The sequence below is a fragment of the Alloalcanivorax sp. C16-1 genome (assembly GCF_046507805.1).
GTDB lineage: Bacteria > Pseudomonadota > Gammaproteobacteria > Pseudomonadales > Alcanivoracaceae > Alloalcanivorax.
This window is the reverse complement of the sequence record NZ_JBKFTK010000005.1, coordinates 1-57406: the sequence shown is the minus strand read 5'-3', so window position 1 is coordinate 57406 and position 57406 is coordinate 1. Positions and strand designations below refer to the sequence as shown.

At 67.7% G+C, this 57406-nt stretch carries 51 protein-coding genes (1 of these 51 cut by a window edge); 40 read left to right on the top strand and 11 right to left on the bottom strand.

The annotated features are described in order from the left end of the window. Together ACLD0W_RS15620 and ACLD0W_RS15615 are read right to left on the bottom strand one after the other, a co-directional pair. On the bottom strand, positions 1–34 hold the 5' portion of the coding sequence (locus ACLD0W_RS15620) for an ammonium transporter (RefSeq protein ID WP_410308413.1). 1289 nt of this gene lie to the left of the window's left edge; the window shows 34 of its 1323 coding nt (coding positions 1–34); the start codon lies at positions 32–34; its stop codon lies off the left edge, out of view. A 78-nt stretch (positions 35–112) separates the two neighbouring features. Next, positions 113–616 carry an EVE domain-containing protein gene (locus tag ACLD0W_RS15615; RefSeq protein ID WP_410308412.1) on the bottom strand — a complete coding sequence of 168 codons (504 nt, stop codon included), beginning with the start codon at positions 614–616 and terminating at the stop codon, positions 113–115. Positions 617–787: 171 nt separating this feature from the next. Between ACLD0W_RS15615 and prmB the strand changes: the two genes are divergently transcribed. From prmB to ACLD0W_RS15570, 9 genes are all read left to right on the top strand, one after another. Next, on the top strand, positions 788–1729 hold the full coding sequence (gene prmB / locus ACLD0W_RS15610; RefSeq protein ID WP_410308411.1) for a 50S ribosomal protein L3 N(5)-glutamine methyltransferase: 942 nt from the start codon (positions 788–790) through the stop codon (positions 1727–1729). Between the two features lie 19 nt (positions 1730–1748). Then, the gene (aroC, locus tag ACLD0W_RS15605) at positions 1749–2846 is read left to right on the top strand and encodes a chorismate synthase (protein WP_410308410.1); all 1098 of its coding nucleotides are present in this window, start codon (positions 1749–1751) and stop codon (positions 2844–2846) included. A 10-nt stretch (positions 2847–2856) separates the two neighbouring features. Beyond that, complete coding sequence (locus ACLD0W_RS15600) at positions 2857–3999, top strand: MFS transporter (protein ID WP_410308409.1); 1143 nt, start codon at positions 2857–2859, stop codon at positions 3997–3999. A 120-nt stretch (positions 4000–4119) separates the two neighbouring features. Then, on the top strand, positions 4120–5160 hold the full coding sequence (gene gtdA / locus ACLD0W_RS15595; RefSeq protein WP_410308408.1) for a gentisate 1,2-dioxygenase: 1041 nt from the start codon (positions 4120–4122) through the stop codon (positions 5158–5160). 16 nt (positions 5161–5176) lie between these two features. Further along, complete coding sequence (locus ACLD0W_RS15590; protein WP_410308407.1) at positions 5177–6034, top strand: fumarylacetoacetate hydrolase family protein; 858 nt, start codon at positions 5177–5179, stop codon at positions 6032–6034. Continuing rightward, the gene (locus tag ACLD0W_RS15585) at positions 6034–7218 is read left to right on the top strand and encodes an FAD-dependent monooxygenase (RefSeq protein ID WP_410308406.1); all 1185 of its coding nucleotides are present in this window, start codon (positions 6034–6036) and stop codon (positions 7216–7218) included. The genes ACLD0W_RS15590 and ACLD0W_RS15585 overlap by 1 nt, the downstream gene beginning before the upstream one ends. Before the next feature lie 125 nt (positions 7219–7343). Continuing rightward, positions 7344–8297: a TAXI family TRAP transporter solute-binding subunit gene (locus ACLD0W_RS15580; protein ID WP_410308405.1), complete on the top strand. Its 954-nt coding sequence runs from the start codon at positions 7344–7346 to the stop codon at positions 8295–8297. A gap of 26 nt (positions 8298–8323) precedes the next feature. Next, positions 8324–10276, top strand: a complete 1953-nt coding sequence (locus tag ACLD0W_RS15575; protein ID WP_410308404.1) for a TRAP transporter permease — start codon at positions 8324–8326, stop codon at positions 10274–10276. An 88-nt stretch (positions 10277–10364) separates the two neighbouring features. Next, positions 10365–11123: a TSUP family transporter gene (locus tag ACLD0W_RS15570; RefSeq protein WP_410308403.1), complete on the top strand. Its 759-nt coding sequence runs from the start codon at positions 10365–10367 to the stop codon at positions 11121–11123. Between the two features lie 46 nt (positions 11124–11169). Here ACLD0W_RS15570 and ACLD0W_RS15565 read toward each other — a convergent pair whose 3' ends face one another. Next, positions 11170–12381, bottom strand: coding sequence for a DcaP family trimeric outer membrane transporter (locus tag ACLD0W_RS15565; protein WP_410308402.1), 1212 nt, complete (start codon positions 12379–12381; stop codon positions 11170–11172). A 225-nt stretch (positions 12382–12606) separates the two neighbouring features. Between ACLD0W_RS15565 and pcaQ the strand changes: the two genes are divergently transcribed. Continuing rightward, on the top strand, positions 12607–13536 hold the full coding sequence (gene pcaQ, locus ACLD0W_RS15560; protein WP_410308401.1) for a pca operon transcription factor PcaQ: 930 nt from the start codon (positions 12607–12609) through the stop codon (positions 13534–13536). Between the two features lie 3 nt (positions 13537–13539). Here the strand turns inward: pcaQ and ACLD0W_RS15555 are convergent, their stop codons facing one another. Next, positions 13540–14409, bottom strand: a complete 870-nt coding sequence (locus ACLD0W_RS15555) for a LysR family transcriptional regulator (protein WP_410308400.1) — start codon at positions 14407–14409, stop codon at positions 13540–13542. A gap of 163 nt (positions 14410–14572) precedes the next feature. On the opposite strand from ACLD0W_RS15555, the gene leuC reads away from it, so the two are divergent. The 24 genes from leuC (at position 14573) to ACLD0W_RS15435 (ending at position 44304) form a co-directional block, all read left to right on the top strand. Continuing rightward, entirely contained in the window at positions 14573–15988 is a 1416-nt protein-coding gene (leuC, locus tag ACLD0W_RS15550) for a 3-isopropylmalate dehydratase large subunit (RefSeq protein ID WP_410308399.1), read from the top strand. Between the two features lie 12 nt (positions 15989–16000). Further along, a complete protein-coding gene (gene leuD / locus ACLD0W_RS15545) occupies positions 16001–16639 on the top strand; it encodes a 3-isopropylmalate dehydratase small subunit (RefSeq protein WP_410308398.1) in 639 nt (212 codons plus the stop codon). Between the two features lie 22 nt (positions 16640–16661). Beyond that, on the top strand, positions 16662–17738 hold the full coding sequence (gene leuB, locus ACLD0W_RS15540) for a 3-isopropylmalate dehydrogenase (protein ID WP_410308397.1): 1077 nt from the start codon (positions 16662–16664) through the stop codon (positions 17736–17738). Positions 17739–17807: 69 nt separating this feature from the next. Continuing rightward, on the top strand, positions 17808–18920 hold the full coding sequence (asd, locus tag ACLD0W_RS15535) for an aspartate-semialdehyde dehydrogenase (RefSeq protein ID WP_410308396.1): 1113 nt from the start codon (positions 17808–17810) through the stop codon (positions 18918–18920). Then, positions 18920–19939, top strand: a complete 1020-nt coding sequence (locus tag ACLD0W_RS15530; RefSeq protein ID WP_410308395.1) for an aspartate-semialdehyde dehydrogenase — start codon at positions 18920–18922, stop codon at positions 19937–19939. The genes asd and ACLD0W_RS15530 overlap by 1 nt, the downstream gene beginning before the upstream one ends. Positions 19940–20120: 181 nt before the next feature. Continuing rightward, on the top strand, positions 20121–23225 hold the full coding sequence (locus ACLD0W_RS15525; protein ID WP_410308394.1) for a FimV/HubP family polar landmark protein: 3105 nt from the start codon (positions 20121–20123) through the stop codon (positions 23223–23225). A 77-nt stretch (positions 23226–23302) separates the two neighbouring features. Then, complete coding sequence (gene truA, locus ACLD0W_RS15520) at positions 23303–24112, top strand: tRNA pseudouridine(38-40) synthase TruA (RefSeq protein ID WP_410308393.1); 810 nt, start codon at positions 23303–23305, stop codon at positions 24110–24112. A 37-nt stretch (positions 24113–24149) separates the two neighbouring features. Then, positions 24150–24794 carry a phosphoribosylanthranilate isomerase gene (locus tag ACLD0W_RS15515; RefSeq protein ID WP_410308392.1) on the top strand — a complete coding sequence of 215 codons (645 nt, stop codon included), beginning with the start codon at positions 24150–24152 and terminating at the stop codon, positions 24792–24794. Positions 24795–24859: 65 nt separating this feature from the next. Then, positions 24860–26089 carry a tryptophan synthase subunit beta gene (gene trpB / locus ACLD0W_RS15510; protein WP_410308391.1) on the top strand — a complete coding sequence of 410 codons (1230 nt, stop codon included), beginning with the start codon at positions 24860–24862 and terminating at the stop codon, positions 26087–26089. A gap of 22 nt (positions 26090–26111) precedes the next feature. Then, entirely contained in the window at positions 26112–26918 is an 807-nt protein-coding gene (trpA, locus tag ACLD0W_RS15505) for a tryptophan synthase subunit alpha (protein ID WP_410308390.1), read from the top strand. Between the two features lie 22 nt (positions 26919–26940). After that, a complete protein-coding gene (gene accD, locus ACLD0W_RS15500) occupies positions 26941–27828 on the top strand; it encodes an acetyl-CoA carboxylase, carboxyltransferase subunit beta (RefSeq protein ID WP_410308389.1) in 888 nt (295 codons plus the stop codon). 23 nt (positions 27829–27851) lie between these two features. After that, a complete protein-coding gene (locus ACLD0W_RS15495; protein ID WP_410308388.1) occupies positions 27852–29096 on the top strand; it encodes a bifunctional folylpolyglutamate synthase/dihydrofolate synthase in 1245 nt (414 codons plus the stop codon). Between the two features lie 13 nt (positions 29097–29109). Next, positions 29110–29793: an SPOR domain-containing protein gene (locus ACLD0W_RS15490; protein ID WP_410308387.1), complete on the top strand. Its 684-nt coding sequence runs from the start codon at positions 29110–29112 to the stop codon at positions 29791–29793. Positions 29794–29870: 77 nt separating this feature from the next. Further along, the gene (locus tag ACLD0W_RS15485) at positions 29871–30365 is read left to right on the top strand and encodes a CvpA family protein (protein ID WP_204427877.1); all 495 of its coding nucleotides are present in this window, start codon (positions 29871–29873) and stop codon (positions 30363–30365) included. Between the two features lie 37 nt (positions 30366–30402). Continuing rightward, positions 30403–31932, top strand: coding sequence for an amidophosphoribosyltransferase (gene purF, locus ACLD0W_RS15480; protein WP_410308386.1), 1530 nt, complete (start codon positions 30403–30405; stop codon positions 31930–31932). A gap of 31 nt (positions 31933–31963) precedes the next feature. Then, complete coding sequence (locus tag ACLD0W_RS15475) at positions 31964–33175, top strand: O-succinylhomoserine sulfhydrylase (protein ID WP_410308385.1); 1212 nt, start codon at positions 31964–31966, stop codon at positions 33173–33175. A gap of 93 nt (positions 33176–33268) precedes the next feature. Continuing rightward, positions 33269–34180: an AAA family ATPase gene (locus tag ACLD0W_RS15470; protein WP_410308384.1), complete on the top strand. Its 912-nt coding sequence runs from the start codon at positions 33269–33271 to the stop codon at positions 34178–34180. A 21-nt stretch (positions 34181–34201) separates the two neighbouring features. Then, the gene (locus tag ACLD0W_RS15465; protein WP_410308383.1) at positions 34202–35146 is read left to right on the top strand and encodes a DUF58 domain-containing protein; all 945 of its coding nucleotides are present in this window, start codon (positions 34202–34204) and stop codon (positions 35144–35146) included. Beyond that, complete coding sequence (locus ACLD0W_RS15460; RefSeq protein ID WP_410308382.1) at positions 35146–37167, top strand: transglutaminaseTgpA domain-containing protein; 2022 nt, start codon at positions 35146–35148, stop codon at positions 37165–37167. Before ACLD0W_RS15465 ends, ACLD0W_RS15460 begins: the two co-directional genes overlap by 1 nt. Before the next feature lie 86 nt (positions 37168–37253). Next, positions 37254–38030 carry a TenA family transcriptional regulator gene (locus tag ACLD0W_RS15455; RefSeq protein ID WP_410308381.1) on the top strand — a complete coding sequence of 259 codons (777 nt, stop codon included), beginning with the start codon at positions 37254–37256 and terminating at the stop codon, positions 38028–38030. Positions 38031–38145: 115 nt separating this feature from the next. Beyond that, a complete protein-coding gene (locus ACLD0W_RS15450) occupies positions 38146–40269 on the top strand; it encodes a putative bifunctional diguanylate cyclase/phosphodiesterase (protein WP_410308380.1) in 2124 nt (707 codons plus the stop codon). Positions 40270–40353: 84 nt separating this feature from the next. Then, positions 40354–42795, top strand: a complete 2442-nt coding sequence (gene hrpB / locus ACLD0W_RS15445; RefSeq protein WP_410308379.1) for an ATP-dependent helicase HrpB — start codon at positions 40354–40356, stop codon at positions 42793–42795. A gap of 65 nt (positions 42796–42860) precedes the next feature. After that, a complete protein-coding gene (locus ACLD0W_RS15440) occupies positions 42861–43658 on the top strand; it encodes a thioesterase family protein (protein WP_410308378.1) in 798 nt (265 codons plus the stop codon). Positions 43659–43686: 28 nt separating this feature from the next. Further along, complete coding sequence (locus ACLD0W_RS15435) at positions 43687–44304, top strand: 1-acyl-sn-glycerol-3-phosphate acyltransferase (protein WP_410308377.1); 618 nt, start codon at positions 43687–43689, stop codon at positions 44302–44304. A gap of 26 nt (positions 44305–44330) precedes the next feature. Here the strand turns inward: ACLD0W_RS15435 and ACLD0W_RS15430 are convergent, their stop codons facing one another. Next, on the bottom strand, positions 44331–45545 hold the full coding sequence (locus ACLD0W_RS15430) for a GAF domain-containing protein (RefSeq protein WP_410308376.1): 1215 nt from the start codon (positions 45543–45545) through the stop codon (positions 44331–44333). A 123-nt stretch (positions 45546–45668) separates the two neighbouring features. On the opposite strand from ACLD0W_RS15430, the gene ACLD0W_RS15425 reads away from it, so the two are divergent. Next, positions 45669–45932: an acyl-CoA-binding protein gene (locus ACLD0W_RS15425; RefSeq protein ID WP_410308375.1), complete on the top strand. Its 264-nt coding sequence runs from the start codon at positions 45669–45671 to the stop codon at positions 45930–45932. Positions 45933–45948: 16 nt separating this feature from the next. Here ACLD0W_RS15425 and secD read toward each other — a convergent pair whose 3' ends face one another. The 4 genes from secD to ACLD0W_RS15405 all read right to left on the bottom strand — a co-directional run bounded on the left by secD (position 45949) and on the right by ACLD0W_RS15405 (position 50343). Beyond that, complete coding sequence (gene secD, locus ACLD0W_RS15420; protein ID WP_410308374.1) at positions 45949–48246, bottom strand: protein translocase subunit SecD; 2298 nt, start codon at positions 48244–48246, stop codon at positions 45949–45951. A gap of 96 nt (positions 48247–48342) precedes the next feature. Further along, positions 48343–48759 (bottom strand): hypothetical protein, encoded by a 417-nt coding sequence (locus ACLD0W_RS15415; protein WP_410308373.1) that lies wholly within the window; start codon positions 48757–48759, stop codon positions 48343–48345. An 8-nt stretch (positions 48760–48767) separates the two neighbouring features. Continuing rightward, the gene (locus tag ACLD0W_RS15410) at positions 48768–49322 is read right to left on the bottom strand and encodes a DUF805 domain-containing protein (RefSeq protein WP_410308372.1); all 555 of its coding nucleotides are present in this window, start codon (positions 49320–49322) and stop codon (positions 48768–48770) included. An 82-nt stretch (positions 49323–49404) separates the two neighbouring features. Then, complete coding sequence (locus ACLD0W_RS15405; protein ID WP_410308371.1) at positions 49405–50343, bottom strand: DMT family transporter; 939 nt, start codon at positions 50341–50343, stop codon at positions 49405–49407. A gap of 249 nt (positions 50344–50592) precedes the next feature. On the opposite strand from ACLD0W_RS15405, the gene ACLD0W_RS15400 reads away from it, so the two are divergent. Together ACLD0W_RS15400 and ACLD0W_RS15395 are read left to right on the top strand one after the other, a co-directional pair. Beyond that, positions 50593–51765, top strand: a complete 1173-nt coding sequence (locus ACLD0W_RS15400) for a type III PLP-dependent enzyme (protein WP_410308370.1) — start codon at positions 50593–50595, stop codon at positions 51763–51765. 445 nt (positions 51766–52210) lie between these two features. After that, positions 52211–52966, top strand: coding sequence for a zinc-dependent peptidase (locus ACLD0W_RS15395; protein ID WP_410308369.1), 756 nt, complete (start codon positions 52211–52213; stop codon positions 52964–52966). A 24-nt stretch (positions 52967–52990) separates the two neighbouring features. Here the strand turns inward: ACLD0W_RS15395 and ACLD0W_RS15390 are convergent, their stop codons facing one another. After that, on the bottom strand, positions 52991–53287 hold the full coding sequence (locus ACLD0W_RS15390; RefSeq protein ID WP_410308368.1) for a chaperone modulator CbpM: 297 nt from the start codon (positions 53285–53287) through the stop codon (positions 52991–52993). Between the two features lie 4 nt (positions 53288–53291). Next, on the bottom strand, positions 53292–54191 hold the full coding sequence (locus tag ACLD0W_RS15385; protein WP_410308367.1) for a DnaJ C-terminal domain-containing protein: 900 nt from the start codon (positions 54189–54191) through the stop codon (positions 53292–53294). A gap of 193 nt (positions 54192–54384) precedes the next feature. Here ACLD0W_RS15385 and ACLD0W_RS15380 point away from each other — a divergent pair, with 193 nt between their 5' ends. The 3 genes from ACLD0W_RS15380 to ACLD0W_RS15370 are packed head-to-tail and all read left to right on the top strand — an operon-like array spanning position 54385 to position 57279. Then, entirely contained in the window at positions 54385–55515 is a 1131-nt protein-coding gene (locus tag ACLD0W_RS15380) for a glycosyltransferase family 4 protein (protein ID WP_410308366.1), read from the top strand. After that, positions 55499–56296, top strand: coding sequence for a DUF2334 domain-containing protein (locus tag ACLD0W_RS15375; protein ID WP_410308365.1), 798 nt, complete (start codon positions 55499–55501; stop codon positions 56294–56296). The genes ACLD0W_RS15380 and ACLD0W_RS15375 overlap by 17 nt, the downstream gene beginning before the upstream one ends. Further along, entirely contained in the window at positions 56293–57279 is a 987-nt protein-coding gene (locus ACLD0W_RS15370) for a YbhN family protein (RefSeq protein ID WP_410308364.1), read from the top strand. Before ACLD0W_RS15375 ends, ACLD0W_RS15370 begins: the two co-directional genes overlap by 4 nt. The last annotated feature ends 127 nt before the right edge of the window (positions 57280–57406 follow it).

Genomic DNA, 57406 nt, shown 5'->3' with positions numbered 1-57406 from the left:
AGGAAAAAGCGGGATGGATGGCGCGTCGTTCCATGAGACCCCCTCGATCATTATTGTCGAGGGGAAGCGCTGCAACGACTATGCCAAGCGGGGCTGATGCCCGCAGCAGGAGCTAACCGTAGAGGGCGGAGACCAGCCCGCCGGGCACCGACATTTCCGGCTCGCAGAGTGCCAGAATCTGCTGATACTGACGGTCGGTGATGTGCTGAATCGACAGACGCGGGCGGATCACCAGCTCCAGATCGGCGAATTCCGGGTACTGGCGCATGCGCGCCAGAGGCAGCGGTTCGGAGTAGGTGCTGACGTAGCGCACATCCACCTGGAACCAGCGCGGCATGTCCTCGCTGCTGCGCGGATCGAAGCCGGCGTGCTGCGGCTGAAACTGGGTGGGGTCCGGGTAGGGCGCGGAGACCACGCGGGCTTCACCGACGATGGACGGATTCTTGCCCCGGGAGTGGTAGATCAGTACCCGGTCGCCTTCCTGCACCTCGTCGCGGATGCGGTTGCGTGCCTGGTAGTTTCGTACCCCGTCCCAACCGGTGGTCTGGTCGGGTGCGTTCTGCAAATCCTGCAGACTAAAGTCCTTGGGCTCGGTCTTGAAAAGCCAACTGCGCATACCGATCCTCCCGCATGTGAAGGGGCAATGTATCACGTCTGTCAATAAAGTCATCCCAATTTAAGTAATGACTTCATTACCACCCACCATGGGGGCTCCAGGTGTCATTCCGGTGACGGCCAAGCGGTCGATTATGTGCTACTCTTCGACGCCCATTCTGGAGGCGTACCCGTGATCGAACCCCGCGAACAGGAGCAGGCTCAGGCCACCTTGCGAACCCCGCGCGACTGTCTGCGCTGGGGCGAGTCGGCGCTGCGCCGGAGCGACGTCTTCCTGGGCCACGGCACCGACGACCACGGCGACGAATGTCTGGCGCTGCTGCTGCATATATTGGCACTGCCGGCGGACAGCGATCCGCGCCTGCTGGATGCCCGGCTGCTGCCCGATGAGGTATCGGCGTTCGTGGCGCTGATGAAGCGCCGCGTGAACGAACGGGTGCCGGTGCCTTATCTGACCGGCGAAGCCTGGTTCTGCGGCCTGCCGTTCCGGGTCGACGAGCGGGTTTTGATTCCGCGCTCGCCCATCGCCGAGCTGATCGAGGCGCGCTTCCAGCCCTGGCTGGATCCGGACCGGGTCGGGCGGGTGCTGGACCTGTGCACCGGCAGCGGCTGCATCGCCATCGCCTGCGCCCATGCCCTGGAGCACGCCGAGGTGGACGCCAGCGACATCTCCGAGGACGCCCTGGCGGTGTGCCGCGCCAACATCGAGCGGCACGGCCTGGAGGATCGGGTGTTCCCGGTACAGGCCGATGGTCTGGACGGGCTGTCCGGCCGCTACGACCTGATCGTCTCGAACCCGCCCTATGTGGACGCCGACGATCTGGCGGCGATGCCCGCCGAGTACCGCCACGAACCGGAACTGGCCCTGGCCTCCGGGGCGGACGGGCTGGACTTCACCCGCCGCCTGCTGATCGAGGCGCCGGAGCGCCTCGGCGAGGACGGCGTGCTGATCGTCGAGGTCGGCAACAGCGACCGGCACGTGATGGCCGCCTGGCCGGAGGTGCCGTTTATGTGGTTCGAGTTCGAGCGCGGCGGCCACGGCGTGTTCATGCTGGATCGGCGCCAACTGATCGACTATCACGATTGTTTCAAGCGAGCGCATTTCACGGGCTGAGCCCGCGCAGAGGAAACCTATGTCCGGAAACAGTTTTGGTGAACGCTTCCGTGTCACCACCTTCGGTGAAAGCCACGGCGCCGCTCTCGGCGCCATCGTCGACGGCTGCCCGCCGGGGCTGGCGCTCAGCGAGGCGGATCTGCAGCACGAGCTGGACCGCCGCAAGCCCGGCACCAGCCGCTACACCACCCAGCGCCGGGAACCGGACCAGGTCCGCATTCTCTCCGGGGTGTTCGAGGGCAAGACCACCGGCACCTCCATCGGCCTGCTGATCGAGAACACCGATCAGAAGTCCAAGGACTACGGCAATATCGCCGCCACCTTCCGCCCCGGCCACGCGGACTATACCTACACTCAGAAGTACGGCTTCCGCGACTACCGCGGCGGTGGCCGCTCCTCGGCCCGGGAAACCGCCATGCGCGTGGCCGCCGGCGCCATCGCCCGCAAGTTCCTGAGTGAGCGCCTGGGCGTGCGCCTGTACGGCGGGGTGGAGCAGATCGGTCCGATCCGCGCCGAGAAGTTCGACTGGGACGCGGTCAACGGCAACCCGTTCTTCTTCCCGGACGTGGACAAGATTCCGGCCCTGGAGCAATTGATCAACGACCTGCGCAAGGACGGCTCGTCCATCGGCGCCCGCGTCACCGTGTTCGCCGACAACCTGCCGCCGGGCTGGGGCGAACCGGTGTTCGACCGGCTCGACGCGGATCTGGCCAAGGCGCTGATGTCGATCAACGCGGTCAAGGGCGTGGAGATCGGCGACGGCTTCGAGGTGGTCAACCAGCGCGGCGAACAGCACCGCGATGAGATCACCCCGCAGGGCTTCCTCAGCAATCACGCCGGCGGCGTGCTGGGCGGCATCAGCAGCGGTCAGACCCTGCGCGCCAGTCTGGCCCTCAAGCCCACCTCCAGCATCACCATTCCCGGGCGCTCGATCACCCTGGACGGCGAGCCCACCGAGGTGGTCACCAAGGGCCGCCACGACCCCTGCGTGGGCGTGCGCGCCACCCCCATCGCCGAGGCCATGCTGGCTCTGGTGCTGATGGATCATTACCTGCGCCACCGGGCGCAGAACGGAGATGTGACGCCCCCTCTGGCGCCCATTCCCGGTCAGGCCTGAAGAGATCGCCATGCCGTATTACTGGCGTCTTTCCGCCTTTTATTTTCTGTATTTCGGCCTGTTGGGCACCCTGGTGCCCTACTGGTCCCTGTACCTCAAGGATCTGGGCTTCTCCGCCACCACCATCGGCCTGCTGATGGCGGTGCCGCACCTGACCAAGGTCGTCGCCCCCAATGTGTGGGGCTGGCTGGCCGACCGCAGCGGGGCGCGCATGCGCATTATCCGCCTCGGCAACCTGGCGGCGGCGGTGGCCTTCCTGCCGGTGTTCTGGGCCGACCAGGTCTGGTCCATGGCGATCCTGCTGGCGGTGTTCAGCTTCTTCTGGAACGCGGTGCTGGCCCAGTTCGAGGTGGTCACGCTGCACACCCTGGGCGACCAGGCCCACCGCTACAGCCAGGTGCGGGTGTGGGGCTCCCTGGGCTTTATTACCTGCGTGTTCCTGGTCGGCACCGCCCTGGACCATCTGCCCATGACCCTGCTGCCCTGGGTGATGTCGGCGCTGCTCTGGCTGCTGTGGCTGGCCACCCTGGCGCTGCCGGCGGAGAAGGGCGAGGCCCGGCGCAACGCCGACGGCGGCCTGGTCAAGCTGCTCAAGCGCCGCGACATCCAGATCTTCATGCTGGTGGCGTTCCTGATGCAGGCCTCCCACGGGCCCTATTACACCTTCTACAGCATCCACCTGGAGGAGATGGGGTTCCGCAAGATGACCGTGGGCACCCTGTGGTCGGTGGCGGTGGCGTCCGAGGTGGTGGCCTTCCTGCTGATGCACCGGCTGATGACCCGCTTCGCCCTCAACCGCATCCTGCTGACCTGCCTGATGCTGGCCTCGGTGCGCTGGCTGGTGGTGGCCCTGTGTGGCGACAGCCTTCCCTGGCTCGGCGCCGCACAGCTGCTGCACTCCGCCAGCTACGCCTGCTTCCACGCCGGCGGTATCGCCTGGGTGCAGCGCGCCTCCGGCCGCGCCTTCGCCGGCCAGGGCCAGGCGTTGTACTCCAGCCTCGGCTACGGCGCCGGCTGGGGCCTGGGCTCCGGCCTCAGCGGCCTGGCCTGGCCCTACCTGGGCGTCTACTGCTTCCTGGTCGCCGGCGTGCTGACTCTGGCCGCCACGGTGCTGGCCCTGCGGCTGCCGACGGCGGGGGAGCCCGCAGGCTGACCTGTAGCGCCAATGATTAACCAGTGGTTAATCATTGGCGCTATTTTTTCAATTTAATTAAGAAAAAGCCTTTCCTATAGTCCCTTGCGACGACACAACAACAGTCGCAACGAGGTCGCTATGGCAGGCAATATTCCCTCTCCGCATCGGCGGGCGTTCTACCAAAGGCTGGCGGCGTTCGACGCCGCGCCCCTCTGGGAAGTGCTCGGCAATATCGTGCCGCGCCAGCCCGCTTCGCGCTATCACGCCCATCAATGGCATTACTCGCGGTTGCGTCCGCTGCTGCTGGAAGCCGGTGATCTGCTCACCGCCGAGGAGGCGGAGCGCCGGGTGCTGGTGCTGGAAAATCCATCCTGCCCGGGCCAGTCCCGGGCCACCCCCAGTCTCTATGCCGGCCTGCAGCTGATTCTGCCCGGCGAAACCGCGCCGGCGCACCGGCACACGCCGTCGGCGCTGCGTTTTCTGATCGAGGGCGAGCGCGGCTACACCTCGGTGGGCGGCGAGCGCACCACCATGCGCGAGGGGGACTTCGTGATCACCCCGGCCTGGGCCTGGCACGATCACGGCAATGACGGTGATGAGCCGGTGATCTGGCTGGACGGGCTGGATATCCCGGTGATCAGCTACTTCGAATCGGTGTTTTCCGACCCCCACGAAGAAAGCCGCCAGCCGCTCAGCCGGCCGGAGGGCGACTCCCTGGCTCGCTATGGCCAGAACCTGCTGCCGATCAATGCGCGCAGCCCCTACGGTCCCACCACGCCGATCTTCAATTATCCCTACGAGCGCACCCGGGACGCCCTGATCAAGGCCGCCCTGGGGGCGGCGCCGGATGAGTACTGGGGCACCACCCTGCGCTACGCCAACCCCATCGACGGCGGCTGGCCGATGCCCACCCTGGCGACCTGGATGACCCATCTGCGCAAGGGCGAGCGCACCCGCGCCCTGCGTTCCACGGACAGCCAGGTAATGCACGTGGTGGAGGGCCGGGGAGAGATCAGCGTCGACGGCCAGGTGATGAGCTTCGGTCCCAAGGATGTGATCGCCATTCCCGGCTGGCAGTGGCGAACCCTGTCCGCCAGCGAGGACTGTTTCCTGTTCTTTTTCTCGGATCGCGCTTTGCACGAGAAGCTCGGCTTCCACCGCGAAGAGCGCCAGTCATAAACCCAGAGGTAATCAGATGCGTATTTGTAGATTCGATAACGACCGCGTGGGCGTGGTCGTGGGCGACCGCGTGGCGGATGTCACCGAGGTGGTGAGCGAGGCGCTGCCGTCGCAACGGTGGCCGTTCTCCCGGGGCGATGCCTTTATCGCCGCGTTGCCGGAACTGCGCCAGCGGTTGGAAGCCGCCGCCGCCGACGCGCCGACCCGGCCGCTGGCCGAGGTGCGCCTGCTCAGCCCGGTGGCCAACCCGGGCAAGATCATCGCCGCGCCGGTGAACTATATGAAGCACGTGGAGGAATCCCGCGAGGACGCCGGCATCAACTTCGGCACCGAGATTTCCCTGATCGACCGCTACGCCCTGTTTCTCAAGGCCAACAGCTCCATGGTCGGCGCCGGTGAGGGGGTGGAGATCCATCACGACGATGGCCGCCGCACCGATCATGAAGTGGAACTGGCGCTGGTGATCGGCAAAACCGCGCGCAACGTCTCCGAACAGGACGCCCTTGAGTACATCGCCGGTTACTTCATCGGCCTGGACATCACCATTCGCGGCACCGAGGACCGCAGCTATCGCAAATCCCTGGACACCTTCACGGTGCTGGGCCCGTGGCTGGTGACCGCCGACGAGTTCGGCGCACCGGACGCGGTGGAACTGGACATCAAGGTCAACGATGAGCCGCGCCAGAACGCCAACACCCGCGATCTGATCTGGTCGGTGGCGAAGATTATCTCCTTCGCTTCCCACTCCTACACCCTGGAGCCCGGCGACGTGATTCTCACCGGCACTCCGGAAGGGGTGGCGCCGATCAAGCGCGGTGACCGCATGGATGCCCGGATCGAAGGCATCGGCGCGATGCGCGTGATGGTGCGCTAATGAGCAACCACACAGTTCTGATCGCCGGCGGCGGCATCGGCGGGCTTACCGCCGCCGCCTGCCTGCTGCAGCGCGGCATCGACGTGGACGTCTATGAGCAGGCCGATGTGCTCGGCGAAGTGGGCGCGGGCATTCAGGTGAGCGCCAACGCCAGCCGGGTCTACCGGCACATCGGCGTCCTGGATGCGCTGGTGGAGGCCGGCTCGCGCCCCGACGCCTACCGCTTCCGCCTGTTCGACAGCGGCGAGGTGCTGCAAACCATTCCCCTCGGCGACGCCTATGTGCAACGCCATGGTGTGCCCTATGTGTCGGTGCACCGCGCCGACCTGCACCGGCTGCTGGTGGAGCGGGTGCGCGCCCTGAAACCCGACGCCATCCACCTGGGTAAGGAGGTGGTGCGCTTCGAGGACGGTGGTGACGGCGTGGTGCTGCACTTCGCCGATGGCGCTCAGGCGCACGGCGCGGTGCTGCTGGGCGCCGACGGCATCAAGTCCGCGGTGCGCGAGCAGATCATCGGCGCCGCCCCGGTCACCTACACCGGCGATGCCTCCTGGCGGGTGGTGGTGCGCGCCGACGACGTGGCCCCGGAGCACCGCCAGCGTACCGTGGACATCTGGGTGGGGCCGGGCAAGCACGCGGTCACCTATCCCATGCGCGGCGACAGCCTGATCAATCTGGTCGGTTGCGTGGAGCACGACCAGTGGGATGAAGAGTCCTGGGTGGCCAGCCGTCCGTGGCGGGAGCTGAAAGCCGACTTTCAGGGCTGGCATCCGTCCATCGACGCCCTGATCGACGCCGCCGACCGGGACCAGTGCTATCGCTGGGCGATGAACAACCGCCCGCCGGTGAGCAACTGGACCGCGGGCGCCGCCACCCTGCTGGGCGACGCCGCCCATCCGACCCTGCCGTACATGGCCCAGGGCGCCGCCATGGCGGTGGAGGACGCGGCGCTGTTCGCCCGGGCGCTGGCGGCGCGCGGGCCCGGCCACGAAGCCCTGTTGCAGTACCAGCGCAACCGCATCGAACGCACCACGCGCATCGTCAATGAATCGTCCGCCAATCGGCGTCTTTTCCATCTCGATTCCACCGAGGCGCTGCGCCGGGAGTTCGCCAAGCGCGATATGAACTCGGAGCGCTCCGCCTGGTTGTTTTCCTACGACCCGGTGAGCGTGGACATGCTCTGAAACGATTGTTCCTACGCAGCCGGAAGACCGGGCGGCTAGCATGGCTCTTTTTCAAGCTGGCGCCCGCTTCCCAATAAAGTCCCATAACCGTGCCGGTTAAGGAGAAAAAACCAATGATAATGACAATGATCCGTAAGCTGCTTCTTCCCTTCGCCCTGACCCTGGCCCTGAGCGCCACGGCCCAGGCCCAGTCCTTCGGCATCGGCACCGCCGGCGGCGGCTCGTCGACCTACAGCATCGGCGCCGCCATCGCCAATGTGATCTCCAACGCCACCGGCGACCAGTACCTGGTGCAACCCTACGGCGGTACCGGCCGGGTGATGCCGCTGGTCAACAGTGGCCGCACCGATTTTGGCCTGGCCAACATCCTGGAAGTCAGCAACGCCTATGACGGCGCCGGGGATTTTCAAGGGCATGAACACCCGGACCTGCGCGTGGTGGCGGTGTTGTATCCGTTCGACGTCGGCCTGTTCGTGCGCGACGACGCCAAGTACCGGACCATCAATGACATCAAGGGCGCGCGCATCTCGTCCGGTTACAGCGGACAGCGCATCATCGGCGAACTGATCGACGCCGCCCTCGCCAATGCGGACCTGAGCATGGACGACATGCGTGTCGTGCCGACCACCAATCTGCTTTCCAACGCCGACGATTTCACCGCCGGGCGCACCGATGTGGGCTTCTTCGCGCTGGGATCCGGCAAGCTGGACGAGGTCAACGCCTCGGTGGGCGGCATCCGCTTTCTGCCGTTCAACATCGATGCGGAAGCCCAGGCGCGCATGCAAAGGCTGATGCCGCAGACCTATGTGCGCGTGGTCAAGCCACGGGACAATCTGACCGGGCTGGAGCAGCCCGCGCCGATGATGGCCTACGACTACATTCTCTATGCCGGCAAGCACGTGGACGAGGACGCGGTCTACCGGCTGGTCAACGGCCTGGTCGAGCATCGTCAGGCGCTGGCCGACAACTACGCCAACCTGCGCCGGCTGGACCCGGGAAAAATGGCCAAGGACGTGCGTCTTCCTTACCACCCGGGCGCGGTTCGTTATTACCAGGAGCACGACCTCTGGTCGCGCTGAGGCGGGCCGGGTTCGGCGAGTAACGAATGATGACGACACTGACCGAAGCCAACGGCGCCGCCCGCTGGGCGGCCCCGGTACGGGCCCTGGTGGCCGTGCTGATCACCGCCCTGAGCCTGGGCTGGACGGCGGAACTGCCGCGCCTGCTGTGGGGCCGGGTGTATCTGGTGCAGGAATTTTCCCTGGTGATCCTGGGGCTGTGCCTGGCATTGATCTATTTGAGCCGTGACCTGCGCGGTCGTGATTATCCAGCGGCGCCGTCGCCGTTCAATATTCTGATCGCGGTGACGGTGCTCGGCACCTGCTGGTACGCCGCCTGGCGCTACAAGGTGCTGTCCGCGCAGATGTTCTACTTTCCGGTGGAGACCTTCATCATCGGCGCGATCATCGTGCCGGCGGTGATCGACGGCCTGCGCCGCATGGTCGGCTGGGCACTGGTGCTGATCGTGCTGGCGTTCATCGCCTATGGACTGTGGGGCAATCTGATGCCGGCGCCGTTCACCGCCCGCCCCTGGACGGTGATGGATCTGGCGCCGCATCTGGTGCTGGATACCACCGCCATGGTGGGCCTGCCGATCACCATCGGTGTCACCGTGGTGATTCCGTTCATCTTCTTCGGTGTGCTGCTGAACCGCGCCGGCGGCGGCGAGTTCTTCTCCGATCTGGCGGTGGCGGCGGTGGGCCGCTTTCGCGGTGGCAGCGGCAAGATCGCCATCGTCGCCTCGGCGCTGTTCGGCACCATCTCCGGCAGCGCCGTGTCCAATGTGGTGTCCACCGGCGTCATCTCGATTCCGCTGATGAAGCGCTCCGGCTTCAGTGGCCGGGTGGCGGCGGCCACCGAGTCGGTGGCCTCCACCGGCGGTCAGTTCATGCCGCCGGTGATGGGCGCCGCCGCCTTTCTGATGGCGGAACTGTCGCAGACGCCCTACGAGACCATCGTGCTGGCGGCGGTGCTGCCGGCGCTGTTCTTTTTCTTCGCGGTGTTCATGCAGTCCGACGCCGATGCCATCCATCAGAACGTGGCCGCCGTTCCCCGGGAGGAGCGCAAGCCATTCGGCGCGGTGATCAGGCAGGGCGGTCATTTTCTGCTGCCGTTCGTGTTGTTGATCGTGCTGTTGTTCAATTTCAATCAATCGCCGGAACTGTCGGCGCTGGCGGCGGCGGCCCTGGTGGCGGTGCTGGGCCTGACCCGTGGCTACGGCGGCGAGCGCATCGGTTTCGCGGATATTCTCGAAGCGTTTCGCAAAACCGGGCAGGCGTCCATGGAGATTCTGGCCATCGTCGCCGCCGCCGGCTTCGTGATCGGTGTGCTCAACGCCACCGGCGTGGTGTTCGCGCTGACCTCGATCATGGTGCAGGTCGCCGGCGGCGATGTGGTGCTGCTGTTGGCGCTGACCGCGGTGATCAGCATCGTGCTGGGCATGGGCATGCCCACGGTGGCGGTGTATGTGCTGCTGGCGTCCCTGGTGGTGCCGGCGCTGGTGTCCGCCGGCGTGCCCACGCTCTCGGCGCACATGTTCGTGCTGTATTACGGCATGATGTCGATGATCACCCCGCCCATCGCCATTGCCGCCTACGCCGCCTCCAGCATCGCCGACGAGAAGCCGCTGGCGGTGTCGGTGACCGCCATGCGTTATGCCTGGATCGCCTACCTGGTGCCGTTTATTTTCGTGTTCCGTCCGGAGATGTTGCTCAGCAAGACGCATTTTGACGGTTTGGGATTGACGGAGGTGCTGCTCGCGACCACATTGCTGATCTTTATTCTTAACGGCGCCCTGGCCGGCTACCTGCGCGGACCGCTGCGCTGGCCCTGGCGGCTGGCGCTGGGTCTGGCCGGGCTGGGGGTGTTCCTGGCCCTGGTCAGCGGCAGCCATGCCGGCCCCGCCTATGGCGTCGGGCTGGCGGTGATGGCGGCCTGTGCCGGCCGACGGTACCGGCGGCGCCGGGGCTGGAATGCCCGGGCCGGCGATCATGGCTGAACACTGAACGTCGTTTCCCGCGACTTCCAAGGTTGGCGTCCCCGCTTCCGGTTCCGGCGAGGGACGCCTTTTTTGTCAGGATTCCCGCGTGACTTCACTTGTATTGCCTTCCCTCGCCACCTTCGCCGCCCTGTGCGTGACTTTCAGCACCGCCGGCACCGTCAAGGGCCTGACCGGCTTCGGCATGCCGCTGGTGGGCATTCCATTGACCATTCTGCTGCTGGACGTGCCGCCTACCACGGTGATGGGCTGGATGTTGGTGCCGATTCTCCTGACCAACGTGACCCAGCTGATCGCCACCCGCCATCGGGCGGCGGTGATCCCACGACTGTGGCCGCTGTTCGCCGGCCTGATGCTGGCGTTGCTGGTGAGCGTGCCGCTGCTGGCGCGCCTGCATCAGGATCAGCTGTCGCTGCTGGTGGGCGTGCTGGTGTTGTTGGTGACCCTGTCGCAGCTGATGCGGCCCTGGCGGGTGGCGCCGGCCTGGCGGGGCCCTTTTCTGTTTGTCGCCGGGGCGATAAGCGGCGCGGTGGGCGGCGCCACTTCCTTCTTCGGTTTTCCCGCCGTGCACGCCTTGCTGGCGGTGGAGCTGGAAAAGAGCGAATTCATCTTCGCCGTCAGCTTCATGTTTCTGGTCGGCGGCGTGGTGATCGCGGCGGCGTTGGGCGGATACGGGCTGATCGGCGGCGAGGATCTGGTGATCTCGGTGCTGGTGGTGGCGCCGGCCCTGGCCGGCCTGTGGTGGGGGCAGCGTCTGCGCGGCCGTCTTTCGCTGCCGGCGTTTCAGCGGCTGGTGAGGGTGGTGTTGCTGCTGGTCGGCTGCAGCATGATCTACAAGGGGCTGTGACGGAACGCGCGGCGGACGGACCCGGCCGGCGGCCGGGCCCGGCACCTCAGAACTGGTAGAGGAAGCTGGTTTGCAGGCGGTTGGCGGTTTCCGATTGACCATCGATCCGCTCCAGGTCCACCCGTTGCAGTTCCACGCCCACCATCATGCGTTCGGTCACATCCCAGATCAGGTTGGCGAAGCCGTAGTCCAGGGTCTCGAAGTGTTCGCCGTAGTTCTGCTCCGGCAGGTCCTGCTTGAGCCGGGAAAAGCCCAGCGAGGCGAACCAATCGCGGCTCAGCGGCTGGTTCAGGGATACGCCGAAGGCGGTGAGGTCCACGGTTTCCAGCTTGCCGTCCTCCACATAAACGTCCGGCGCGCGGCGGTGGCCGGTGTTGCCCGGGTTGCCCATGTAGTTACCGATGCCGGTCCCGCCGATCACGTTGCCCTTGAAGGTCAGCCCGTTGAACAGCGGCAGACTGACCTGCGCCAGGGCGCCGTAGCCGGTGGCGCTGTCGTCCACCTGGCCAAGCTCGTCGTTAGTGGAGAGCTTGCGGGCCAGCAGCGACAGGGTGAACAGACGCCGGTACTCATACCGGACCGACAGGTCGGGCAGGGCGCTCTCGCCGCTGGCGGTGGCGTTGGGGCTCGGCTGGGTGTCGGCGCGGGCGATCACCGTGTCCGGATCTTCCAGTGCCACCGCCAGGGTGCCGGCGCCGACCTTGCGGGTGTAACGCAGCTGCGCCTTGCGGTCGAAGGCGTAGCCCTTCGGGCTGCCCAGGGCCAGGGTGCGCGGCGTGGCCACGAAGCTCATGAAGTTGGTCCAGGTCTGACCGGCCAGCAGGCCGTTCAGCTCGCCGTAGGCGTGGCGCAGATTGAACTTCTCGTCGGGCATGAAGTGCCCTTCGAAATAGGTGGTGAGCACGCCCAGGTCGGTACGGGTGTGGGTGCGGAAATTGAGCCGCGACTCCGCCGCCGTGAAGGTGGTGCGGCCGTCGGTGCGGTTGCCTTCGTCCAGCACGTTGAAGGGCGTGGTGGAGGTGCCCAGGTCGTAGTCGAAATCGTAGAAGATATCGAGTTTGGCGTAGCCGCCGAACGCCACGTCGGTGGCGGTACCGGGGATATTGAAGGTGCTGCGGTGGTTCCAGGGCGGGCCCACCCGGCTGGGTTCGCCGGTGACCACCGGTTGACCCGCTTCGACCACGTCGAACGCGTGGGTCTGTGGGGCGAACAGCCAGGAGGAGGCAAGCACGAGAGGAACCAGAGGTTTGACGTTCATGGAGGGGTCCTTGTTTCTCTTTTGAGTGTTGTTATTCGCGTTGTCGCGTTTTTTTCGGGCACGACGCGTCCCGTCCCCGGTGGCGGAGCCACGGGAAAAGGAATCGGAGTCGGGAGGCGCGGGACGTGCCGTTGAGAAGGACTATAGGAAGGGAATTTTATTAATTAAATTGAAAAATCGAGACCCCAAGTTAACCTGGGGTTAATCAATAACAAGGAGAATTCCATGGACCGGCGTCTCAAGCTGCGTCATTTCCAGTGCTTTCTGGCCGCCGCCCGGTCCCGTTACCTCCGGGAAGCGGCGGTCTCGCTGAACATCACCCAGGCGGCGGTCACCAAGACCCTCAATGAGCTCGAACAGATCGTCGGCCATGCGCTGATGGTGCGCGACCGGTCCGGCGTGAAGCTGACCCACCAGGGCGAGTTGTTCTTCCATTACGCCGCCGCCGGCATGGCGTCCCTGGAGCAAGGCTACGACGGCCTGCAGGCGGACCCCAGCGCACCGCGCATCGAAGTGCGGCTGGGCGTGCTGCCCACGGTGGCGGCGCGCTTTCTGCCGCGCGCCACCAGCCGGTTTCTGGAGGAAACCCGGCGTTCGGTGAATTTCTCCCTGCTTACCGGTCACAATCAGCATCTTCTGGAGCTGCTGCATCGCGGCAAGGTGGACCTGGTGGTGGCGCGCATCGGCTCGCCGGACGATATGCAGCAGTTGGAGTTCAAGCATCTCTATGCCGAACCGCTGGTGCTGGTGGCCCGCGCCGGCCATCCGCTGTGCCAGGGCGGGCGCGTGCGGCTGCGGGATGTGAGCGGCTATCCGTTTCTGTTGCCGCCGGTGGATACGCGCATCCGGCCATTGGTGGAGCAGGCGCTGACCAATCTGGGCATCCCCATGCCCGGCACCGTGATCGAAACCGTCTCGAACACCTTCGGGCGCTCTTTTCTGCGCGGCTCCGACGCGGTCTGGATGATTTCCTACGGGGTGGTCGAGGACTACATCGAGGCGGGCCTGCTCACTTTGCTCGCCGACCCCATCGAGAACACCAGCGACCCGGTGGGCGTGATCCGGCGCCAGGACCAGGAAATGGACGCCGCCACCCGCCAGATCACCCAGATTCTGTTGTCACAGACCCGCCACCTGCGGCCGCTCGGGCACTGATCGTCAGTCGCCGCCCTGCAGAATCCCGAGAAAGGCCCGCGCCGCGTTGGAACGGCTGCGGCCCGGGTGGGTGACCACGCCCAGCTTGCGCACCGGCAGCGGCGTGTCCACGTTCAGGGCCACCACGCCGTCGTCGAGCATGGTGGCGGGCAGTACGCTCCAGCCCAGACCGATGGCGACCATCATATGGATGGTCTCCAGATAGTTGGTGGACATGGAAATGTTGAGCGCCGCCTGCTGCTCGTGGAAAAGCTGCTCCACGATGCCCCGGGTGAAGGTGGCCGGGGAGGGCAGGATGGCGCTGTAGCGGGTCAGAGCGTCCAGGGTCAGGTCCCGGTGCCGGGTGAGCGGGTGCTCCGGGGCGCACATGAACACCAGCGGGTCATTCCACACGGTCTGGGTGTGCAGGCGACCGTCCGGGCGGGGCGGCAGGGTCACCACGCCCAGCTCCAGGTCGCCGTGGAGTACCCCTTCCCAGGCTTCCTCGGAATCGATGAACTGGATGTCCAGGCGCACTTCCGGGTACTCCCGGGAAAAGCGCCGCAGCACCGGAGGCAGGCGGTGCAGGCCGATATGGTGGCTGGTGCCGATGCGCAGGGTGCCGGCCACCCGGCCGGTGAGGTTGCTGATCGCCCGGCCCATGTCTTCCAGATCCAGCAGCACCTGGCGGGCGCGGGGCAGCAGCGCCTCGCCGGCCTCGGTGAGGCGGATGCGGCGGCCCACCCGGTCGAACAGCCGGGTGCCCAGCTGTTGTTCCAGCTGGGCGATGCGTTTGCTCACCGCCGGCTGGGTCAGAAACAGCCGTTCGGCGGCGGCGGAAAAAGAGCCGCTCTCCGCCACGGCCATGAAAACCGTCAGGGAATGAGTGTCCATGGAAGCCGGCCTCCGTTGCCGGCACACGCCCGCGGGCGCGGTATTTCAGATAACCATATGGAATCCTAAACATAAAAAATATGAATTGGAATTATCGAAAGCCCCTGCGTATGGTGTGCCTACCCTGATGATTCCCCTTTGAAACCGGACCAGGACAAGACCTATGGCTGGCAAGACGCTTTACGACAAATTGTGGGATGCCCACCTGGTCGCCGAACGCGAGGACGGCTCGGCGTTGATCTACATCGACCGGCAGATCATCCACGAGGTGACCTCGCCGCAGGCGTTCGAGGGCCTGCGTCTGGCCGGCCGCCAGCCGTGGCGCGCCGGCGCCTCGGTGGCCACCATCGACCACAACGTGCCGACCACGCCGTTCAACAGCGCGGCGGACATCGAGGACGAAACCTCCCGCCTGCAGGTCACCACCCTGCAGGACAACACCCGCGAGTTCGGCATCACCGAGTACGGCATTGGCGACGTGCGCCAGGGCATCGTGCACGTGATGGCGCCGGAGCAGGGCGCGGTACTGCCCGGCATGACGGTGGTGTGCGGCGATTCCCATACCTCCACCAACGGTGCGCTGGCCTGCCTGGCCCACGGCATCGGCACCAGTGAGGTGGAGCACGTGCTGGCCACCCAGACCCTGGTGGCCAGCAAGATGAAGAACATGCTGGTACGGGTGGAAGGTGACCTGGGTCCGGGCGTCACCGCCAAGGACGTGGTGCTGCACATCATCGGTGTGATCGGCACCGCCGGCGGCACCGGCCATGCCATCGAGTTCGCCGGCAGCGCCATCCGTTCCCTGAGCCTGGAAGGGCGCATGACGGTCTGCAATATGTCCATCGAGGCCGGTGCCCGCGCCGGCATGGTGGCGGTGGATGACACCACCATCGACTATGTGCGCGAACGGCCGGCGGCGCCCAAGGGCGCCGATTGGGACAAGGCGGAAGCCTACTGGCGCACCCTGGTGTCCGACGACGATGCCCGCTTCGACACCGTGGTGGAGATCGACGCCGCCGACATCAAACCCCAGGTGTCCTGGGGCACCAGCCCGGAAATGGTGGTGCCGGTGGACGCCCTGTTGCCGGACCCGGACGCCGAGCAGGACGAGGTGAAACGCTCCGGCATGCAGCGCGCCTATGAATACATGGGCCTCAAGCCGGGCAGCAAGGTCAGTGATATCCGCGTGGACCGGGTCTTTATCGGCTCCTGCACCAACTCCCGCATCGAGGACCTGCGCGCCGCCGCGGCGGTGATCAAGGGCCGCAAGAAAGCGGACTCGGTGAAACAGGTGCTGGTGGTGCCCGGTTCCGGCGTGGTCAAACAGCAAGCCGAGAAGGAGGGTCTGGACAAGATCTTCCTGGAAGCGGGCTTCGAATGGCGCCAGCCCGGCTGCTCCATGTGTCTGGCCATGAACCCGGACCGCCTGCAGCCCGGCGAGCACTGCGCTTCCACCTCCAACCGTAACTTCGAAGGGCGCCAGGGCAATGGCGGCCGCACCCATCTGGTGAGCCCGGCCATGGCCGCCGCCGCCGCGGTGGCCGGTCACTTCGTCGACATTCGTGATTTGGACGCTTAAGGAGCGGTCGTCATGGAAAAATTCGTTAAACATACCGGCCTGGTGGCACCGCTGGATCGCGCCAACGTGGACACCGACCAGATCATTCCCAAGCAGTTTCTGAAGTCGATCAAACGCACCGGCTTCGGCCCCAATCTGTTCGACGAGTGGCGTTATCTGGACGAAGGCCAGCCCGGCCAGGACAACGACGTACGCCCGAAAAACCCGGACTTCGTGCTCAACAAACCCGAGTACCAGGGCGCCAGCGTGCTGCTCACCCGCCGTAATTTCGGCTGCGGGTCCAGCCGCGAGCACGCCCCCTGGGCGCTGATGGATTTCGGCTTCAAGGCGATCATCGCGCCCAGCTACGCCGACATTTTCTACAACAACTGCTTCAAGAACGGCCTGTTGCCGATCGTGTTGCCGGACGCTACCGTTGAGAGCCTTTTCAAGGCCGAGGCGGCCAGCGACGGCTTCCGGCTTACCGTCGATCTGGAAAATCAGCAGGTGCTGACGCCGGACGGCGAGGCCCTGCCGTTCGACATCGACGGCTTCCGCAAGCACTGCCTGCTCAATGGTCTCGACGAGATCGGCCTGTCCCTGCAGCAGGCGGACGCCATCCGCGCCTACGAGGCGCGCCGCGGCCAGGCCGAGCCCTGGGTATTCGAATAGAGAACGAGGAAAAGACAACACCATGAGCCGTATTCTGGTATTGCCCGGCGACGGGATTGGCCCGGAAATCGTCGACGAAGCCCTGCGCGTGCTGGACGCCGCCCAGGCGCGCTTCGGCCTGGACATCGAGCTGGACCACGGTCTGGTGGGCGGGGCCGCCTGCGACGCCGAGGGCGATCCGCTGCCCGAGGGGACCCTGGAGAAAGCCCGCGCCGCCGACGCCATCCTGTTCGGCAGCATCGGTGGACCCAAGTGGGACAAGCTGGAGCGCGACAAGCGCCCCGAACGCGGTCTGCTGCGGCTGCGTTCGTCCCTGGGCCTGTTCGCCAACCTGCGTCCGGCCATTCTGTTCCCTCAGCTGGCCGGCGCCTCCAGCCTGAAGCCGGAGGTGGTATCGGGCCTGGATATCCTGATCGTGCGCGAGCTCACCGGGGGCATTTACTTCGGTCAGCCGCGCGGCATCAAGGAAGAAAACGGTGAGCGCGTGGGCTTCAACACCTACGTCTACACCGAGTCCGAGATGAAGCGCATCGCCCGGGTCGCCTTCGACCTGGCCATGCAGCGCGGCAAGCGCGTCTGTTCGGTGGACAAGGCCAACGTGCTGGAAGTCACCGAGCTGTGGAAGGAAGTGGTCACCGAGGAGGCCAAGGCCTACCCGGAGATCGAGCTGTCGCACATGTACGTGGACAACGCCGCCATGCAGCTGGTGCGCGCGCCCAAACAATTCGACGTGATCGTCACCGGAAACCTGTTCGGTGACATCCTCTCCGATGAAGCCGCCATGCTCACCGGCTCCATCGGCATGCTGCCCTCCGCGTCCCTGGACGAAAACCGCAAGGGCCTGTACGAACCCTGCCACGGCTCGGCGCCGGACATCGCCGGGCAGGGCATCGCCAACCCGCTGGCCACGATCATGTCGCTGGCCATGCTGATGCGTTACAGCCTGCAGCGGGGCGATGTGGCCGACGCCATTGAGGCGGCGGTGGAAAAGGTGCTGGATCAGGGACTGCGAACCGCGGATATTCACACCGAGGGCAGCCGCAAGGTGAGCACCGGGGAAATGGGCGCCGCCGTGGCCGAAGCACTGGCCAACGGCTGACCGATCGCCACCCCGTTCATCCATGGAAAAATAGAGAAGGGCAGTACGCTCTTCAGGAGAACAGACTCAATGAAGAAAGTCGGTTTTGTAGGTTGGCGTGGCATGGTGGGCTCCGTGCTCATGGATCGTATGCGCGCGGAGAACGACTTTAAGGACATCGAGCCGGTATTTTTCTCCACCTCCCAGGTGGGCCAGCAGGGCCCGGACGTGGGCAAGGACATTGCGGTCCTCGGCGACGCCAAGAGCATTGATGAACTGAAACAGCTGGACGTGATCGTCACCTGCCAGGGCGGCGACTACACCAACGAGGTGTACCCCAAGCTCCGTGAAGCGGGCTGGGACGGCTACTGGATCGACGCCGCCTCCGCCCTGCGCATGGCGGACAACAGCGTGATCGTGCTGGACCCGGTGAACCGGGGCGTGATCGACCAGGCCCTGGACAAGGGCATCAAGGACTACGTGGGCGGCAACTGCACCGTGAGCCTGATGCTGATGGCCCTGGGCGGCCTGTTCAACGCCGGTCTGGTGGAGTGGGCCAGCGCCCAGACCTACCAGGCGGCCTCCGGCGCCGGCGCCCAGAACATGCGCGAGCTGATCGCCCAGATGGGCAAGATCCACGGCGATGTGGCGGACAAACTGGCGGACCCGGCCAGCGCCATCCTGGACATCGACAGCCAGGTGGCGGCGACCATGCGCGGCGCCGATCTGCCCACCGAGCATTTCGGTCACTCCCTGGCCGGCTCCCTGCTGCCCTGGATCGACAAGGAAATGGACAACGGCCAGAGCAAGGAAGAATGGAAAGCCCAGGCCGAAACCAACAAGATCCTCGGTCGCGGCGACCAGCCGATCCCGCTGGACGGCACCTGCGTGCGCATCGGCGCCATGCGCTGCCACGCCCAGGCGCTCACCGTGAAACTGACCCGGGACGTGCCCCTGGACGAGGTGTACGATCTGATCGGTCAGGCCAACGATTGGGTGAAGGTGGTGCCCAACGAGAAAGAGGCCACCCTGCGTGACCTGACGCCGACCGCCGTCACCGGTACCCTGACGGTACCCGTTGGCCGTCTGCGTAAACTCAATATGGGCGGTGAGTACCTGAACGCCTTCACCGTGGGCGACCAGCTTCTGTGGGGCGCCGCGGAACCGCTGCGCCGGATGCTGCGTATTTTGCTGGAGCACTGATGACAAGCACCGTCGATCTGGCCGTGGTGGGAGCCACCGGCCTGGTAGGCGAGGCCTTTCTCGAACTGCTCGCCGACCGGAAACTTCCGGTCGGCGAGTTGTTCGTTCTGGCCTCCGACAACAGCCTGGGCAAAACCCTGAGGTTCGGTAAGCGCAACCTGAAGGTGGAGAAAGCCGGGGACTTCGACTTTTCCCGGGTGCAGCTGGTGGTGTTCGCCGCCGGCGCCCGGGTGTCCCAGGAGCTGGCGCCGCGGGCCGCGGAAGCCGGCGCCCTGGTGCTGGACCTGTCGCCGGCGTTCCGCTACGAGCCGGACGTGCCGCTGGTGGCGGCGGGCGTCAACGAAGAACAGCTGGAGGCCGCCCGGGAGCGCAATATCGTGGCCGCCCCGGACGCCGCCACGGTGCAGCTGCTGCTGGCCCTCAAACCGCTCCAGGAGCTCGGCGACCTGCTGCGTGTCTCGGTGACCCAGCTGCAGGGCGCCTCCGCCGCCGGCCGCAATGGGGTCGAACGACTGGCCCGCCAGAGTGCCCGGCTGCTCAACGGGCTGGACGCGGAAGACGGCGGCGACGCCCAGCACGCTTTCAATCTGCTGCCGGTGGCCGGTCGTCTGCAGGACAACGGCTACACCAGCGAGGAACTGAAGCTGATGCTGGAAACCCGGCGCGTGCTGGGCCAGCCGCAGCTGGCGGTGGACGTGAGCTGCGTGCAGGTGCCGGTGTTTCACGGCATCGCCCAGACCGTCACCGTGCAGGGCACTCTGCCGCTGGGTCTGGCCCAGGCGGAGGCCTGCTGGGAGCGGGCCCCGGGCCTGCAGATGGACGAAGGCGGCGACGACGCCGGCAGCGCCTCGCCGGTGACCCAGATCCGCGCCGACCTGGGTGTGCGGCTGGCACGGGTGCGCGAGGACATCGACGGCCAGGGCGCGCTGAGTTTCTGGACGGTGGCCGACAACATCAAGACCGGCGCGGCGTACAACGCGGTGTTGCTGGTGGAGAAGTTGATAAAAGACTATCTGTAATGAATACTTAGCGGGATTATGTGACACAGTTTCTAGGTGGTGTGCCCAATATCCTGCAAAATCCAGGCGTGGGGCCTCTGAGCGGGGACGGGATTACAGACGGCATAATAAGTAAAGGGTTCGATTGATGCTCCGAAAAGTTGGGATAGGCTTTATCACTCTGGCGACGCTGGCGCCGGGGATGTCGGCTGCACTGGGGGTAGGGGAGTATCAGCTGAACTCCTATCTCAACGAGCCTCTGGACATGACCGTGCAACTGCAGGACCTGGGCGATCTGTCCCGGGAGCAGATTCTGGTCGAGCTGGCATCCCAGGAGCAATTCGACGCCGCCGGCGTGGAACGCAGCTATTTCCTCAATGATCTGGAATTCCAGGTCACCCTGGACGGCGACACCGGACAGCTGCGCATCACCTCCGAGCAGCCGGTGCGCGAACCCTATCTGGATTTCCTGGTGGAGTTTCTCTGGCCCACCGGCCGGCTGATGCGCGAGTACACGGTGCTGCTGGATCCGCCCAGCTACGCCGATCGCGGTGCCCCGGTGAGCCCGGCCCGCAGCGAAGCCCCGCCGCCTGCCAGCGAGCGTCCGCGGGCGGCACCCTCCCGCTCGCAAAGCACGCCGCCGGCGCCGCAACCGCGGCGTTCCGCTCAGCAGGCGCCGGAAACGGAGCGCCCGGCGCCCGCCGCGCCGGCCCGCCGCCCCGACCCGGCCCCGGCGGCGCCGACCTCGTCCGCCGCCAATACCACCGCCACCCCGGACACCTACCGGGTGCGGGCCTCCGATACCCTCTGGCGCATCGCCGACCGCACCCGGCCCGGCACCGATGTGTCCGTGCAGCAGATGATGCTGGCGATCCAGGAGAGCAACCCGGACGCCTTTATCAACGACAACGTGAATCTGGTCCGTGAAGGCGCCGTGCTGCGCCTGCCCGACGATGACCAGGTGCGCCGCCTGTCGAACCGCGACGCCCTGGCCCGGGTGGCCACCCAGAATCAGGAATGGCAGCGCCTGCGTCAGCAGCGCGTCGGCACCCCCGAGGCGGCGCCGGTGGACGCCACCGGCCGGGACACCGCCAGCGCGCCGGGCGACCGCGCCGACGGCGATGGCCGCGTCACCCTGGTGACCCCGGACAGCACCGACGGGGTCCAGGACGGTGATGGCACCGGCAGCCAAGGCGGCGGCCAGGCCAACACCGCCGCCTTGCAGAACGAACTGGCGATCCGCGACGAGAACCTGGACAGCCTGCGCCGGGAAAACGACGAACTGCGCAGCCGCATCGGCGACCTGGACGCCCAGGTGAGCACCAGCCAGCGGCTGCTGGAGCTGCGCAACGAGAAAATCGCCGCCCTGCAGGACGAACTGCGCCGGCTCGGCGAGGAGCAGGGCGCGGACATCGATCCGCAACTGCTGGAGCAGCCGGCCACGCCGATGCCGGTGGAACCGGACGGTGGCATCGGTGACGGCGCGCCGGGCCCGAACGGCGAAACCGCCGGCGGGGCCGGCACCGGCGCGGACACGGATCAAACCGACGCGAATCAGGCGGGCGCGAATCCGGACGACGCCAACCAGGCCGGCGCGAATCCGGTCGCCGCCAGCGGTGGTGAAACCTCCGGCGCCGACCAGACCGACAATAACGAACGCAAGGCCACGCCCGCGCCCGCGCCGGTGGCCGACACCGGGGCCGGCGAGCAGGGCGGTTTCCTGGACAGCCTGATCGACACGGTGATGAACAACCTGCTCTATATCGGCGCGGCGTTGCTGGTTCTGTTGCTGCTGTTGCTGCTGGCCGTGCGCCGGCGCCGGGACGGTGACGACGGCGGGGACGACGACCGGGCCCCGCTGTCCGACGATGACGACGGCGGCTTCGACGACAGCCCGCTGATGGCGGAGCGCGACGCGCCGGAGCAGGACCACACGGCGGCCCTGCGGGAAGACCTGGACGACGACACCATGGACCCCATGGAGCGCGCCGACGTCTATGTGGCCTATGGCCAGTACCCGCAGGCGGTGGATTTTCTGCGCCACGAGATCAACCAGGCGCCGGAACGGGCGGACCTGAAAATCCGCTTGCTGGAACTGCTGCGCGAAATGAACGACGACAGTGGCTTCAAGCAACAGGCGGCCATGTTCGCCGGCACCAGCGTGGCCGTGGACGCGGCCATCAAGCGCCTGGGCGGCGATCCCGATGAGGCCTTCGACGGCGACGATCAGGAGTTCGCCGCCATCGCCGACGACCCGGAAGAAGACGGCGAGCCGGAAGAGGAACTGTCCCTGGACGATCTGGAGCTGGATCTGGCCTCGGACCTGTCCGATTCCGACGAAAGCACCCTGGGCGGTCAGTCCTACGGGGACCCGGCCTACGCCGCTCGCCCCGCCGACGATGAGGACGCCCTGGAACTGGAGGACTTCGACTTCCAGCTCGACGACGAGCCCGCCCGTGACGCCGCCGTGGCCGACCGGGGTCCGTCCCTGGAAGAGGAGACGCTGGATCTGGAGGATCTGGATTTCTCCTCCACCGGCAGCGAGGCGCCGGCCACCAACGTGGAGAGCGCGTCTCCTTATACCGCGGAAGCCACGTCCACCGATGTGGAGGACGAGGATTTCGAATTTTCCCTGGATGACGACGCAGAGGTGTCGTTCACCGAGGACGAGCTGGCCGCCCTGGACGGCGCCGACGGTCAGGCCCGCGAGACCGTGACCGACGATGACCTGGGCGATCTGGAACTGGACGACCTGGACGTGGACCTGGACGTGGACCTGGGCGAAGCGGACCGGGACGAGACCACCCTGGCCGGCCTTACCCTGGACGAGGACCGGCCGCGCACGGACGTGGACGAGCTGGACCTGGAACTGGACGACCTGGACCTGAGCGACGACGACGCGGTCGAGGACCGCGCGGACGATACCCGCCTGGCATTCAACGAGGATGCCGCGCCGGAGGGCGATGAGCTGGAGGGTCTGAGTCTGGAGCTGGACGACGAACCCGCCGCGCCGGACGTTGCCGTGCCGGACACTTCGGCGCCGGAGCCCGCCACGCCCGCTCCGGACGACACCGTGGCCGCTGCTCCGCCGGCCACCAGCGGCGAGGACGACGACATGCTCGGCGACGACGACGATTTCGATTTTCTCGGCGAAACCGACGAGAACGCCACCAAGCTGGACCTGGCCCGCGCCTACATCGACATGGGCGATGCGGAAGGGGCCCGTGACATCCTCAACGAGGTGCTCAGCGAGGGCAGCGAGGAACAGCAGGGCGAAGCCCGGGAGCTGTTGTCCCGGGTAAGCTGAGCCGGAGACTGGTGCGGAAGGGGGCGATACCTTAAGGTATCGCCCCCTTTTGTTTGAGCAGGCGTTGCGGATCTTTTATGGCGCGAATCGCGGTGGCGGTGGAGTACGACGGCAGCGGTTTCCACGGCTGGCAGACCCAGCAACCGGGCGTGCGCACGGTGCAGGAGGAAGTGGAAAAGGCGCTGTCACGGGTGGCCGACCATCCGGTGACGCTGCTCTGCGCCGGCCGCACCGACGCCGGCGTGCACGCCACCGGGCAGGTCTGCCATTTCGACTCCGACGCGCCCCGCGACATGAAGGCCTGGCTGATGGGCGGCAATCGCTTTCTGCCCGATGACGCGGCGATCCGCTGGGCGGTGCCCATCGACGACGACTTCCACGCGCGCTTCAGCGCCTACCGGCGTCGCTATCGCTATGTGATCTACAACCACGCCACGCCGCCGGCCCTGTTCCGCCGCCAGGTGACCTGGAACCACCGGCCCCTGGACGTGGACGCCATGGTCGCCGCCAGTCGCCATCTGATCGGCACCCATGACTTCACCTCCTATCGCAGCGTGCACTGCCAGGCGAAATCGCCGATCAAGGACCTGACCCGCTTCGAGATCCGACGGCTGGGCGCCATGATCGTGCTGGAAGTGGAAGCCAACGCCTTCCTGATGCACATGGTGCGCAACATGGCCGGCGTGCTGATGACCATCGGCGCCGGCTATCGGCCGCCGGAATGGGCCGGGGAGGTGCTGGAAGCCCGCGATCGCACCCGCGGTGGCGTCACCGCGCCCCCCTACGGACTCTATCTGGTGGAGATCGGTTACCCCGAGCGCTTCGCGCTGCCCCGGGAACCGCTCGGCCCGCTCTGGCTCAGCGGCCTGAACGACCCCCATAATTGACGCCTTGATCGCTTCGCTCTGCTATGATGGACACCGCATGAACACACCCCGGGTCAAAATCTGCGGCATCACCCGCCCCGAGGACGGCTATCAGGCCGCCCTCGCCGGAGCCGATGCCATCGGCCTGGTCTTTCACCCGGCCAGTTCCCGTTACGTGACGCCCGAGCAGGCCGCCGCCATCGTCGCCGCGCTGCCGCCGCTGGTGACCACCGTGGGTCTGTTCGTGGACGCGGCGCCGGACACCGTCGCCGCTCTCCTCGACCAGGTGCCCCTGGACCTGCTGCAATTCCACGGTGACGAAACGCCGGAGTACGGCGCCGCGTTCCGGCGGCCCTGGATCAAAGCGCTGCGCATGCGCGAAGGCGCCGATCCGGCGGAGCAGGCGCGCCGCTTCGCCGCCGCCGGCGCCCGTGGCCTGCTGGTGGACAGCTACGTACCCGGCGTGCCCGGCGGCACCGGCGAACGCTTCGACTGGTCGCGGCTGCCCGGCGATCTGGCCCTGCCGCTGATCCTGGCCGGCGGGCTGGATCCGGACAACGTGGCCGAGGCGGTGCGCACGGTGCGGCCGTGGGCGGTGGACGTGAGCGGCGGGGTGGAAGCGTTCGGCGAGGATGGCCGCCGCCTGGGCGGCATCAAGGATCCGCGCGCGGTGACCGCGTTTATTCGCGCCGCGAAGGCCTGACCGTGACGCCCGCGCCGGGCGGTTCAGGCAAAGATATCAGGCACCATGAACCCAAGGAGCAACAGGTGACTCAACGTCCTGACAGCACTCAAACCCCGGACTACGGGGCCTTCCCCGACGCACGGGGGCATTTCGGGCGGTTCGGCGGACGCTTCGTGTCCGAGACCCTGATGGCCGCCCTGGATGAGCTGGAAACCATGTACCGCCGGCTCAAGGACGACCCGCAGTTCCAGGCCGACTTCGATTACGACCTGGCGCACTACGTGGGCCGGCCCTCGCCGCTGTACCTGGCCGAGCGATGGACCGAACAGCTGGGCGGCGCGCGCATCTGGCTCAAGCGTGAGGACCTCAACCACACCGGCGCCCACAAGGTGAACAACACCATCGGCCAGGCGCTGCTCGCCAAGCACATGGGCAAGAAGCGGGTGATCGCGGAAACCGGCGCCGGCCAGCACGGCGTGGCCTCGGCCACGGTGGCCGCGCGGCTGGGCCTGGAATGCCACGTGTTCATGGGCGAGGAAGACATTCGCCGCCAGCGGCTCAACGTCTACCGCATGAAGCTGCTGGGCGCGGAAGTGGTTCCGGTGACCTCCGGCTCACGCACCCTCAAGGACGCCATGAACGAGGCCATGCGTGACTGGGTCACCAACGTGGACGACACCTTCTACATCATCGGCACGGTGGCCGGCCCGCACCCGTACCCGATGCTGGTGCGCGACTTCCAGTCGGTGATCGGTCGCGAAGCCCGCGAGCAGAGCCTGGCCCAGGCCGGCAAACTGCCGGACGCCCTGGTGGCCTGCGTGGGCGGCGGTTCCAATGCGATCGGCCTGTTCCACCCCTTCCTCAACGATGAAGGCGTGGCCATGTACGGCGTGGAAGCCGCCGGCGACGGCGTCGACACCGGCCGTCACGCGGCGCCGCTGAGCGTGGGTCGCCCCGGCGTGCTGCACGGCAACCGCACCTACCTGATGGAAGACGACAACGGCCAGATCATCGAGACCCACTCGGTGTCCGCCGGTCTGGACTACCCGGGCGTGGGCCCGGAACACGCCTGGCTCAAGGACATCGGCCGGGTCAATTACGTGTCCGCCGACGACAACGAGGCCCTGGCCGCGTTCCGCGAACTGACCCGGGTGGAAGGCATCATGCCGGCGCTGGAATCCGCCCACGCGCTGGCCTATGCCCGCAAACTGGCGCCCACCATGGGCAAGGACCAGGACATCATCATCAATCTGTCCGGCCGGGGCGACAAGGACATCCTGACGGTGGCCGAAATCGACGGCATCAACTTCTGAGGATCGGGGAGAGCAAGGCATCATGAGTCGTATTGAAACCACCTTCGCGCAGCTCAAGGAAAAACAGCGCAAGGCCCTGATTCCCTACATCACCGCCGGCGACCCGGGACTGGAAGTGACGGTGCCGTTGATGCACGCCATGGTGAAAGCCGGCGCCGACGTGATCGAGCTGGGCGTGCCGTTCTCCGATCCGATGGCCGACGGCCCGGTGATCCAGAAAGCCTGTGAACGGGCCCTGGCCGCCGGCACCGGCCTGCGCGACGTGCTCGCCATGGTGCGTGAGTTCCGCCGGGGCGACGACCAGACCCCGGTGGTGCTGATGGGTTACCTCAACCCGGTGGAGATCATGGGCTACGAGCGCTTCGCCGAGACCTGCGTCGAGGTGGGCGTGGACGGCGTGCTGCTGGTGGATCTGCCGCCGGAGGAGTGCGACGAGATCGGGCCGCTGTTCAAGGAACGGGGCATCGATCTGATTTTCCTGGTGGCGCCCACCACCACCGAAGCGCGCATCGCGCGCATCGCCGAGGCGGCCAGCGGCTACCTCTACTACGTGTCCCTGAAAGGGGTCACCGGGGCCGCCAGCCTCAATGTGGAGGAAGTGGCGGCCCGCGTTGAAACAATTCGCAACCTGGCGCAATTGCCGATCGGGGTGGGCTTTGGTATCAAGGACGCGCAATCGGCGCAGGCGGTGAGTCGCGTGGCCGATGGCGTGGTGGTGGGCAGTGCCCTGGTCAACCAGGTGGCCGCCCACGCCGACGAGCCCATGGCCATCAGTCCGGCCGTGTCGGAGATTCTCGCCGACATGCGTGCCGCCATGGACAAGCTTTGATCATCTGGAAAAGGCTCGAGCGATGAGCAACAACTGGCTGGAAAAGATTCTTCCCACGGTGCGCCGTACCCAGGAAAACCGGCGCAGCAACGTCCCCGAGGGGCTGTGGCGAAAGTGCCCGCGCTGCGACAGCGCGCTGTACCGGCCGGAACTGGAACGTAATCAGGACGTGTGCCCGAAATGCGGCCACCACCTGCGCGTGGGCGCGCGCAAGCGCCTGCGCCTGTTCCTGGACGAGGGCCAGACCAGTGAGATCGGCGCCGACCTGGCGCCGGTGGATCGTCTCAAGTTCAAGGACTCCAAGAAGTACAAGGACCGCATTACCGCCGCCCAGAAGGACACTCAGGAAAAAGACGCCCTGGTGGCCATGAAGGGCAAGCTGCACGGCATGCCGCTGGTGGCGGTGGCCTTTGAATTCCGCTTCATGGGCGGTTCCATGGGCTCGGTGGTCGGCGAACGCTTCGTGCGGGCCGTGGACGTGTGCCTGGAGCAGCGCCTGCCGCTGGTGTGCTTCGCCGCCAGCGGTGGCGCGCGCATGCAGGAGGCGCTGTTCTCGCTGATGCAGATGGCCAAGACCTCGGCCGCCCTGGAGCGCCTGCGCGAGGCCGGCCTGCCGTTTATCTCGGTGCTCACCGACCCGGTGTACGGCGGCGTGTCCGCGTCCCTGGCCATGCTCGGCGACCTGAACGTGGCCGAGCCCAATGCGCTGATCGGCTTCGCCGGGCCCCGGGTAATCGAGCAGACCGTGCGCCAGAAGCTGCCGGAAGGCTTCCAGCGCAGCGAGTTCCTGCTTGAGCATGGCGCCATCGACATGATCGTGGAGCGTCAGCAACTGCGCGATACGCTGCACCGGGTGCTCGCCAACCTGACCGGCGCGCCGCTGTCGGAATCGGCGGCGGACCCGGCCTGAGCGTCCCCCGTGAACCCGACCCCATGAACACCTCCCGGCTCGACGCCTGGCTCGCCCGCATCGAGCGTCTCCACCCCAGCGAGATCGAGCTGGGGCTGGAGCGCCTGCGCGCGGTGGCCGCCCGTCTGGGCGTGGAGCGCCTGCCGATGCCGGTGATCACCGTGGCCGGCACCAACGGCAAGGGCTCGGTGGTGGCGCTGACCCAGGCCCTGGCGGAAGCCGCCGGCCTGGGCGTGTGCGTCTATACCTCCCCCCATCTGCAACGCTTCAACGAGCGCATCCGCCTGCCCGACGGGCCGGTGGACGACGACGCCCTGTGCGCCGCCTTCGAGGCGGTGGACGCCGCCCGGGGCGACACGCCGCTGACCTATTTCGAATTCACCACCCTGGCCGGCCTGTGGCTGTTCCGCGACAGCGGCGCCGATCTGGCGGTGCTGGAAGTGGGCCTGGGCGGACGGCTGGACGCGGTCAATCTGATCGACGCGGACGTGGCGGTGGTCACCTCCGTGGGGCTGGACCACACCGACTGGCTGGGCGACAGCCGGGAAAAGGTGGCGGTGGAAAAACTGGGCATCGGTCGCGCCGGGCGCCCGCTGGTGTACGGCGAGCTGGACGCACCGTCCAACCTGGACCAGGAAATCGAGCGCCTGGGCGTGGTGCCGTTGCGCGCCGGCCGGGAATACCGGGTGGCGGACGCCCACCTGGCGATCCGCGTGGGCGAACGCCTGCGCCGTTACCCGCTGCCGCTGCCGGCGCGGCTGGGCTCCGACAATCTGGCCACCGCCTGCCAGGCGCTGGCCGCCGCTGGCCTGGCACCGGCCGGGGACCTGCCGCATCGGGTGGCGGATACCGGCCTGGTGGGACGCTGCCAGGTACGCCGCTATCTGGGCGCCCAATGCGTGCTCGACGTGGGCCACAATCTGGAGGCGCTGACCCGTCTCCGGGAGCGCCTGCCGCCCTGCGCCGGCCGCCGCCGTATCGTCATCGGCATGATGGCCGACAAGCCGGTGGAAGCGGCGGTGGCGTTGCTGGCCGAACGGCCGGCGGACTGGTACCTGGCGCGTCCGGATCTGCCCCGCGCGGCCAGCATCGACCGGCTGGCCGCGGCGCTGCCCGCCGACACCCCGGTGCGGCGCTGCCCATCCGTGGCCGCGGCCCTGCAATATGCGGTGGGCGACTGCGGGGCTGGCGACCAGGTGTTGATCGTGGGATCCTTCTACACCGTCGCCGAGGCGCTCGACGCCATGGACGAAGACTGCACGGATTGAACGGGGCCACCCCATGCATCTGAAAACCCGCCAACGTCTTATCGGTCTGCTGCTGTTGCTGCTGCTCGCCGCCGTGCTGGCGCCGCTGGTATTGCGTACTCCGGACCAGGTCCGCGTGGCCCTGGACATGAGCATCCCGGAGCCCCCGGCGGTGGACGAGCCGGAGGTGGCGCCGGTGATCGGTGAGCAGGAAACCGCCGATACCGACCGCCAGATCGACGAGGAGCGCCAGGCGGTGGCCGACGCCGGCGACCGGCGGCTGGAGACGGCGCCGGACACCGCGCCGGCTCCGCCGGGCGACGGGGACGGGCAGGGCGCCGATCCGGACGCCGGAGAGAGCGGGGCGGCCCCGGCGGCTTCCGCTCAGCCCGATCCGGCCCCCGCTGAACCGGCGCCGACCGTGGCGGAAACCAGCCAAGCCGATGAAGCCGGCGCCGCCGAGGACGGGCCGGCGCCGGGCTTCACCGTGCAGGTGGCCAGCTTCAGCGACGGGGCCAACGCCGAGGCGCTGGTCAAACGGCTGCGCGACGGCGGCTACAACGCCTACCATCGCACCGTGCGTCAGGACAACAACACCTGGGAACGGGTGTTCGTGGGGCCGGAAATCCGGCGCGCCGACGCCGATGCACTGCGTCAGCGCCTCGCCGACGACAAGACCTTCGCCCTGGATGGTCTGGTCCGGCCATTTGTGCCCTGAAACGCTCCCACAAAGCCCTGGGACGGGTCCGGCCGCTCTGGTAGACTTTGCCGCCTGTTCCAACCACGCGCGTGTTCATGAATCTGGCAGACGGCATCATTCTGTTCATCATCGCCGTATCGGCACTGCTCAGTGTGCGACGCGGTTTTACGCGCGAAGCGTTTTCCCTGCTGACCTGGGTCGCGGCCTTCGTGGTGGCGCGCCTGTTCAGCCCGGCCCTGACGGTGCTTCTGGCCGATTCCATCGACACACCCAGCCTGCGCCTGGCGGTGGCGTTCGGCGTGCTCTTCGCGATCACCCTGGTGGTGGGTGCTCTGATCAATCATTTGCTCGGCGAGCTGATCCGTGTCACCGGTCTGAGTGGCACCGATCGTCTGCTGGGCATGGTATTCGGCGCCCTGCGGGGCGCGCTGGTGGTGATTGTTTTGGTGGCCCTGGGCCACCATCTGTTCGCCCAGGATGTCTGGTGGCAACAGTCGATGCTGGTCCCGCATTTCGCCATGCTGGAGGACTGGACGCGGCGCGTCGCCGGGGATCTGATCGCTTATCTCATGAACGTCAGCGGAAGCTAAACTCTCACTTAGCGAAGCAAGCTAGAGGATACGCAAAATGTGCGGCATTGTTGGCATTGTCGGCCACTCCTACGTGAACCAGGCGATCTATGACGCCCTCACGGTTCTGCAGCATCGCGGCCAGGATGCCGCCGGCATCGTCACCTGCGACGGCGACCGCCTGTTCCTGCGCAAGGACAACGGCATGGTGCGGGACGTGTTCCGCAATCGCCACATGCGGCGACTGGTGGGCAACATGGGCATCGGCCATGTGCGCTATCCCACCGCCGGCAGTTCCAGCTCGGCGGAGGCGCAGCCGTTCTACGTCAACTCGCCGTACGGCATCACCCTGGCGCACAACGGCAACCTGACCAACTCCGAGGCGCTGGCCGAGCATCTGTACCGCTCGGACCTGCGTCATATCAACACCACCTCGGACTCCGAGGTGCTGCTGAACGTGTTCGCCCATGAGCTGCACGAACGCGGCAAGGGCAAGCTGCGCCCGGAGCCGGACGACATCTTCGACGCGGTGGCGGCGGTACATCGTCGCGCCGAGGGCGCCTACGCGGTGGTGGCGATGATCACCGGCTACGGCATCCTGGCGTTCCGTGACCCGCGCGGCATCCGCCCGGTGTGCTTCGGCCGCAAGGACACCGAGCACGGCCCCGAGTACATGGTGTCCTCGGAATCGGTGGCGCTGTCGTCGCTGGGTTTTCATCTCGAGCGTGACCTGGCCCCCGGCGAAGCGATTTACATCACCGACGGCGGCGAGGTGCACACCCGCCAGTGCTACGACCAGCCGGAACTGAACCCCTGCATCTTCGAGCAGGTCTACCTGGCGCGGCCGGATTCCATCATCGACGACATCTCCGTCTATAAGGCGCGCCTGCGCATGGGCGAGAAGCTGGCCGAGAAAGTCGAGCGCGAATGGCCGGACCACGACATCGACGTGGTGATCCCGATTCCGGACACCAGCCGTACCTCGGCGCTGCAAATGGCCAATCGCCTCAACCTGAAATACCGCGAAGGCTTTATCAAGAACCGCTACATCGGCCGCACCTTCATCATGCCCGGCCAGCAACAGCGGCGGAAATCCGTGCGCCAGAAGCTGAACGCCATCGAACTGGAATTCTCCGGCAAGAACGTGCTGCTGGTGGACGACTCCATCGTGCGCGGCACCACCTGCCACGAGATCATTCAGATGGCCCGCGAGGCCGGCGCCCGCAAGGTGTACTTCGCGTCCGCCGCGCCGGCGGTGAAATTCCCCAACGTTTATGGCATCGACATGCCCGCCGCCAGCGAGCTGATCGCCCACGGCCGCACCACCGAGGAAGTGTGCCAGCTGATCGGCGCCGACAAGCTGGTCTACCAGGATCTGGACGATCTGGTCAGCGCCTGCCAGGAGGGCAATCCGGAGATCCGCGAGTTTGATTGCTCGGTGTTTAACGGCCACTATCTGGCCGGTAACATCGATCAGGATTACCTGGACGACCTGGAGGCCCGGCGCAGTGACGGCGCCAAGAAAAACCGGGAAAAAACCCGCGCCCTGGCCGACAACGAAGTCATCGATCTGCACAACTCCAACTGAGTCTGAATAGTCCACCCGTACCGAGAAGGCAATGAGCGAGAAACCGGATCCGAACGATTTTCATACCGACACCCTGGCCATCCGTTGGGCGCAACTGCGCACCGACGAGATGTCGCACTCGGATCCGATTTTTCTCACCTCCAGCTTCGTGTACGACAGCGCCGCCCAGGCCGCCGCCCGGTTCGCCGGCGACGAGCCCGGCAATGTCTACTCGCGCTTCACCAACCCCACGGTGCGCGCCTTCGAGGAACGGCTGGCGGCCATGGAGGGCGGTGAACAGTGCCAGGCCCTGGCCTCCGGCATGGCGGCCATCAGCAGCACCTTTTTCGCGCTGCTGGCGCCCGGCGATCATGTGGTCAGCTCGCGCAGCGTGTTCGGCACCACCAACGTGATCTACAACCGCTACCTGAAGAAGTTCAACATCGACACCACCCTGGTGGACCTGGACGATCTGGACCAGTGGCGGGCGGCGATCCGTCCGGAAACCAAGATGCTGTTTCTGGAAACCCCGTCCAATCCGCTCTCCGAGGTGGGCGACATCGAGGCGCTGGCCCGGCTGGCCCACGACAACGGCGCGCTGCTGGTGGTGGACAACTGCTTCTGCACGCCGGCGCTGCAGAAGCCGATCGCCCTGGGCGCCGACCTGGTGATCCACAGCGCCACCAAATACATCGACGGCCAGGGCCGCTGCCTGGGCGGCGCGGTGGTGGGACCGGCGGAGCTGGTCAAGGAAGTGCACGGTTTCGTGCGTTCCGCCGGCCCCAGCCTCAGCCCGTTCAACGCCTGGGTGTTTCTCAAGGGTCTGGAGACCCTGGGCCTGCGCATGAAGGCGCACTCCGCCAACACCCTGGAACTGGCGCGCTGGCTGGAACAGCAGCCGGGCATCGCCAAGGTCCATTACGCCGGCCTGGAAAGTCACCCGCAGCACGCCCTGGCGGCCCGCCAGCAAAGCGGTTTCGGCGCGGTGCTGGCGATCGAGGTGGAAGACAGCGACGGCCGCGCCGACCGCCAGGCCGCCTGGCGCTTTATCGACGGCACCGAACTGCTGTCGATCACCGCCAACCTGGGTGACGTGAAATCCACCATTACCCATCCCGGGTCCACCACCCATGGCCGCGTGGACGCGGACGAGAAAAAGCGGGCCGGCATCACCGACAACCTGATCCGTATCGCGGTAGGCTTGGAAGACGTGGACGATCTCAAACGGGATCTGACGCGGGGGATCAAGGCGCTCGGCTTTTAGGGAACAGCTTCAAGCGGCAAGCAACAAGCTACAAGCTCAAACCCTGCCGGCTTGTGGCTTGCAGCTTGCAGCTTGCAGCTCATAAGGGGGTTTATGCAGGCGTTGGACAAAGCGCTGGCCCAGGTGGGCAGCGTGGTGCTGGGGAAGCCGGAACAACTGAAACTGGCCTTGGCCTGCCTGCTCGCCGGCGGGCATTTGCTGATCGAGGACCTGCCCGGCATGGGCAAGACCACCCTGGCCCATGCCCTGGCCCGGGTGTTCCGGCTGGACTACCGCCGGGTCCAGTTCACCAGCGACATGCTGCCCGCCGACATTCTGGGTGTTTCCCTGTTCGATCCGGAATCCGGCCAGTTCAGCCTGCGCGAGGGCCCGGTATTCAGTCAGCTGCTGCTGGCCGATGAAATCAACCGCGCCACGCCGAAAACCCAGGGCGCGCTGCTGGAGGCCATGGAAGAACGGCAGGTCACCCTGGACGGCCTGACCCGGCCGCTGCCGTCGCCGTTCTTCGTGGTGGCCACCCAGAACCCGGTGACCCAGGCCGGCACCTTCGTGTTGCCGGAATCCCAGTTGGACCGTTTCCTGATGCGCATCTCCCTGGGCTACCCGGCCCCGGAGGTGGAACTGCAACTGCTGGCCGGCGGCGACCTGCGCGAGGCGGTGCGCGAACTGCGCCCGGTGATCGCGCCCGCCGGTCTGGTCAAGCTGGTGGCCCATGTGGGCAAGGTACGCGCCAGCCGCGACCTGCTCGACTATGTGCAGCGCCTGCTGGAAGCCACCCGCGCCGATGACCGCTTCAGCGCCGGTCTGTCCCCCCGGGCCGGTCTCGGCCTGCTGCGCGCCGCCCGCGCCTGGGCGCTGATCCACAACCGCGACTATGTGCTGCCCGAGGACGTGCAGGCGGTGTGGCCCTCGGTGGCGGAGCATCGCCTGCAGGCCCGCGAGGGCGGCCAGGTGGCGGCGCTCACCCAGTCCCTGTTACAGACCGTGCCGGTGGTGCGCGGCTAGCCTGGCGATGGAGGAGGGGGCATGGTCCGTGACGCCTGGCAACGCTGGCTCGACCGACGGCTGCCCCGGGCCCGCCAGGTGCGGCTCGACCAGCGGCGCATCTTTATCCTGCCCACCGGCTACGGCTATCTCTATCTGCTGATTGCCGTGCTGCTGTTTTTCGGCGGCATCAATTACGAGAACAACCTGATTCTCGGCCTCTGCTTTCTGATGATCGGCCTGTTCGTGGTCGCCATCCTGCATACCTATCGCAATTTGTCCGGGCTGATTCTGCGCGCCGGCGGTGGCCGCTCCGGCTTCGTCGGCGGGCAGGGCAGTCTGGAGGTGGTGTTGATCGCGCGCCGTCGCGGACACCGGGCCCTGTGGCTGCGCTGGCTGGAGCAGCCGGCCCAGGAAGCCAGCGTGGAGGGCGGCGAGGAACTGGGCCTGTGGCTGAACCTGCCCCTGACCCGGCGCGGTGCCCTGCGCCCGCCGAGGCTGCGGGTGGAAAGCCGCTACCCCCTGGGCCTGCTGCGCGCCTGGTCCCTGGTGGCCCTGGATCAGGAATGCCTGGGCTGGCCGCGCCCCCAGGAAAGCCGCGACTGCCCGGCGCTTGGCGGCGACCGGGAGCGCCGCGCGGCGCCCACCGGCCAGAGCGGCAGCGAGGAATTCCGGGGGCTGCGCGGCTATGTGCCCGGCGATGCCCTGACCCAGGTGGACTGGAAAGGGTTCGCCCGGGGCCGCGGCCTCAACGTCAAGCTGTTCGAGGAGCCGGCCAGTGGCCGCCTGTGGCTGCACTACGATCTGTTGGATGGGCTGCCGGAGGAGCAGCGCCTGTCGATCCTGTGCTACTGGGTATTGCGCCTGAGCGACGGGAACCGGCCGTTCGCCCTGACCCTGCCCGGCGCCACCCTGGCGCCGGCCCGTGGCGGCGAGCAGCGTCAGCGTGCCCTGGATCTGCTGGCCCGGCACGGGGAGGGTGACTGATGGCACGCATCTATCAGGTGCCCAGCCATGCCCGTGGCTGGCTGACCCTGGCGATCATCGCCACCTCGCTGCCGCAGCTGGTCGACGGGCCCTGGTGGCAGAGCCTGCTGTTGTTGCTGGTGCTGGGCTGGCGCGCCCTGGTGGACCGGCAGCGGCTGCTGCTGCCCGGCCGGCTGGTGCGCCTGGCGCTGCTGCTGGCCACGGTGGCGGCCACCTGGTACAGCTTCGGCCGCTTGCACGGCCCGGAGGCCGGCACCGCGCTGATCACCGGGCTGTTCGCCCTCAAGTATCTGGAGCTGGTCGGCAAACGGGACGCCTATGTGCTGATCGTGCTGGGTTATTTCGTGTGCGCCACCATCTTGCTGTTCCACCAGGGGCCGTTGGCGGCGCTGTATGTGATCGGCTGCCTGGTGTTGCTGACCGCCAGCCTGGCCGGCATCAACTACAGCGACACCCACGCCCGGGGCCGCCAGCATCTGGGCGTGGCGGCGGTGATGGTGCTGCAGGCACTGCCGCTGGCCGCCATTCTGTTCGTGCTGGTGCCCAGGGTGTCGCCGCTGTGGAACATGCACCTGGACAGTGGCCAGGCACGCACCGGCATGAGCGACAGCATGTCGCCGGGCCAGGTCAGCCGCCTGACCGAATCCGCCGAGCTGGCCTTCCGCGTACAGTTCGACGGACCGGCGCCGCCGCCTTCCCAGCGCTACTGGCGCGGCCTCACCTACAGCTATTTCGACGGCACCACCTGGCGCCAGGCCCGGCCCCCGGGCTGGAGCGAACGGGATACCCTCTACCACGGCCGGGGGCCGGCACCGGACTGGTACCGGGCCCTGCGCGCCGCCGATCAGGGCCCGGCCTGGCGTTATCGGGTGATCATGGCACCCAGCCAGCAGCGCTGGTTGTACGCCCTGGCGGTGCCGTTCACCGATCTGGACGGGCTGGCCCTGGCCCGGGACCTGCGGCTGGTGGCGGATACGCCGGTTACCGGCAGCCTGGGTTACCGGGTGCGCAGCGTGCCCGCCGCCGGAGCCGGCGCCACCCTGGACGACGCCGAGCGCGGTCTGATGCTGAGCCTGCCGGAGCAGGGCAACGAGCGCGCCCGCGCCCTGGCGGCGGACTGGCGGCGCCGCTACGCGGATGACCGGGCGCTGGTCAACGCGGCCCTGGGCTACTTCCGCGAGCAGCCCTTTTTCTACACCCTGGAGCCGCCGCCGATCACCGGCGACACGGTGGACCGGTTTCTGTTCGACACCCGGCGCGGCTTCTGCGAGCACTACGCCTCCAGTTTCACCTTCCTGATGCGCGCCGCCGGCATCCCGGCCCGGGTGGTGGCCGGCTACCAGGGCGGCGAGCCCAACGGCGATTACCTGCAGGTGCGCCAGTACGACGCCCACGCCTGGAGCGAAGTCTGGCTGGCGGGGCGGTGGGTGCGCGTGGACCCCACCGGCGCGGTAGCCCCGGACCGCATCGAGCTGGGCCTGCGTCAGGCCATGCGCAACCGATCCGCCGAGCAGGGCGACGGAGAGGGCGCTGCCTTTGGTCGGTTGCCCCTGCTGTTCCAGCTCCAGCAATGGGCCGATTACGTGGATTTCAACTGGCAGAAGTGGGTGCTCGGCTATCGGCAGGAACAACAACGGGACCTGCTGGAACGGCTGCTCGGCGCGGCCACGCCCACGCGCATCGCGCTGGCGTTGCTGGGGGCGGTGCTGCTGGTCACCGGCCTGCTGGCGCTGCTGGTGCTCAACCGCCGCCGGGACCTGCCGGCGCGCCCCCTGGAACAGGAATTCCGGCGCCTGCGCCAGGCGTTGGGCCGGCGTGGTCTGGCGCTGCCCGAGGCGGTGTCCGCCGCCGGCCTGGAAAACGCGGTGGTGCGCCGCTGGCCCGCCGCCACCGCCGCCGCCGGCCATTGGCGCCGCTATTTCGAACATCTCGCCTACCGCCAGGACGGCGACCCGCCCCGCGCGGAGCGCCTGCAGCTGGCGCGCCGCCGCCGGGCCCTGATCCGCGCCCTGCGCGGCTGACCCGCGCGGTCGCTTTCCGCACTGGCCGCCTTGAAAAGCCCTCGCTAGCATGGAGTCACAATAAATTCACGCTAGGGAGAAGGATTATGGGGGTCGCACGCTACAAGGAAGCCCTGACGCTGACCGGGCACCCGACCTGGGCGCAACGCTTCTGGGACGCGCTGGTGCCGCTCAAGGATCGGGTCGTCGACCATCCGCTGTTCCTGGAAATGGGCGAGGGCACCCTGTCCCTGGAATGTTTCCGCGACGCGCTGCTGCACTTCTACCCGCTGGTGGAAAACTTCCCCAAATACATGGGGCTGGCGCTGGCCAAGACCCGGGCCGGGCAAGCGGGGCATGAAGAAACGCGCAATTGGCTGATCGGCAATATCAAGATCGAGCAGCGTCACGCCTATTGGTACCAGGACTGGGCCGCCGGGTTCGGGCTGAGTCTGGAACGCCTGGAAAGCACCACGCCGCCGCCGGCCATGGACGCGGTCAATCAATATCTGTGGGCCACCGGGCACCAGGGCACCCTGGAAGAAAGCATCGCCGCCACCAACCTGGCTATCGAATGGGCCACCGGCGAGTGGAGCCAGCGGGTGGTGGCCGGCGTCAAACACTACGCGGAGCAGGGCCGCGCCGAGATCAACCGGCACACCATGGCCTGGCTGCGTGCCCACGCCAGCTACGACGACGCCCATCCCCACGAGGCCATGGAACTGATCAAGCGGCTGGCGGTAAACGAGCCGGCGCGCCAGCGCGCCTTCGAGGCGGCGGCGCGCGGGCTGGAGTACTACCTGCTGGCGCTGGACGATTGCTATCGAAATGGTGGCGACCGTCCTTACCCTTTGCATGAAATAAAATACATTCCCGTGAAATAAAAATACCAAAAGCACTGGACCGATGATTTTCACGAAGCTATTTTTCGCGGAGAGGGGGAATGAGAACTCCTTCACGTTTATTTCATTAAAATAAGGGTTGCTCGACTTCAGATTTATGGATACCGGCCCCACGCAGGAGGCGTCGCGCCTGGCCACGCTCAACGATTACGGAGTGCTCGGCTCGCCGCCGGAAAAGGAGTTTGACCGCATCGTCGCCCTGGCCGCCGCCTTCTTTGAGGTGCCGGTGGCCCTGGTCGGGTTTACCGGTGCGGATCAACATATCTTCATGGCCCGCCAGGGCTTTGAACCCTGCTACGTGGAAAAAGCCCTGTCGTTCTGCGCCGACACCGTGGCCCGCGGTGAGCTGCTGGAGGTGCCGGACACCCTGGTCGACCCGGTCTACCGGGACCATCCCCTGGTGCGGGCCACGCCGTCCATCCGCTTCTATGCCGGCGCGCCGCTGATCACACCGGACGGCGTCGCCATCGGCGCGGTCAGCGTGGTCGATTACCGTCCCCATCCGCCGTTGACCACGGCCCAGGGCGAGGTGCTGCGGCATCTGGCTTCGATGGCCATGGATTATCTGGCCCGCCGTCGCCTGCTCGACATTCGCCGCGCGGCGCTCAAGCTGGCCTCGTCGATGCCCGATGCCATCGTCTGTACCGACCAGGATCGACGTATCACCTTCTGGAATCAGGGTGCTGAGCGGCTCACCGGCGTGGCCATGAAACAGGCCATGGGTCAGCCGTTCGCGGCGCTGTTTGGCGAGGCCCTGGACCGGGCGCTGTTCAAGCCCGGCGAGGACGGCTCGGCGCCCGCCGGCCCAATCGCCAACCGCTCCGGTTTCCTGACGTTACCGGACGGGGGCCGCTGTCCGGTGGAAGTATCGTCCACCACCTGGGCCAGCGAGTCCCACTTTCAGAGGGGCTTTGTGATTCGCGATGTATCCCAGCGGCAGAGCATGCAGAACCGTCTGCGCTATCTGCGTGACTATGACCGGCTTACCGATCTGCCCAACCGCTCGCGGTTTCTGGAACAGGCCCAGTACGCCTTGGACCGGGACCAGCCGGTGACCGTTTTGAAGATCGGTTTGGGCAATTTCAAGGCGATCAACTCCTCACTGGGTATGGCGGTGGGCGACGCGGTGCTGCGCGAGGCGGCGCGTCGCGTGTCGGACGCGGTGCCGCCGGGCAGCCTGGTGGCGCGGCTGTCCGGCGACGAGTACGGGGTATTGCTGGAGGGCGACACCGGCACGGACGCGGCGGCGCTCTGCGACACCATCCTCAAACAACTCAGCGCGCCGTACCGGGTGCGCGGGTTTGAATGCCACCTGTCCGCGTGCGCGGGGATGGCGTCCAGTGCTGGCGGCAACGACGCGCCGGACTGCCACGATCTGCTCAAGCGCGCGTTGCTGGCGCTGCAGGCGGCCAAGCAGGAGGGCGGCAGCCGGGCGTTGTGGTTCAGCGAGGACCTGGGCGACCGCGCCGAACAACGCCATCGGATTGAACACGAACTGCGACGGGGCTTCGGCGACGATCATTTCGCTATTTATTTTCAGCCGCAGGTGTCGTTGTCCAGCGGCCGCGTGATCGGTGCCGAGGCGTTGTTGCGCTGGCGCCATCCGCAGCGCGGGCTGCTCACGCCGGGCTCCTTCATCGAAGTCCTGGAGGCCAGCGACTTCGCGCTGCGGGTGGGTGACTGGATTCTGGAAACCGGCTGCGCCTTCGCCGCCGAACAGCGGGCCCGCCATGCGGATTTTCGCATCGGCATCAACCTGTTCGCCTGCCAGCTGCGCGATGCCGATCTGGTGGAGAAGGTGGCGGCCCTGCTGGCGCGCTTCGGTCTGCCGGCGGCGGCGCTGGAACTGGAGATCACCGAGACCACCATCCTGGAGGCCGATGAGGAGGTACTGGACGCCCTGTTCCGGCTCCGGGATCTGGGCGTGCGTATCGCCTTCGACGATTACGGCACCGGCTACGCCTCCCTCAGCCTGCTGAAGAAATACCCGCTCACCCGCCTGAAGATCGACCGCCAATTCGTCACCGGGCTGGTCTCCAACCGCGATGACCTGGCCATCGTCAAGGCCATCATCGGCCTTGGCCAGAGCCTGGATCTGGAAGTGATCGCCGAGGGCATCGAGAACGAAGAGCAGGCCCTGCTGCTGCTGCAGCTTGGCTGCACCGAGGGGCAGGGGTACTGGTTCAGCAAGGCCCTGGCCCGGGAAGCGTTTCCCGCCTGAGCCCGCCGCCATTCCCCCTCGGCCGCGGGCGCTGGCCCGGGCTTTCCTTTACCCTTGGCGTTTTGTTGCCACGGTGCCTGTGCCATGTCCAAAACGGTCTCCCCTGAATTGCCGGTGGAAGCGGTGCTGCCGGTGCTGTTGCGTTGTCTGGCGGAGCAGGGCGGGGCGGTGTTGGAGGCGCCGCCGGGGGCCGGCAAGTCCACCCGGGTGCCGCTGGCATTGCTGGACGCCCCCTGGCGCGGTGACGGCCGGGTGCTGGTGCTGGAGCCGCGCCGGGTGGCGGCGCGGGCGGTGGCCACCTTCATGGCGCGCCAGCAGGGCGAGGCACCGGGCGGCCTGGTCGGTTACCGCACCCGGGCGGATTCGCGGGTCAGCGCCGCCACCCGGGTGGAGGTGGTCACCGAAGGGGTGCTGACCCGGCTGTTGCTGGACGACCCCTCCCTGGAAGGCTACGCGGCGGTGGTGTTCGACGAATTCCACGAGCGCTCCCTGCAGGCGGACCTGGGCCTGGCGCTGGTGCAGGAGGTACGCGGCGCCCTGCGCGAGGACCTGCGCCTGCTGGTGATGTCCGCCACCCTGGCGGTGGGGCCCCTGGCGGAGGGGCTGGGTCTGCCGGTGGTGCGCAGTGAGGGGCGCACGTTCCCGGTCACCATCGACCAGGTGCCGCCGCCCCGGGACGTGGATCCCTTGGACCATTGCGCCCGCCAGGTGGCGGCGGTGGCCGGGCAGGGCACCACCCTGGTGTTCCTGCCCGGCGTCCGCGAGATCGAGCGGGTGCGCGACCGGCTGGCCGGCGGCCCGCCGGTCAGCGTGTTGCACGGTCGCCTGGACGGTGACGCCCAGGCGGCGGTACTGGATGACGGCGGCGGCGCGCCCCGGGTGGTGCTGGCCACCAACGTGGCCGAGACCAGTGTCACCATCGGCGGCGTCACCACGGTGGTGGACAGCGGTCTGGAACGGCGTCCGGAATACGACCCCCGTCGCCACCGCAGCCGGCTGGTGACGCGCCGCATCAGCCAGGCCAACGCCGACCAGCGCGCCGGCCGGGCCGGGCGTCTGGGGCCGGGCCGCTGCCTGCGGCTGTGGGCCAGGGAAGAGGTGCTGGCCCGCCATATCGAGCCGGAAATCCACCAGACCGCCCTGGACGGCCTGGTGCTGGATCTGGCGCGCTGGGGCTGCCGCGACCCCGCCGACCTGTTCTGGCTGGACCCGCCCCCGGAGGGCCCCTGGCGGGCCGCCCGCACACGACTGATCGGTGCCGGCGCCCTGGACCGGGACGGCGGCATCACCGAGCTGGGCCGGCGTCTCAATGGCCTGCCGCTGCCGCCGGATCTGGGCGCCCTGGTGCTGGCCGGCCGCGACCGTGGCCGGGCCCGCTCCACCGCCGCCCTGGCGGTGCTGCTCAACGAGCGGGCCCCGGGCCTGGACCGGGAGCCGGACCTGGCCCGCCGGCTGCGGCGCTTTCTGGATGACCCGGGCCGCTGGCCGGCGTTGCGGCGGGAGTGGCGGCGGCTGGCCGGCGAACGCCCGGACCGGGCGGACGGCGACCCCCTGGACGAGGTACTGGCGGATACCTTTCCGGAGCGGCTGGCACGGCGCCGGAGCCCGGAGGACCACCGCTATCAGCTGGCCGACGGCGGCGGCGCCCGGCTGGCCCCCGGGGAACCGCTGGCGGCCCGGGAATGGCTGCTGATTCTGGACACCGACGGCCACAGCCGGGACGGACGGGTGCGGCTGGCCTGGCCCCTGGACGACGCCGCCGTGGCGCGGATACTGGCGCGCCGCGCCGAAGACCGGGATCAGGTCCATTGGGACCCGGAGCGGGACCGGGTGGTGGCCGAACGGGTGCGCGCGGTGGGCGCCCTGGTGCTGTCCCGGCAGCCGCTGGCGCGGCCGTCCCCGGCGCTGTTGGAGGAAGGGCTGCTGGCGGCGGTGCGCGCCCAGGGGCTTGGTCTGTTGCCCTGGGACGAGCCTGCCCGGCAACTGCGCGCCCGGGCCAGCTGGATGCACCGGCTGGCCCCGGCGGAGTGGCCGGCCATGGACGACGACGCCCTGCTGGCCGATCTGGCCGACTGGCTGGCCCCGTTCCTGGCCGGCCGCCGCACCCGCCGGGACCTGCAAACGCTGCCCCTGGCGGAAGCCCTGGCCCTGCGCCTGGGCGATCAGAGACGGCGGGCCCTGGACGCGGCCCTGCCGGCCCGCTGGACGGTGGCGTCGGGCCGCGCGGTGGCCATCAACTACCGGGCCGAGGGCGGCCCCCGGCTGGCGGTCAAGCTGCAGGAATGCTTCGGCATGGAGGCGCTGCCGGCGCTGGCCGAAGGGCGCTTGCCGCTGACCGCGGAGCTGCTTACCCCGGCGGGCCGGCCAGCGGCCATCACCGGCGATCTGGGCCGCTTCTGGCGGGAGGGCTACGCGGCGGTGCGCAAGGACCTGCGCGGCCGCTACCCCAAGCACCCCTGGCCGGAGGACCCGCTCAATGCCGAGGCCACCGGCAAGACCAAGCGGGCGCTGCGCGACCGCCCTTAACAGAACAGCCCTTTCCAAGCCCGGGCCGCTCTGCTATCAATAGCCGCTTTTGTCGGGAGCGATTTATGAAATACAGTTCCATTGTCGAGGCGGCCGCCGGCACCTCGATGACCGTGCCCGAGGGCTGGGGCCAGGGCCGCGCCACCTTTGGGGGCATCGTGGGCGCCATCCTGATCGCTCACATGGACGCCCACCTGGCCGCCGAGCAGGGCGACCAGCGGGCGCCGCTGCGCAGCTTCGCCCTGTCGTTCGTGGCCCCCATGGCGCCGGGTCCTGTTGAGCTGTCGGCGCGCACCCTGCGCGCCGGCAAGTCGGTGACCCAGGTGCAGGTCAGCGCCCATCAGGACGGCCAGGTGGTGGCGGTGATGCTGGGCAGCCTGGGCCAGCCGCGCCCGTCCTCGCTGGCGGTGGCCGGCCGCCCGGCGCCGGCCATCCGCCCGGCGGCGGACTGCGCCCCGGTGCCGTTCGTGGAGGGGCTGACGCCGGACTTCCTGCGCCATTTCGACCTGCTCTATGCCGACGACAACTACCCCTATACCGGCTCCTCGCGGCCGGACTTCCAGGGCTACATGCGCTTCGCCGAGGACGGCCAGCCCCAGGACACCGCCAGCCTGGCCTGTCTGGTGGACACCTGGCCGGCCTCGGTGATCACCATGCTGAAGAAGCCGGCGCCGATGAGTTCCCTGACCTGGACCATGGACTTTCTGGTCGATCCGGCCACGCTGCCGCCCACCCGCGACTGGCAGTACGACGTGGTCACCGATGCCTTCGCCGACGGTTACGGCCATACCCGCTCGCGGATCTGGGACGAGCAGGGCACCCCGGTGGCGTTCAGCCGCCAGACCGTGGTGGTGTTCGCCTGAGATGAGCGCGCCGCAAGGGAACCGGACCTTGCCGCCGCTGACGCCGGCGGACATTGGTCCCCGGGTGCCGCGCCGGGGCGGCGCCGGGGTGGCCTGGCTGGGTCGTTTTATCCTGCGCCGCATCGGCTGGCGGGTGGTGGGGCGTCTGCCGGATCTGCCCCGGGCGGTGATGATCGCGGCGCCGCACACCTCCAATTACGACGGCCTGGTGGGCATCGCCGCGATCCTCGGCTTGCGCCTGGACATCCGCTTCATGGCCAAGCACAGCCTGTTTCGCGGCCCCGCCGGCTGGCTGTTGCGTGCCGCCGGGGGCATCCCGGTGGATCGCCGCCGGCCCGGCGGCGTGGTGGCGGAAACCCAGCGGCTGCTGGCCGCCGGCGACCCGTTCTGGCTGGGCATTACGCCGGAGGGCACGCGCAGCGGCGCCGGGGAATGGAAAACCGGCTTCCACCGCATCGCGGTGGACCTGGGGCTGCCGATCATCGTGGTGACGTTCTGCTACCGGCGGCGCGAGGCGCGCATTCTGGAGACGTTCTGGCCCCAGGGGGATACGGAGCGGGATCTGGAGGCCATCTACGCGGCCCTGGACGATGTGACGCCTCGTCATCCGGAGCGTCTTTCGGCGCCGCTCAAACGCCGCCGCTGAGGGCTTTTCTTACGCCCGCTGAGGGCTCAACCGGCCTGCCGGTGGCGGCGGATGTAATCCTCCCGGCCCATGGCGGCCACCAGGGCGTAGGCCAGCGACGGCGCCAGGCTTTCCAGCAACGCCCGGGCGTCCTCATCGAACGGCGACAGCGCCGCCAGTTCCAGCACGCCCAGGGCCTCGTCGCCCTGGCGCACGGTGAGAAACAGAATCTGGCCCGGGCGCATCCGGCTGTGGCCGGTTTCCAGGTCCAGGTAGCCCGCCGGCACGTCGTGGCACAGGGTCACGTCGCCCTCCGCGTCCAGGGCGCCGGCCAGCAGGCCGTCGCGTTCCCGGTGGCCGCCCCCGTCGTCCCGCCCGGACAGGCCGCGGGCGGCCTCCCGATGGAGGCCGTCGTCGGCCACCCGCCAGGCGGCGCCGGCCACCGCCGGGGTGTGCTCGATCATGAACCCGAGGGCCTGATCCAGCAGCACCGTGACCCGGGGGTTGCCGGCGATGTGCGCCATGAAGTCGTAAAGCAGCCGTTGCCGGCGCGCCTCCCGGTCGGCGTTGTCGCGCCATTGGCGCAGCCGCTCGGATTCCCGGGCCAGCAGCAGATTGTTGGCGTAGCTGTGGCGGGCGCTGGCGTCCAGCATGTAGCCGTTGAGCGCGCACACCACCAGCGGAAAGCCGTAGAACAGCAGCAGCGAGGCCGGGTTCACGGCCCAGCCCAGCACCAGCGCCAGGGTCAGGGCCAGCACCAGCGAGCCCAGGCACCAGAACAGGGTGCGGGTGGGCGGCAGCCGCAGGATCGAGAAGCCGATGATCAGCACATAGACGGTCTCGAAGGCCGCCACCTGGCCCAGAAAAGTGTCCGCCAACCGGATCGCCCCGAGCAGGGTGCCGGCCAGGGAGATCATCAGGGCGAGCCCGATCAGGGTGCTCATGAAGCGGTTCAGGGCGTCCACCTTCACCGCCACGAACAGCAGCGCCAGGGCCCCGGCGATGGGCCAGAAGCCGAACAGCCGCCAACCGGCCATGCCCGGCGCGTCCACCCAGGCCAGCACCGGCAGGGTGACCACCAGGAACAGACCGATCAGCACATACAGGGAGCGCCCGATCAGTTTGCGCGCCCGCCGCAGGGCATGGTGGATGTAGTCGTCTTCCAGGGAGCCGGGAAAGCGCACCCACAGCGTCCCCAGCGCTTTTTTCAGGTCGCGCTCCTGGCGCGCGTCCACGACGGTCCTGGTAGCGGCCCTGGCCATGGCGATCCCCCTTGATGTTGTTGTCTTGCTTTGCGTTATCGTTATGGTCGACAGTAGAGCGCCGGCCGGGCCACCCCGAGGGCCCGGTCCTACCCCTAATTCGCTAATCGACAGGTGAGAATAATGGCCGATACCGCCCGTTTTGAACAGGCCCAGAAGGACGTTAAAACCCTCAACAAAAAGCCGGGCAATGACGATTTGCTGTTCCTCTATTCCCATTACAAACAGGGCAGCGAGGGCGATGTGAGCGGCAAGCGGCCTGGTATGCTGGATATGGTCGGGCGCGCCAAGTACGACGCCTGGGCCAAACTCAAGGGCATGAGCAAGGACGACGCCATGAGCAAGTACATCGACAAGGTCGAGTCCCTGCTCAAGACGCACAAATAACCGTCCCCGGCGGCGGCTACCCGCGGTCGCCCCGGGCGAACAGCGCTCTTTCGTCGTCCGGGTCCGCCGGCGGCGCTTCCTCCTCCTGCTCGGCGGGGCGGCGGCGGGCCAGCCACAGCGCCATGGGCGCGGCGATCCAGATCGACGAACTGGTGCCCACCACGATCCCGAACAACACCGGCAGGGCGAAGCTGGCCACCGCCGGACCGCCGGCCAGCCCCATGGGCAGAATCGCCAGGAAGGTGGTCAGGGAGGTGAACAGGGTGCGCCTCAGGGTCTGGGTCAGGCTCAGATCGATGATCTCCCTCAGCGGCCGGTCGGGTTCCAAGGCCTGGTTTTCACGCATGCGATCGAACACCACCACCTTGTCGTTCACCGAATAACCGATCAGCGTCAGCAGCGCCGCCACCGCGGTGAGGTTGAACTCCACGCCGGTCAGCACGAAGAACCCCAGCGTCTTGCTCACATCCAGCATCAGGGTGACCAGCGCCGCCCAGGCGAAGTGCGGGGCGAAGCGCAGCCGCAAATAGACGAACATGCCCAGACCGGCCAGCAGCAGCGCCAGCAAGCTGGCCTCCACGAAGCCACCGCTGACGCTGGGCCCGACCACGTCCACCCGGGGAAAGGTGGCGTCCGGGACCACGCCGGTCAGGGCGGTGCGGGCAGTGGCGATGCGCGCGTCGTTGTCGGCGCCGGCGGGCAGGCGCACCCGGTACTGGCCGTCCGCGCCGAAGCGCTGCAGCGCGGCGTCCAGGCCGGCGTCGGCGAGGGCCTGGCGCAGCGGCGCGATGGCGGTGTGCGGCGGCGCGTGCACCTCCAGGGCCACGCCGCCCTGGAAATCGATGCCGGTGTTCAGGCCCGGCCACGCCAGCGATCCCAGCGACAACACCGACAGCACCACCGACAGCACGATGCCGGTGGCGCCCACCCGCATGAAACGGATCGGTTGCCGCCGCCGCTCCGCGCCCAGCCAGTCCGGCCCCGGCAGTTCCAGGGTGCCGCGGGCCTGCTTGCGCAGACGCCACTCCATCAGCAGCCGCGTCACCGAGATCGAGGTGAACAGCGACACCAGCAGGCCCACCGCCATGGTCACCGCGAAGCCGCGCACCGGGCCGGTGCCGAACTGGAACAGCAGACCCACGGCGATCAGGGTGGTGATGTTGGAGTCCAGGATGGTGGCGTAGGCGCGCTGGAAGCCGGCGCGCAGGGCGCTCTGACCGCTGCGGCCCCGGCGCGCTTCCTCGCGGATGCGTTCATTGATCAGAATATTGGCGTCCACCGCCATGCCGACGCTGAGAATCAGGCCGGCGATGCCGGGCAGCGTCAGGGTGGCGCCCAGGGACGCCAGCAGCCCCACCACCAGCCCCAGGTTGATCACCAGGGCGGTATTGGCGATCAGCCCCCAGCGGCGGTACACCGCCACCATGAAGCCCAGCACCAGGGCGGCGCCCAGCAGCCCGGTGGTGATGCCCATGCGGATCTGATCGCCGCCCAGATCGGGGCCCACGGTGCGCTGCTCGACCACCTGCAACGGCGCCGGCAGGGCGCCGGCGCGCAGCAGCAGGGCCAGATCGCCGGCCTCGCGGGCATCGAAGCCGCCGCTGATCTGGCCGCGCCCGGCGGTGATCGGTGAACGGATCACCGGGGCGGTGATCACCTCGCCGTCGAGCACCACGGCGAAGCGATCGCCCACGTGGTGGGTGGTGATGTCGGCGAACTTCTTCGCGCCGGCATCATCGAGCCGGAAATTCACCACCGGCTGGTGGGTGCGCGGGTCGAAGCCCAGCCGGGCGTCCTCCAGGTTACCGCCGTCCAGCAGCGTCAGGGGGTTCAGCGGGTAGGTCCGGCCGTCGTCGGCGCCGGGCAGCCGCCGGGCGGTCTCGCCCGGGGCCGCCATCAGGTGGAAGGTGAGCCGGGCGGTGCGCCCCAGCAACGCCTTGATGTGGCCCGGGTCGGTGACGCCGGGCAGCTGCACCACGATGCCATCCTGGCCCTGGCGGGTGATCAGCGGTTCCACCACGCCGGTTTCGTCGAGCCGGCGGCGTACCACCTCCAGGCTGCGGGCCACCGCGTCGTCGCGAATCTCCGCCGCCTCGCGGCCGTGTTTGCCCCGGGTCAGGGCGTCGGTGTCGACCCGCATCAGCAGGTGGGAGCCGCCCTGGAGATCGAGCCCCAGGGTCAGGGTATGGGCCCGGTAGGCGTCGGGCAGGCCGGCGCGCCAGGCCGGCGGCAGCAGGCTCGGCAGCGCCGCCGCCAGGCCAAGCAGAATGATCAGGCCGTAGGTCAGGGCCCGCAGGGTGAAGCGAGGGTTCATGGTGATCTCTCTGGTCCACGAATCGGGGCCGGAGCGGCGACAGCCGCTCCGCTCTGGGAGCGCCGCCGGATGGGCGGCGCGGGTCGCGGAAACGGATCAGAGAGGCGGGGCGCGGGGTGCCCCGGGGGTGCGGCAGCGGGGGCCGGGAAGGGCGACGGAACGGGCAACGATGGGCACCGGCGAGACCGCCGGCGGCAGCGGACCGGCGGCCACCACCGGCAGCGGGGAGGCCGGTGGCGGGTCCCGATCATCGTCCGGATGATGGCGACGGGGGGCGCCCGGACCGGGATCGGCGGGCAGCGCCTGATGGGACGGGCCGGGGTCGGCCAGCAGATGCGCCGGGACGCCGTCGTCGATGCCCGGCATCGCCCCCGATGCCGGCGCCGGCAGCGATGCCAGCATCGACGCCAGGGCCAGCGCCAGCGGCAACCACAGCGCCAGCCAGACCCGCGCCGCCGATGGGGCGGCGGATCGGGAACGATTCAGGTGGGTCGGGCGTGGCGACGGGTGCATGGTGGCGCTCAGCGGTTATCCAATGGCATCTGGTAGGCCTCGGCGCGTTCCACATAATCCTGGTAGGCGGGCAGGGCCACGGCGGCGAGAATGCCGATCATGGCCAGCGTTACCAGCGCCGCCGCCACCGCGCCGAGGATCACGCCGGTGCCGTTGGCCGGCGGACGGGGGCCGTAGCGATTATCGCCGGGCGTGCCCGGCACGAACAGCAAAATCAGCGCCAGCAGCAGATTCACCAGCGGCACGAAGCCGAGCAGGATCAGCCAGCCGCTGCGGTTCAGGTCATTCAGGCGGCGAATGCCATAGACGCAGGCGGCGAAGGTGGCCACCGCCATCAACAGCAGTGCCACCACGCCGACCACCGCGGACGGCTCCGAGCGGGTGGCGCCGGCGGTGAGCACCGAGGCGAAGGTCAGCAGCAGGTAGAGCACCAGCATCACCAGGCCCAGGTAGGCGAAATAGCGCAGCCGGCCGAGCCGCCCCCGGAACGCGAACGGCTCGGTGGCGGCGTGGGTCGGGGCATCGCCGTCGGGAGCGGCGGGGGAGCGGTAGGGTTCGGTCATCGTCGTTCCTGGTTCGGGGGCCTGGGGCCGGCATTTCGGGCCGAGCATAACCGGGCGCCGGCGCCCTGGCCATCCGCCGCGGTCACGTCAGCCAGGCTTTCAGGGCGCGGCGCACGCCGGCCCAGCGGTTGACCAGCAGCGACAGAAAGATCATCAGGCAGCCGGCCACCTGCACGACGGTCATGGTCTCGCCGAACCACAGCGCCGCGAACAGGGCGGTCCACATCGGCTCCAGCACCAGGATCACCACGCCGTGGCTGTGCACCGACAGGCTCTGGGCGTAGGTCTGCAGGAAAAAGCGGAAGGCGGTGCCCAGGGTGGCGCTGGCGATCACCCAGCCGGCCATGGCGCCGCTGAAGCCGGCCAGGGTGGCCCGCCAGGGTTCCAGCAGCAGGCTGCCCAGGCCGGTGACCAGGCTGACCGTGAGCATCACCACCGTGGTCAGCGCCAGCGCCGGCACCCGCCGGCGGGTGGTGACCGCACCGGAGGCGGCGGTGCGCACCGCGTCGTTGGCGGCACGGGTATTAAGGGTGAAGAACAGGGCGAACATGGCCGCCGCCGCCACATAGAACCCTTGCCCGGGTTCGGCGCGGAAGCCGCCCTCCAGGGCCAGCAGAGCCAGCCCGGACGCGGCCACCGGCAGCGCCACCCAGGTGCTGGCCGGCGGCTGTTCCTTGAACACCAGCCGCGCCATCACCGGCACCAGCACCACCCCCAGGCTGGTCAAAAAGGCCCCTTCGCCCACATGGGTGCCGAAATTCAGGCCCAGAATCCAGAAGCTCATGGCCAGGCCGAACACCAGCCCCACGCGCACACTGCGCAGCAGCTGGTCCCGGTCCAGGCGCAGCAGACGGGGCCAGGCCACCAGCGCCAGCACCAGGCCGGCGAGCAGGAAGCGCAGGGCCATGAACAGCAGGGGCGGCATCAGCAACACCGCTTCCTTGGAAAAAATCCAGCTGATGCCGGCCAACAAGGTGACCGCCACCAGCACCAGGTCGGCGCGACCGGTGGCGGCGCTCATCGACGGGGATTCCGGCGCGGGGCCAGGGGCATGAGGTTCTCCGGGCGGGGAGGGGAAGGGCGCGCATTCTAGCAGAGCGGAACGCCCCGGCGTGAAAAAACCCCCGCGGGTATCTCCCCAAGCGGGCCGGACCTTGCTAAGTTGGGCGCCCGTTACCCTGGGAACCGGCGGTGGCCGATTCCTGGCCCGGTTTGTGTGCCCCTCCGGTACTTCGTTGAGAGGCATTCGTTGAAAGCTAAGAGGACCCCCATGACCACCGAGGCCATTCGCGTCGAGGATTTTTACGAACCGGCGGTGTTCCGTCGCATCAAGGACCTGGCGGACACCAAGGAGACGCCCTTCGTGGTGATCGACACGGAAACCGTCGGCCGGCATTACGATCAGCTGGTCGGGCAGTTCCCGTTCGCGCGTATCCACTACGCGGTGAAAGCCAACCCCGCCGAGGAACTGATCACGCTGCTGCGTGACCGGGGCGCCAATTTCGACATCGCCTCCATCTATGAGCTGGACAAGGTGATGAACCTGGGCGTGGCCGCCGAACGCTGCATCTTCGGCAACACCATCAAGAAGGCCCGCGACATCCGCGCCTTCTACGAGCGCGGCGTGCGCATGTTCGCCACCGATTCCGAGGCGGACCTGCGCAATATCGCCAAGGCGGCGCCGGGCTCCCGGGTGTACGTGCGCATCCTGACCGAAGGCACCCACACCGCCGACTGGCCGCTGTCGCGCAAGTTCGGCTGCCAGACCGACATGGCCCTGGACCTGATGATCCTGGCCCGTGATCTGGGCCTGGAACCCTACGGCGTGTCCTTCCATGTGGGATCCCAGCAACGGGACATCGGGGCCTGGGACGCCGCCATCGGCAAGGTCAAGATCATGTTCGAGCGGCTCCGCGAGGAGGTCGGCATCGAGCTGAAGATGATCAATCTGGGCGGCGGTTTTCCGGCCAACTACATCGCCAAGACCAACGATCTGGAGACCTACGCCTCCGAGATCATCCGCTTTCTCAAGGAAGACTTCGGCGAGCAGCTGCCGGAGATCATTCTTGAACCGGGCCGCTCCCTGATCGCCAACGCCGGCGTGCTGGTCAGCGAGGTGGTGCTGATTTCGCGCAAGTCGCGCACCGCCCTGCAGCGCTGGGTGTTCACCGACGTGGGCAAGTTTTCCGGCCTTATCGAGACCCTGGACGAGGCGATCAAATACCCGATCTACACCGAGAAGAAAGGGGAGATGGAAGAGGTGGTGATCGCCGGGCCCACCTGCGACAGCGCCGACATCATGTACGAGAACTACAAATACGGCCTGCCGCTGAATCTGGCCATCGGCGACCGCCTGTACTGGTTCTCCACCGGTGCCTACACCACCAGCTACAGCGCGGTGGAATTCAACGGCTTTCCGCCGCTGAAGAGTTACTACATCTAGGGCCTGTTCACACTACTTGCATCACGCCTGCTGGATGTCATTTTGGTCTCCAGCTAGGCGGAAGGAGCGCCGTTTGGTCATTCCAAATAAGCGACCGACAACGACGCTGGAGGCCAAAAGGGCGCCAGCCCTTCGGGTTGTGCCTAAAAACCCACCCCTCCGCGTTACTCGTCGTTCATTTGGCGCCACCAAACTTCTCTCCTCGTGCCTAGATGGGTGGGTTTTTAGCCACAACAGGCGTAATGCAAGTAGTGTGAACAGGCCCTAGACCGTCACCCGGGCCGTGCCGTCGGCACGGCCCTTCCCACGGCGGTCCCGGTGGGCCGCATCCGTGCCGTCCTGCTCATATGACGGGACGCCCCCGGGCAAATCGCTTTACGGCCCACGGACAAAAAGGGCAAGCTTCCAGACCTGATTTTTTTCGGGTTGTTGTTGGGGAAAAAGGATGTTCAAACAGGCCAGGAAATGGCTGGAAGACCGCAAGCTGTCGCGGCTGCCGGTGAGCCGTGAACAGTGGGAGCAGGCGGTGGCGCCGTGGCCGGTGGCGGCCCGTTACCAGGGGCCCGACCGGCAGCGTTTGTACGACGCGACGCTGCGCTTTTTGCTGCGTAAGGAACTGGCCAGCGGCGGCGGCTTCGAGCTGAACGACGCCCAGCGGCTGCTGATCGCCACCATGGCGGTGGTGCCGGTGCTGGAGCTGGGGCTGGATTGGTACGACGGCTGGTACACGATGATCGTCTACGAAGACACCTTCGTGACGCCGGACGGCGGCATGGACGAATTCGGCGTGGTCCACGAGGAAGGCCGGGCGCTGGCCGGCGAAGCCTGGCTGCAGGGGCCGGTGATTCTGTCCTGGGGCGATATTCTGCAGGCCAGCTCGGAAGACGGTTACAACGTGGTGCTGCACGAACTGGCCCACAAGCTGGACATGCTCGACGACGGCCCCAACGGCGCGCCGCCGCTGCACCACGGCATGGACCGGGAACGCTGGCACGAAGTGTTCACCAATGCCTGGCAGGCCCTGCAGGGGGCGGAGCAGCGTGGCGAGGCGTTTCTCGATCCCTATGCCCTGGAAGATCCGGGCGAGTTCTTCGCCGTGGCCACCGAGGGGTTCTTCGAATCGCCGGATTATCTGCGCGGCGTGCTGCCGGAGGTGTACGAGCAGCTGGCGCTGTTCTACCGCCAGCGGCCCACCGGCTGATCGCGGTTTTCTTACTTTAGCCAATTACTCCAATAAACGGGCCAGACGCCGCCGCAGGGCGGCGTTTTCCCGGCGCAGCCGCTGATTGTCCTCGATCAGTTCCAGGGCCAGGGCCACGCCGCTCCAGTCCAGGGCCAGGTCCCGGTGCAGACGGGCCGCCCGGGTCACGATCACGGTGACGGTTTCGTCGAACAGCCAGTGCGGGTCCCGGGCCTGGGGTTCGATGATGCCCAGTTCCACGATTTCGGTGACCGTGGCCACCGGCAGGGCCACCCGGCGGGACAGTTCGGTGAGGGTCAGTCGGCGGACGCTGTTGTTCATGCCATCACTCCCAGTCGGCGCGCGGGTCGAAACCGCTGTGCTCGGCAAGCTGCCGCCACAGGGCCTGGCTGCGTTCATCGTTGCGGTCGGGCATCACCACCTTGAGCACGGCGTACAGATCGCCGGCCCCTTTCTTGCCGTTCAGCCCCTTGCCGCGCAGGCGCAGGCGGCGGCCGTTCTGGCTGTCGGCGGGCACGGTGACGCTGATGCGTCCGCTCAGCGTCGGCACCGACACCTTGCCGCCCAGCGCCGCTTCCCAGGGCGCCACCGGCACGGTGACGATCAGATCGTGGCCATCCACATCGAACAGCGGGTGGGGCACCAGCCGTACCCGCAGGTACAGGTCGCCGGACTCGCCGCCGTCGGCGCCGGGGCCGCCCTGGCCCTTGAGGCGGATGCGTTCATTGTCGCCGGTGCCGGCGGGAATGGTGACGTTGAGGGTACGCTCGCCGACCCGGATCTGCTTGCGGGTGTCCGCCACCGTGTCTTCCAGGAACAGCGGCATTTCCACTTCCAGGTCACGGCCGGCGCGCGGCCCGGCCCGACGGCCGAAACCACCGCCGAAAATGGATTCGAAGAAGTCCGAGAAGGCGCCGTCGTCCTCGAAGCGGGTCTCGCCACCGCCGCCGCCGGCACCGGAGCGGAACCCCTGCCAGCCCGGCGGTGGCTCGAAGCCGCCGCCGCCTTGCCGGTACTGCCGCAGCCGGTCGTACTCAGCGCGCTTTTCCGGGTCCTTGAGGGCGTGATAGGCCTCCGACACCTCCTTGAACTTGCGTTCGGCGTCGTCGTCACTGCTCACATCGGGATGATATTGCCGGGCCAGTTTGCGGTAGGCGCTCTTGATCGCCTTGTCGTCCGCGTCCGGCTCGACGCCGAGAATACCGTAATAGTCCTTGAACTCCATGCTCGCCACGACTCCCGTGCCGCCGGTGGTTTTCAATGTCCTTTTTATGGCGGCGCCTTGCCCTTTTACAAGCCTTTACCCGTTGCCCGGAGCCGCTTTTCGGAAAGCAATGCTATCTTTACACCCATCACGGGTTATTGACTCAAAACAACGACGGAAATCAGCGAGTTGGGCCAGGGAGAAGGAGAGCCGCTTGAAGATTCTCGACAGCACCTTGTTCTACACACAATCGAGCGGCGGGGTGCGTACCTATATTGATGCCAAGCGTCAGGCGCTGCTGCGTCGCGGAGATATGAGCCATAAGGTGGTGCTGCCCGGCGCGGGGGTCCGTTTCGACCAGGATTTCGTGCAGCTCCCGGCGATGCCCCTGCCGCTGGCCCCGGGCTACCGGTTTCCGCTGCGTCTGGGGCTGTGGGCGAATGTCATGGCCGGGCTGCAGCCGGATCTGATCGAAGCCGGCGACCCCTATACTCCGGCCTGGGCGGCCCAGCGCGCCGCCCGCATGCTGGACGTGCCGGCGGTGGGCTTTTACCACTCCGATCTGTTGTCGTTGATTCACCACCGGGTGGGCGCTTTTCTGGACGCCGGCACCCGCGCTTATATCCGGCGCCTTTACCAGGGCTTCGACCTGGTGCTCAGCCCCAGTCAACTGATGGCCCGCCGCCTGGCCGAGTGCGGGTTGGAGGACGTGCAGGTGCAACCCCTGGGCGTGGACCTGAAGGCGTTCCACCCCGAGCGCGCCAGGCCGGACGCCCGCCAGCGGCTGGGCATCGAGGAAGACCGCCCGCTGCTGGTGTTCGCCGGCCGGGGCACCCAGGAAAAGAACATCCCGGTGCTGCTGGAGGCGATGCGCGCCTTACCCGACTACCATCTGTTGCTGATCGGCACCGGCCTGCAGCCGGACGCGCCGGACAATGTATCGGTGATTCACGAATTCTGTCCGGCGCCGGAAGTGGCCGGCTGGATGGCGGCGGCGGATGCCCTGGTGCACGCCGGCGACCAGGAGACCTTCGGGCTGGTGGCCCTGGAAGGCATGGCCTGCGGCCTGCCGGTGGTGTGCGCCGACGCCGGCGCGCTGCCGGAGGTGGTGCCGGCGCGCTGTGGCCGCCATGCGCCGGCCAACGACGGCGCCGGCTTCGCGGAGGCGATCCGCGATCTGTTCGAGCACGACGATCCGGCGGCGTTGGGCCGGATTGCCCGCGCTCACGTGGAATCCCGGCACAGTTGGGACACCGTGGTGGACAGCCTGCTCGGCCACTACCGTCGTGTGCTGGGCGTGTACGATCAACCTGTTTTGGCGCGAACCCATGAATCCCATTCCTGACGACCCCCGGGCGCCGGCGTTCATGCTTTCCCTGCATGACGTGGCGCCGCACAGCTGGCCGCTTTACCGGGCGTTCCTGGCGGAACTGGAGTCGGAAGAGGCGGGCGGCGAGCTGCGCTGCACGCTGCTGACGGTGCCGGACTTCCATCACTACGACGTGGCCGACCGCCACCCGGCCTTCTGCCGCGCCCTGCGGGCCCGCCAGGACGCCGGCGATGAGCTGGTGCTGCACGGCTACTATCACGAGGACGACGGTCCGGCACCGCAAACGCCCCGGGGGCTGCTGCGCCGCCGGGTGCTGACCCATGAGGGCGAGTTCTCGGCGCTCAATCGCGGCGAGGCGGCGCGACGTATTCGTGATGGCCTGTCCATGTTCTACGGGCAAGGCTGGCGCGCCGACGGCTTCGTGCCGCCGGGCTGGGTGACCAACAGCGAAGGCCGTAACGCCATCCGCGAGGCCGGCTTCGCCTACCGCACCGACAGCGGCGCCATCTACCGGCTGCCGGACGAACGGCGCTGGCCGCTGCCCACCCTGGTGATGTCCTCGCGCAGCCAGTGGCGCCGTCGGCTGTTCATCCTGCTTAACCGCTGGCGCCTGTTCTATTACCACAACGCGCCGATTCTGCGTCTGGCGCTGCATCCGGTGGACCTGCGCCACCAAGAGAGCCGGCAATTCTGGCTCGACACCGTGCGCGCCGTGCGCAAGGAGCGGCGCAGCGTGACCAAGCGGCGCTGGCTGCTGGAGCAGAGCCGGCTGGAACAACGGCGAGTGGCGCGGTGAGTCGCCGCTGGCGCTGGCTGTTGCTGGTCGCCCTGCTGATCGGGGCCACCGTGCCCCTGGTGCTGGGCGGCCCGGCGGCGTTCCATGACCTGAGCCGGGTGCCGGTGAGCTGGCTGCTGGGTATGCTGGCGATGATCGGCGTGTGCTGGAATCTGAACGCCTGGCGCCTGCGGCTGATGCTCAACGGTCGCGCCCCCACCCTGACTCACGGCGATGCCCTGGTGACCACCGTGGCCACCGAGTTCAGCCTCAACGCCACCCCCGGTGGCAGCGGCGCGCCGTTTACCCTGGCGGCGCTGCTGTCCCGCCACGGGGTGGCGCCGTCCCACGCCACCGCCGTGCTGGCCGTGGATCAGCTCACCGATATGCTGGTGTTCGCCACCTTGCTGCCCACCGTGGCCCTGTACGGGCTGGCGCGCTATCTGGATTGGGGTGGCTGGTGGCAACTGGCGGTGCCGTTGGGCTTGTTGCTGGGCGGGCTGGCGGCGGTGGTGCTGACGGTACGCCACCAGCGCCGGCTGCTGATCGGTTCCGGCGAGCTGCTGGCCTGGCTGGGCATGCGCCGCCGCCGCCGTTTCCGGCTGGCGCGTGCGACCCTGCGCTTCCGCCGTGGGCTGGAGGAAACCCTGGCGGTACCGCGCCGCAAGCTGGCGCTGATGTTCGGCCTCTGCCTGCTGCATTGGTTGCTGCGTTATTCGGTGATCTACATCGCGGTGCTGGCGCTGGGCGAGCATCTGGACTGGGCCTACGGGTTCTTCGTGCAGATGGTGGCCATGGGCGCCGGCCATCTGACCCTGCTGCCGGGCGGGGCCGGCGGCGCCGAAGTGGCCGGCGCCGCCTTGCTGAATCCCTGGCTGGGCACGGTCACCGCCGCCACCGTGATCGTGATCTGGCGCTTCGTGACCTTCTACTGGTACCTGATCGTCGGCGCCCTCCTGATGCTCTACCTCGGCGCCCGCGAAACCCGCCCCCTGATGAACTGACCCGACACCGGCGAACTGTTTAACGGTTGATCGAAGTTTCGTTCTCCAGCGGGGCGCGGCTCAGGGCGCGACGCCCTTCCGGGAACGCCGTGAACCCGTCCCTGGGGGCTCCCTTTCGAACGTCCTG

Bases quoted from the DNA above. Each gene is read 5' to 3' on its own strand.
- ACLD0W_RS15615 (WP_410308412.1), bottom strand. From the start codon at position 616: ATGCGCAGTTGGCTTTTCAAGACCGAGCCCAAGGACTTTAGTCTGCAG.
- aroC (WP_410308410.1), top strand. From the start codon at position 1,749: ATGTCCGGAAACAGTTTTGGTGAACGCTTCCGTGTCACCACCTTCGGT.
- ACLD0W_RS15600 (WP_410308409.1), top strand. From the start codon at position 2,857: ATGCCGTATTACTGGCGTCTTTCCGCCTTTTATTTTCTGTATTTCGGC.
- gtdA (WP_410308408.1), top strand. From the start codon at position 4,120: ATGGCAGGCAATATTCCCTCTCCGCATCGGCGGGCGTTCTACCAAAGG.
- ACLD0W_RS15590 (WP_410308407.1), top strand. From the start codon at position 5,177: ATGCGTATTTGTAGATTCGATAACGACCGCGTGGGCGTGGTCGTGGGC.
- ACLD0W_RS15585 (WP_410308406.1), top strand. From the start codon at position 6,034: ATGAGCAACCACACAGTTCTGATCGCCGGCGGCGGCATCGGCGGGCTT.
- ACLD0W_RS15580 (WP_410308405.1), top strand. From the start codon at position 7,344: ATGATCCGTAAGCTGCTTCTTCCCTTCGCCCTGACCCTGGCCCTGAGC.
- ACLD0W_RS15575 (WP_410308404.1), top strand. From the start codon at position 8,324: ATGATGACGACACTGACCGAAGCCAACGGCGCCGCCCGCTGGGCGGCC.
- ACLD0W_RS15565 (WP_410308402.1), bottom strand. From the start codon at position 12,381: ATGAACGTCAAACCTCTGGTTCCTCTCGTGCTTGCCTCCTCCTGGCTG.
- pcaQ (WP_410308401.1), top strand. From the start codon at position 12,607: ATGGACCGGCGTCTCAAGCTGCGTCATTTCCAGTGCTTTCTGGCCGCC.
- ACLD0W_RS15555 (WP_410308400.1), bottom strand. From the start codon at position 14,409: ATGGACACTCATTCCCTGACGGTTTTCATGGCCGTGGCGGAGAGCGGC.
- leuC (WP_410308399.1), top strand. From the start codon at position 14,573: ATGGCTGGCAAGACGCTTTACGACAAATTGTGGGATGCCCACCTGGTC.
- leuD (WP_410308398.1), top strand. From the start codon at position 16,001: ATGGAAAAATTCGTTAAACATACCGGCCTGGTGGCACCGCTGGATCGC.
- leuB (WP_410308397.1), top strand. From the start codon at position 16,662: ATGAGCCGTATTCTGGTATTGCCCGGCGACGGGATTGGCCCGGAAATC.
- asd (WP_410308396.1), top strand. From the start codon at position 17,808: ATGAAGAAAGTCGGTTTTGTAGGTTGGCGTGGCATGGTGGGCTCCGTG.
- ACLD0W_RS15530 (WP_410308395.1), top strand. From the start codon at position 18,920: ATGACAAGCACCGTCGATCTGGCCGTGGTGGGAGCCACCGGCCTGGTA.
- ACLD0W_RS15525 (WP_410308394.1), top strand. From the start codon at position 20,121: ATGTCGGCTGCACTGGGGGTAGGGGAGTATCAGCTGAACTCCTATCTC.
- truA (WP_410308393.1), top strand. From the start codon at position 23,303: ATGGCGCGAATCGCGGTGGCGGTGGAGTACGACGGCAGCGGTTTCCAC.
- ACLD0W_RS15515 (WP_410308392.1), top strand. From the start codon at position 24,150: ATGAACACACCCCGGGTCAAAATCTGCGGCATCACCCGCCCCGAGGAC.
- trpA (WP_410308390.1), top strand. From the start codon at position 26,112: ATGAGTCGTATTGAAACCACCTTCGCGCAGCTCAAGGAAAAACAGCGC.
- accD (WP_410308389.1), top strand. From the start codon at position 26,941: ATGAGCAACAACTGGCTGGAAAAGATTCTTCCCACGGTGCGCCGTACC.
- ACLD0W_RS15495 (WP_410308388.1), top strand. From the start codon at position 27,852: ATGAACACCTCCCGGCTCGACGCCTGGCTCGCCCGCATCGAGCGTCTC.
- ACLD0W_RS15490 (WP_410308387.1), top strand. From the start codon at position 29,110: ATGCATCTGAAAACCCGCCAACGTCTTATCGGTCTGCTGCTGTTGCTG.
- ACLD0W_RS15485 (WP_204427877.1), top strand. From the start codon at position 29,871: ATGAATCTGGCAGACGGCATCATTCTGTTCATCATCGCCGTATCGGCA.
- purF (WP_410308386.1), top strand. From the start codon at position 30,403: ATGTGCGGCATTGTTGGCATTGTCGGCCACTCCTACGTGAACCAGGCG.
- ACLD0W_RS15475 (WP_410308385.1), top strand. From the start codon at position 31,964: ATGAGCGAGAAACCGGATCCGAACGATTTTCATACCGACACCCTGGCC.
- ACLD0W_RS15470 (WP_410308384.1), top strand. From the start codon at position 33,269: ATGCAGGCGTTGGACAAAGCGCTGGCCCAGGTGGGCAGCGTGGTGCTG.
- ACLD0W_RS15465 (WP_410308383.1), top strand. From the start codon at position 34,202: ATGGTCCGTGACGCCTGGCAACGCTGGCTCGACCGACGGCTGCCCCGG.
- ACLD0W_RS15460 (WP_410308382.1), top strand. From the start codon at position 35,146: ATGGCACGCATCTATCAGGTGCCCAGCCATGCCCGTGGCTGGCTGACC.
- ACLD0W_RS15455 (WP_410308381.1), top strand. From the start codon at position 37,254: ATGGGGGTCGCACGCTACAAGGAAGCCCTGACGCTGACCGGGCACCCG.
- ACLD0W_RS15450 (WP_410308380.1), top strand. From the start codon at position 38,146: ATGGATACCGGCCCCACGCAGGAGGCGTCGCGCCTGGCCACGCTCAAC.
- hrpB (WP_410308379.1), top strand. From the start codon at position 40,354: ATGTCCAAAACGGTCTCCCCTGAATTGCCGGTGGAAGCGGTGCTGCCG.
- ACLD0W_RS15440 (WP_410308378.1), top strand. From the start codon at position 42,861: ATGAAATACAGTTCCATTGTCGAGGCGGCCGCCGGCACCTCGATGACC.
- ACLD0W_RS15430 (WP_410308376.1), bottom strand. From the start codon at position 45,545: ATGGCCAGGGCCGCTACCAGGACCGTCGTGGACGCGCGCCAGGAGCGC.
- ACLD0W_RS15425 (WP_410308375.1), top strand. From the start codon at position 45,669: ATGGCCGATACCGCCCGTTTTGAACAGGCCCAGAAGGACGTTAAAACC.
- secD (WP_410308374.1), bottom strand. From the start codon at position 48,246: ATGAACCCTCGCTTCACCCTGCGGGCCCTGACCTACGGCCTGATCATT.
- ACLD0W_RS15415 (WP_410308373.1), bottom strand. From the start codon at position 48,759: ATGCACCCGTCGCCACGCCCGACCCACCTGAATCGTTCCCGATCCGCC.
- ACLD0W_RS15410 (WP_410308372.1), bottom strand. From the start codon at position 49,322: ATGACCGAACCCTACCGCTCCCCCGCCGCTCCCGACGGCGATGCCCCG.
- ACLD0W_RS15405 (WP_410308371.1), bottom strand. From the start codon at position 50,343: ATGAGCGCCGCCACCGGTCGCGCCGACCTGGTGCTGGTGGCGGTCACC.
- ACLD0W_RS15400 (WP_410308370.1), top strand. From the start codon at position 50,593: ATGACCACCGAGGCCATTCGCGTCGAGGATTTTTACGAACCGGCGGTG.
- ACLD0W_RS15395 (WP_410308369.1), top strand. From the start codon at position 52,211: ATGTTCAAACAGGCCAGGAAATGGCTGGAAGACCGCAAGCTGTCGCGG.
- ACLD0W_RS15390 (WP_410308368.1), bottom strand. From the start codon at position 53,287: ATGAACAACAGCGTCCGCCGACTGACCCTCACCGAACTGTCCCGCCGG.
- ACLD0W_RS15385 (WP_410308367.1), bottom strand. From the start codon at position 54,191: ATGGAGTTCAAGGACTATTACGGTATTCTCGGCGTCGAGCCGGACGCG.
- ACLD0W_RS15375 (WP_410308365.1), top strand. From the start codon at position 55,499: ATGAATCCCATTCCTGACGACCCCCGGGCGCCGGCGTTCATGCTTTCC.